Origin of the sequence: Mesorhizobium sp. M1182, from assembly GCF_040318335.1 — a bacterium.
Lineage (GTDB): Bacteria > Pseudomonadota > Alphaproteobacteria > Rhizobiales > Rhizobiaceae > Mesorhizobium.
The window spans coordinates 1-56,901 of record NZ_JAMYMD010000026.1; the positions used below are offsets into that span (position 1 = coordinate 1).

General features: G+C 63.9%; 50 protein-coding genes, 1 tRNA gene and 1 other RNA gene (1 of these 52 only partly in view). 25 read left to right on the plus strand and 27 right to left on the minus strand.

The window, feature by feature from the left end:
- Window positions 1-165: 165 nt before the first annotated feature.
- The 5 genes from recR to ffs all read right to left on the minus strand — a co-directional run bounded on the left by recR (window position 166) and on the right by ffs (window position 4,564).
- Window positions 166-771: a recombination mediator RecR gene (gene recR, locus NKH33_RS24345; protein ID WP_023676872.1), complete on the minus strand. Its 606-nt coding sequence runs from the start codon at window positions 769-771 to the stop codon at window positions 166-168.
- Between the two features lie 241 nt (window positions 772-1,012).
- Entirely contained in the window at window positions 1,013-1,951 is a 939-nt protein-coding gene (locus tag NKH33_RS24350) for a cell wall hydrolase (RefSeq protein WP_352470045.1), read from the minus strand.
- Window positions 1,952-2,172: 221 nt separating this feature from the next.
- A complete protein-coding gene (locus NKH33_RS24355; RefSeq protein ID WP_023676870.1) occupies window positions 2,173-2,496 on the minus strand; it encodes a YbaB/EbfC family nucleoid-associated protein in 324 nt (107 codons plus the stop codon).
- A 31-nt stretch (window positions 2,497-2,527) separates the two neighbouring features.
- Entirely contained in the window at window positions 2,528-4,363 is a 1,836-nt protein-coding gene (locus tag NKH33_RS24360; RefSeq protein ID WP_352921836.1) for a DNA polymerase III subunit gamma/tau, read from the minus strand.
- Between the two features lie 104 nt (window positions 4,364-4,467).
- Window positions 4,468-4,564, minus strand: an RNA gene (ffs, locus tag NKH33_RS24365) — signal recognition particle sRNA small type.
- Between the two features lie 359 nt (window positions 4,565-4,923).
- Between ffs and NKH33_RS24370 the strand changes: the two genes are divergently transcribed.
- The 3 genes from NKH33_RS24370 to NKH33_RS24380 are packed head-to-tail and all read left to right on the plus strand — an operon-like array spanning window position 4,924 to window position 6,651.
- A complete protein-coding gene (locus NKH33_RS24370; protein WP_023676868.1) occupies window positions 4,924-5,343 on the plus strand; it encodes an HIT family protein in 420 nt (139 codons plus the stop codon).
- Between the two features lie 38 nt (window positions 5,344-5,381).
- Window positions 5,382-6,323: an NAD(+) diphosphatase gene (gene nudC, locus NKH33_RS24375; protein ID WP_352921838.1), complete on the plus strand. Its 942-nt coding sequence runs from the start codon at window positions 5,382-5,384 to the stop codon at window positions 6,321-6,323.
- 25 nt (window positions 6,324-6,348) lie between these two features.
- Window positions 6,349-6,651 (plus strand): Dabb family protein, encoded by a 303-nt coding sequence (locus NKH33_RS24380; RefSeq protein WP_023676866.1) that lies wholly within the window; start codon window positions 6,349-6,351, stop codon window positions 6,649-6,651.
- Between the two features lie 17 nt (window positions 6,652-6,668).
- Here the strand turns inward: NKH33_RS24380 and NKH33_RS24385 are convergent, their stop codons facing one another.
- The 7 genes from NKH33_RS24385 to NKH33_RS24415 form a co-directional block, all read right to left on the minus strand.
- Window positions 6,669-7,610, minus strand: a complete 942-nt coding sequence (locus NKH33_RS24385; protein WP_352470041.1) for a 2-hydroxyacid dehydrogenase — start codon at window positions 7,608-7,610, stop codon at window positions 6,669-6,671.
- 95 nt (window positions 7,611-7,705) lie between these two features.
- Window positions 7,706-9,337: an ABC transporter ATP-binding protein gene (locus NKH33_RS24390; RefSeq protein ID WP_352921840.1), complete on the minus strand. Its 1,632-nt coding sequence runs from the start codon at window positions 9,335-9,337 to the stop codon at window positions 7,706-7,708.
- On the minus strand, window positions 9,334-10,473 hold the full coding sequence (locus NKH33_RS24395; RefSeq protein WP_352448572.1) for an ABC transporter permease: 1,140 nt from the start codon (window positions 10,471-10,473) through the stop codon (window positions 9,334-9,336). Before NKH33_RS24395 ends, NKH33_RS24390 begins: the two co-directional genes overlap by 4 nt.
- The gene (locus NKH33_RS24400; protein WP_352448571.1) at window positions 10,473-11,567 is read right to left on the minus strand and encodes a microcin C ABC transporter permease YejB; all 1,095 of its coding nucleotides are present in this window, start codon (window positions 11,565-11,567) and stop codon (window positions 10,473-10,475) included. The genes NKH33_RS24395 and NKH33_RS24400 overlap by 1 nt, the downstream gene beginning before the upstream one ends.
- Before the next feature lie 279 nt (window positions 11,568-11,846).
- Complete coding sequence (locus NKH33_RS24405) at window positions 11,847-13,715, minus strand: extracellular solute-binding protein (RefSeq protein WP_352921842.1); 1,869 nt, start codon at window positions 13,713-13,715, stop codon at window positions 11,847-11,849.
- Window positions 13,715-15,598, minus strand: coding sequence for an extracellular solute-binding protein (locus NKH33_RS24410; protein ID WP_352921844.1), 1,884 nt, complete (start codon window positions 15,596-15,598; stop codon window positions 13,715-13,717). Before NKH33_RS24410 ends, NKH33_RS24405 begins: the two co-directional genes overlap by 1 nt.
- Before the next feature lie 173 nt (window positions 15,599-15,771).
- The gene (locus NKH33_RS24415; RefSeq protein WP_352540486.1) at window positions 15,772-16,425 is read right to left on the minus strand and encodes a c-type cytochrome; all 654 of its coding nucleotides are present in this window, start codon (window positions 16,423-16,425) and stop codon (window positions 15,772-15,774) included.
- 192 nt (window positions 16,426-16,617) lie between these two features.
- On the opposite strand from NKH33_RS24415, the gene NKH33_RS24420 reads away from it, so the two are divergent.
- A complete protein-coding gene (locus tag NKH33_RS24420; RefSeq protein ID WP_352921847.1) occupies window positions 16,618-17,346 on the plus strand; it encodes a 3-deoxy-manno-octulosonate cytidylyltransferase in 729 nt (242 codons plus the stop codon).
- 30 nt (window positions 17,347-17,376) lie between these two features.
- A complete protein-coding gene (locus tag NKH33_RS24425; protein WP_023717847.1) occupies window positions 17,377-18,240 on the plus strand; it encodes a prephenate dehydratase in 864 nt (287 codons plus the stop codon).
- 7 nt (window positions 18,241-18,247) lie between these two features.
- Here the strand turns inward: NKH33_RS24425 and NKH33_RS24430 are convergent, their stop codons facing one another.
- The gene (locus tag NKH33_RS24430; protein WP_352681286.1) at window positions 18,248-18,604 is read right to left on the minus strand and encodes a hypothetical protein; all 357 of its coding nucleotides are present in this window, start codon (window positions 18,602-18,604) and stop codon (window positions 18,248-18,250) included.
- Between the two features lie 55 nt (window positions 18,605-18,659).
- Entirely contained in the window at window positions 18,660-19,604 is a 945-nt protein-coding gene (locus tag NKH33_RS24435) for a methyltransferase domain-containing protein (RefSeq protein ID WP_352921849.1), read from the minus strand.
- Window positions 19,605-19,711: 107 nt separating this feature from the next.
- Between NKH33_RS24435 and NKH33_RS24440 the strand changes: the two genes are divergently transcribed.
- Together NKH33_RS24440 and NKH33_RS24445 are read left to right on the plus strand one after the other, a co-directional pair.
- Window positions 19,712-20,722: a ligase-associated DNA damage response exonuclease gene (locus NKH33_RS24440; RefSeq protein ID WP_352470029.1), complete on the plus strand. Its 1,011-nt coding sequence runs from the start codon at window positions 19,712-19,714 to the stop codon at window positions 20,720-20,722.
- A 73-nt stretch (window positions 20,723-20,795) separates the two neighbouring features.
- Window positions 20,796-22,397: a cisplatin damage response ATP-dependent DNA ligase gene (locus tag NKH33_RS24445; protein WP_352921851.1), complete on the plus strand. Its 1,602-nt coding sequence runs from the start codon at window positions 20,796-20,798 to the stop codon at window positions 22,395-22,397.
- Between the two features lie 99 nt (window positions 22,398-22,496).
- Here NKH33_RS24445 and NKH33_RS24450 read toward each other — a convergent pair whose 3' ends face one another.
- Window positions 22,497-23,648, minus strand: coding sequence for a hypothetical protein (locus tag NKH33_RS24450; RefSeq protein WP_352767107.1), 1,152 nt, complete (start codon window positions 23,646-23,648; stop codon window positions 22,497-22,499).
- A gap of 341 nt (window positions 23,649-23,989) precedes the next feature.
- Here NKH33_RS24450 and NKH33_RS24455 point away from each other — a divergent pair.
- Window positions 23,990-24,065, plus strand: a tRNA-Thr gene (locus tag NKH33_RS24455).
- Between the two features lie 35 nt (window positions 24,066-24,100).
- Here NKH33_RS24455 and NKH33_RS24460 read toward each other — a convergent pair.
- The 8 genes from NKH33_RS24460 to NKH33_RS24495 form a co-directional block, all read right to left on the minus strand.
- A complete protein-coding gene (locus NKH33_RS24460; RefSeq protein WP_352921853.1) occupies window positions 24,101-24,721 on the minus strand; it encodes a LysE family translocator in 621 nt (206 codons plus the stop codon).
- 109 nt (window positions 24,722-24,830) lie between these two features.
- Window positions 24,831-25,397, minus strand: coding sequence for a hypothetical protein (locus NKH33_RS24465; protein WP_352921855.1), 567 nt, complete (start codon window positions 25,395-25,397; stop codon window positions 24,831-24,833).
- A gap of 379 nt (window positions 25,398-25,776) precedes the next feature.
- Entirely contained in the window at window positions 25,777-28,461 is a 2,685-nt protein-coding gene (locus tag NKH33_RS24470; RefSeq protein WP_352819186.1) for an ATP-binding protein, read from the minus strand.
- A gap of 257 nt (window positions 28,462-28,718) precedes the next feature.
- Window positions 28,719-30,308 (minus strand): indolepyruvate oxidoreductase subunit beta family protein, encoded by a 1,590-nt coding sequence (locus NKH33_RS24475; RefSeq protein ID WP_352921857.1) that lies wholly within the window; start codon window positions 30,306-30,308, stop codon window positions 28,719-28,721.
- Window positions 30,301-32,454, minus strand: coding sequence for a thiamine pyrophosphate-dependent enzyme (locus NKH33_RS24480; RefSeq protein ID WP_352921859.1), 2,154 nt, complete (start codon window positions 32,452-32,454; stop codon window positions 30,301-30,303). The genes NKH33_RS24475 and NKH33_RS24480 overlap by 8 nt, the downstream gene beginning before the upstream one ends.
- 42 nt (window positions 32,455-32,496) lie before the next feature.
- Window positions 32,497-32,976: a MarR family winged helix-turn-helix transcriptional regulator gene (locus NKH33_RS24485; RefSeq protein ID WP_023676846.1), complete on the minus strand. Its 480-nt coding sequence runs from the start codon at window positions 32,974-32,976 to the stop codon at window positions 32,497-32,499.
- The gene (locus NKH33_RS24490) at window positions 32,976-34,547 is read right to left on the minus strand and encodes a phytoene desaturase family protein (RefSeq protein WP_352921861.1); all 1,572 of its coding nucleotides are present in this window, start codon (window positions 34,545-34,547) and stop codon (window positions 32,976-32,978) included. Before NKH33_RS24490 ends, NKH33_RS24485 begins: the two co-directional genes overlap by 1 nt.
- A gap of 149 nt (window positions 34,548-34,696) precedes the next feature.
- On the minus strand, window positions 34,697-35,488 hold the full coding sequence (locus NKH33_RS24495) for a cyclase family protein (RefSeq protein WP_352540480.1): 792 nt from the start codon (window positions 35,486-35,488) through the stop codon (window positions 34,697-34,699).
- Window positions 35,489-35,605: 117 nt separating this feature from the next.
- On the opposite strand from NKH33_RS24495, the gene NKH33_RS24500 reads away from it, so the two are divergent.
- From NKH33_RS24500 to NKH33_RS24575, 16 genes are all read left to right on the plus strand, one after another.
- Window positions 35,606-37,180 (plus strand): phytoene desaturase family protein, encoded by a 1,575-nt coding sequence (locus NKH33_RS24500; protein ID WP_352921863.1) that lies wholly within the window; start codon window positions 35,606-35,608, stop codon window positions 37,178-37,180.
- 107 nt (window positions 37,181-37,287) lie between these two features.
- Window positions 37,288-38,814: an ABC transporter substrate-binding protein gene (locus NKH33_RS24505; protein WP_352921865.1), complete on the plus strand. Its 1,527-nt coding sequence runs from the start codon at window positions 37,288-37,290 to the stop codon at window positions 38,812-38,814.
- 70 nt (window positions 38,815-38,884) lie between these two features.
- Entirely contained in the window at window positions 38,885-39,892 is a 1,008-nt protein-coding gene (locus tag NKH33_RS24510; protein WP_352470014.1) for an ABC transporter permease, read from the plus strand.
- Window positions 39,885-40,733: an ABC transporter permease gene (locus tag NKH33_RS24515; RefSeq protein ID WP_352921867.1), complete on the plus strand. Its 849-nt coding sequence runs from the start codon at window positions 39,885-39,887 to the stop codon at window positions 40,731-40,733. Before NKH33_RS24510 ends, NKH33_RS24515 begins: the two co-directional genes overlap by 8 nt.
- Complete coding sequence (locus tag NKH33_RS24520; protein ID WP_352921869.1) at window positions 40,730-41,620, plus strand: ABC transporter ATP-binding protein; 891 nt, start codon at window positions 40,730-40,732, stop codon at window positions 41,618-41,620. Before NKH33_RS24515 ends, NKH33_RS24520 begins: the two co-directional genes overlap by 4 nt.
- Window positions 41,613-42,443: an ATP-binding cassette domain-containing protein gene (locus NKH33_RS24525; protein WP_352921871.1), complete on the plus strand. Its 831-nt coding sequence runs from the start codon at window positions 41,613-41,615 to the stop codon at window positions 42,441-42,443. The genes NKH33_RS24520 and NKH33_RS24525 overlap by 8 nt, the downstream gene beginning before the upstream one ends.
- A 79-nt stretch (window positions 42,444-42,522) precedes the next feature.
- Window positions 42,523-43,122, plus strand: coding sequence for a VOC family protein (locus tag NKH33_RS24530; protein ID WP_352623230.1), 600 nt, complete (start codon window positions 42,523-42,525; stop codon window positions 43,120-43,122).
- Between the two features lie 143 nt (window positions 43,123-43,265).
- Window positions 43,266-45,560 (plus strand): bifunctional salicylyl-CoA 5-hydroxylase/oxidoreductase, encoded by a 2,295-nt coding sequence (locus NKH33_RS24535; protein WP_352921874.1) that lies wholly within the window; start codon window positions 43,266-43,268, stop codon window positions 45,558-45,560.
- Window positions 45,557-46,330, plus strand: a complete 774-nt coding sequence (locus tag NKH33_RS24540; RefSeq protein ID WP_352813737.1) for an SDR family NAD(P)-dependent oxidoreductase — start codon at window positions 45,557-45,559, stop codon at window positions 46,328-46,330. Before NKH33_RS24535 ends, NKH33_RS24540 begins: the two co-directional genes overlap by 4 nt.
- The gene (locus NKH33_RS24545) at window positions 46,324-46,794 is read left to right on the plus strand and encodes a MarR family winged helix-turn-helix transcriptional regulator (RefSeq protein WP_023676834.1); all 471 of its coding nucleotides are present in this window, start codon (window positions 46,324-46,326) and stop codon (window positions 46,792-46,794) included. Before NKH33_RS24540 ends, NKH33_RS24545 begins: the two co-directional genes overlap by 7 nt.
- Entirely contained in the window at window positions 46,791-47,603 is an 813-nt protein-coding gene (locus tag NKH33_RS24550; protein WP_352921876.1) for an enoyl-CoA hydratase family protein, read from the plus strand. The genes NKH33_RS24545 and NKH33_RS24550 overlap by 4 nt, the downstream gene beginning before the upstream one ends.
- Window positions 47,604-47,827: 224 nt before the next feature.
- Window positions 47,828-48,976 carry an acyl-CoA dehydrogenase family protein gene (locus tag NKH33_RS24555; RefSeq protein WP_352921878.1) on the plus strand — a complete coding sequence of 383 codons (1,149 nt, stop codon included), beginning with the start codon at window positions 47,828-47,830 and terminating at the stop codon, window positions 48,974-48,976.
- 71 nt (window positions 48,977-49,047) lie between these two features.
- Window positions 49,048-49,443, plus strand: coding sequence for a RidA family protein (locus NKH33_RS24560; RefSeq protein WP_352921880.1), 396 nt, complete (start codon window positions 49,048-49,050; stop codon window positions 49,441-49,443).
- Window positions 49,444-49,621: 178 nt separating this feature from the next.
- Window positions 49,622-50,413, plus strand: a complete 792-nt coding sequence (locus NKH33_RS24565) for an ABC transporter substrate-binding protein (protein ID WP_352921882.1) — start codon at window positions 49,622-49,624, stop codon at window positions 50,411-50,413.
- A gap of 109 nt (window positions 50,414-50,522) precedes the next feature.
- Window positions 50,523-51,197, plus strand: a complete 675-nt coding sequence (locus NKH33_RS24570; RefSeq protein WP_352540469.1) for an amino acid ABC transporter permease — start codon at window positions 50,523-50,525, stop codon at window positions 51,195-51,197.
- A 29-nt stretch (window positions 51,198-51,226) separates the two neighbouring features.
- Window positions 51,227-52,519, plus strand: a complete 1,293-nt coding sequence (locus NKH33_RS24575) for a cysteine desulfurase-like protein (protein ID WP_352921884.1) — start codon at window positions 51,227-51,229, stop codon at window positions 52,517-52,519.
- On the opposite strand, the gene NKH33_RS24580 is transcribed toward NKH33_RS24575, so the two are convergent.
- A complete protein-coding gene (locus tag NKH33_RS24580; protein ID WP_352899024.1) occupies window positions 52,450-53,322 on the minus strand; it encodes an NAD(P)H-dependent oxidoreductase in 873 nt (290 codons plus the stop codon). The genes NKH33_RS24575 and NKH33_RS24580 overlap by 70 nt on opposite strands.
- A 93-nt stretch (window positions 53,323-53,415) precedes the next feature.
- Here NKH33_RS24580 and NKH33_RS24585 point away from each other — a divergent pair, with 93 nt between their 5' ends.
- Window positions 53,416-54,336, plus strand: a complete 921-nt coding sequence (locus tag NKH33_RS24585) for a LysR family transcriptional regulator (protein WP_352698200.1) — start codon at window positions 53,416-53,418, stop codon at window positions 54,334-54,336.
- Between the two features lie 22 nt (window positions 54,337-54,358).
- On the opposite strand, the gene NKH33_RS24590 is transcribed toward NKH33_RS24585, so the two are convergent.
- The 3 genes in view from NKH33_RS24590 to NKH33_RS24600 are tightly spaced (at most 4 nt apart) and all read right to left on the minus strand, a layout consistent with a single transcriptional unit that may run on beyond the window.
- Window positions 54,359-55,189 carry a dipeptide ABC transporter ATP-binding protein gene (locus NKH33_RS24590; protein ID WP_023676825.1) on the minus strand — a complete coding sequence of 277 codons (831 nt, stop codon included), beginning with the start codon at window positions 55,187-55,189 and terminating at the stop codon, window positions 54,359-54,361.
- Window positions 55,186-56,061, minus strand: a complete 876-nt coding sequence (locus NKH33_RS24595) for an ABC transporter ATP-binding protein (protein ID WP_352921886.1) — start codon at window positions 56,059-56,061, stop codon at window positions 55,186-55,188. The genes NKH33_RS24590 and NKH33_RS24595 overlap by 4 nt, the downstream gene beginning before the upstream one ends.
- A 4-nt stretch (window positions 56,062-56,065) precedes the next feature.
- Window positions 56,066-56,901, minus strand: the 3' portion of a protein-coding gene (locus NKH33_RS24600) for an ABC transporter permease subunit (protein WP_023676823.1). The gene runs 82 nt beyond the window's last position; 836 of the gene's 918 nt are visible here — the last part of the coding sequence; its start codon lies beyond the right edge, outside the window; its stop codon occupies window positions 56,066-56,068.

Consider the following 56,901-nt stretch of genomic DNA (forward strand, 5'->3'; position numbering starts at 1 on the left):
TCCCATCAGCCATCGCATCAAGAAATGCGCCTGGAACGACGACTATCTCATCAATGCCATCACTCATATGCGATAGCCCTGCCCTTGAGGGGGAGATGTCCGGCAGGACAGAGGGGGGCGCGACGGAACGCAATCATCTCGGAAGCACTCTCCCCGCAACTCGCCTCAAAACACTGTCCGCGACTTCAGTGCTGCGGCCAGCGTACCTTCGTCGAGATAATCGAGTTCGCCGCCGACCGGAACACCGTGCGCCAGGCGCGTCACCTTGATGTCGAAGCCGGAAAGCTGGTCGGTGAGGTAGTGCGCGGTGGTCTGGCCCTCGACAGTGGCGTTGACGGCGAGGATCACTTCCTTGACTTCGCCGCCGGCGACGCGATCGACCAGCGAACGGATGTTGAGCTCATCAGGACCAATGCCGTCGAGCGGCGACAGCGTACCGCCGAGCACATGGTAGCGCACGTTCATGGCTGTCGCCCGCTCCAACGCCCAAAGGTCGGCCACGTCCTCGACGACGATGAGCGTAGTGGGGTCGCGGCGGGGGTCGGTGCAGATCATACATGGATCTGAGGTATCGACATTGCCGCAGGTCGAGCAGATGCGCACCTTGTCGACCGCCTCGCCCATGGCGGCGGCGAGCGGCGCCAGCAGCTGTTCCTTCTTCTTGATGAGGTGGAGCGCGGCGCGGCGTGCCGAACGCGGACCGAGCCCCGGCACCTTGGCCAGCAGCTGGATCAGGCGTTCGATCTCGGGACCGGCGATTCGCTTCGACATCGCACCGGTTTAGGATTTTTCCGCACGCTTTGGAACAGTTGAGCGGCTAGGGGCTCCGCTCTTCCCTTCTCCCCTTGTGGGAGAAGGTGGATTGGCGCGCAGCGCCAAGACGGTTGAGGGGTGTTGGCCGGAGCGCCGTCGATGCCAAGCTGGAGCACCCCTCATCCGACCTCGCTCCGCGAGGCCACCTTCTCCCACAAGGGGAGAAGGGAAGGCCGACGTCGCGGCCAGTGCTGCCGCCTCAGTTTTCTTCCAGTGGCCGGGTCTGGCCGGCGATCATCGCGCCGATGGCGTCGGTGTTCTCGGGCGTCGCCTCGAACGACATTGTCGGCTCTGCCGGCGCGGCCTGGAAGGAGGTGACAGGCCGCTCGCTCGCGGTTCCGCCAAAACGGGCCGCATCCGGCTCCTGCATTGGTTCCTGCAGCGCCACAAGCATCGGCTTCTCCGCCGTCGCCTTCTCCGGGGTCGCCATTCCGGCGGTCACCCTTGTCTGCTTTGCCGGCAGCGATGCGGCGGCGGTAACATAGGTTGCCTTGGCGAATGTCGGCTTGACCTCGCGAGCCGGCTCCGCCGAGGCGACAAGTATGGCCTGAGCGGCAGGCGCTTGCGGCTTGGCCTGGGCCATGGCGACCACCGGTTCGTCCGGCAGCGGCTGCCAGTTGCGGCCGCGCTTTTCATAGAAGGCATTGCCGCCGGCGACCATGGTGTAGTGCATGTTCTTGTAGGGGAAGCGCAGGCCGGCGGTGTGGAAATACATGGTGTTCTTCAGCTTGGCTTTGCGCTCGCCCTTGAGCACCGCCTCGGCGGCTTCCTCGACGTCGGGCATCGCCTTCGAATTCATCGGCCGTGTCATGACGCCCGGCGCGAACTGCCCCCGCTCGCCGACGACCTGGCAGATGGTGTTGCCGTGATTGCCGGACCGCAGCCGGTTCATCACCACGGTGCCGACCGCAATCATGCCGTCACGGCTGGAGCGGTTGGACTCGAAGAACATCGCCCGCTCCAGGCATTCCTTCTCCTTCGGCGTGGAATTGTAGGAGCGCGAGCTCAGGAAACTCGGCGTAATGGCATCGGTCAGGCTGGACATGCCGTGCGAGGCGGTCTGACTGCAAGCGGCCAAAAACAGCGGCGAGATAACGACGCCGAGCCGCAACGGCGTCTTCCATCGGGTAGAGATCAACAGGTGTCCCCTCAATTCTGCTGCCAGCCCGCCCCTGGTTGCGGCAAGAATGAGACACTTTCAGGCAAAAAGATGGCTAAAGCGTTATTAAGTGTGGGGAGTTGCCCAATAGACACAGTTGGCGGGCTTCCGAGAACCGGAGCGGAGCGTATGTTTCGTGAGCACCGGAAGCGCAGGAAGCCGCCGTTTGCAGGCCGGCATCACCTGGATATCAACACACCTTAGAACGGCAGTTTCATTCCCGGCGGGATCGGTAGGCCCGCGGTCAGCGCCCTGGTCTTCTCCTGCATGATCTGCTCGACCTTGGTCCTGGCGTCGTTGTGGGCAGCGAGAAGCAGGTCCTCGAGAATCTCGACCTCGTCTTCCTTGAACAGCGACGGGTCGATCTTCAGCGACTTCATCTCGAATTTGCCGGTCAGCGTCACGCTGACCAGGCCGCCGCCGGCCTGCCCGGTGGCTTCCAGCGTGGCGATCTCATCCTGCATGGCCTGGAACTTGGCCTGCATTTCCTTTGCCTTGCCCATCATGCCGAGAAGGTCTTTCATCGCACGGTCCTTTGCAGCTGGTCCTGGTTGTTCAGGTTTCGTCGTCGGCCGGCGGCTCGACCGGCACTTCGGCCTCGTCGGCTTCCGGCGCGTCGGGAATGCGCACGTCGATGATCTTGGCACCGGGAAAGCGCGCCAGGATGGCGGCGACCGTCGGGTCGCTCTTGGCATCGAGGAAGGCGTTTTCGCGCTTTGTCGATTCCATCTCGGCCAAGGTCTGGCCGCCCTCGTCCTTCGACAGCGACACCAGCCAGTTGCGGCCCGTCCAGGCGCGCAGCTTGGCGGTCAAATCATTGAGCAACATCTTCGGCGCATCGTCGGTCAGGCTGACGTCGATACGACCGGGCTCGATGCGCACCAGGCGCACGCAACGCTTCACCAGCACCTTGAAGGCCATGTCGCGCTGGGCGTCGGCAAGGGCGACAATGTCGGCCAGCGATTTCACCGGCACCGGCGGCGCCTCGACCGCCGGCTCCGGCGGAGCAACGAAGTTGGTCGGCACCGGCTCGGCCTCGACCAGGCGCATCGTCTCGACCAGGCGCATTGTCTGGGCGCCGCCATTGGCCGTCGGCATCCGCGCCTGCGCCACGGCGCCGGCACCACCGCCTGCAGGCGCATGGTTTGCGGGGCCGGGGCTTGCCGGCGTGCCATTCACGCGCGGCGCAGCGCCCGGCAGGGTACCGCCGTTCTCCAGCGATTTCAGCGCCTCGTCCAGCGTCGGCAGGTCGGCGGCATGGGCCAGCCGGATCAGCACCATCTCGGCGGCGCTGACCGGGCGGTTGGAGGTCTGCACCTCGGGAATACCTTTCAAGAGCATCTGCCACGTCCGCGACAGCACCTTGACCGACAGCGTGCTGGCGAAATCGGCGCCGCGCCGGCGCTCGTCCTCGGACAGCGAGGCGTCGTCGATGGCAGCCGGCACGAAACGCAGACGGGTGACCAGATGGTTGAACTCGGCAAGATCGGTCAGCACCGCGGCAGGATCGGCGCCGGTATCGTACTGGGCACGGAATTCGGCAAGTGCGGCGGCGACGTCGCCCTTCATGACATGTTCGAACAGGTCGACGATGCGGGCACGGTCGGCAAGGCCGAGCATGGCGCGCACCGCTTCGGCGCTGACCGCGCCGCCGCCATGGGCGATCGCCTGGTCGAGGATCGACTGCGCATCGCGCATCGAGCCTTCGGCCGCGCGCGCGATCATCGCCAGCGCATCGTCTTCGACTTCGATGCCCTCCAGACCGGCTATCCTGGCAAGGTCGGCCTTGATCATTGCCGCATCGATGCGCCTGAGGTCGAAACGCTGGCAGCGCGACAGGACGGTGATCGGCACCTTGCGGATTTCGGTGGTGGCGAAGATGAACTTGACGTGCGGCGGCGGCTCTTCCAGCGTCTTCAGCAGGCCGTTGAAGGCCTGGTTGGAAAGCATGTGCACTTCGTCGATGATGTAGACCTTGTAGCGCGCCGACACCGGGGCGTAGCGCACACGCTCGATGATGTCCCTGATGTCGTCGATGCCGGTATGCGAGGCGGCGTCCATCTCGATGACGTCGACATGCCGGCCTTCCATGATCGCCTGGCAATGCTCGCCGAGCACGGCAAGGTCGACGGAAGGCTGGTCGACGGTCGATGTTTTGTAGTTCAGGGCCCGCGCGAGTATGCGCGCGGTCGTCGTCTTGCCGACGCCACGCACGCCGGTCAGCATCCAGGCCTGGGCGATGCGGCCGGTGGCAAAGGCATTGGTCAACGTGCGGACCATCGGCTCCTGGCCGATCAGTTCGGAGAAATTCGACGGTCGGTATTTGCGCGCCAGCACGCGATAGGCGGCAGGCTTGTTCGATTTCCCGGCGTCGTTTCCGGCTTCGCTCATTCGCCCGTTAAGCTCCAAGGGCTGCCACTGGAGGCGGCCGATTCCTGCGCATAGTTTCGCCCGTACGGCTTGGCGCCGTCAATGTCGGGGCAAAAGGCGAAGAGGCGGGAGGCTGGAACAATGACCCGTTCCGGGCTCGTTAGGGCTGCTTCCTTCCGGACCTGACCCGGTTGGCGAGTGGACCGTCCACCACCAACCTCCCAGCCTCCATATCGGCAATCCGGCGATGAAATGCAAGTGCGGATGATAGGGGCCTTGAGCGACGGCGAAAGCTGAAACCAAAAACCCGCCTCGGCGGGCGGGTCGTTGGTGCGAATAATCACCATAGCGAGATTAGTAGCATAGCTGCCGGCACAAAGCAAGAACAAAATGTGGCCGCGATCAAAATCGTCGGCCTCGGCGGGGCAGCGCCAACCTGATGCAATTTGCCCGGGCCCTCACTTCTTCGCGCACAATCAGCGCCGCGACGGCCAATGTTGCTTGCTGCCCCTTGCGGCCCTTCGGAAGCCGCTCTAGCGTCGAGGGAGGTCAAAAAACGTCAAAAAGTGTGGGAAACGCCGATGCTGCCGGGCCTCAAGGCCGGATTCACGCTTGACGCCCAGCTGGAAGCCGACAGCGAACAGCTGATGTGGCTCGGCCTGTGCGAATTGCGCGTCATGAACGACCGCCGCTGGCCATGGCTGCTGCTGGTGCCGCAGCGGCCGGGCATCGAGGAAATCCACGACATGACGCCACTGGACCAGGCGATGCTGACCTTCGAGACCAACATGGTGGCGCTGGCGCTGAAGCGGGTGACCGGCTGCACCAAGATCAACACCGGCGCACTCGGCAACATCGTGCGCCAGTTGCATGTACACGTCATTGCCCGCTCGGAAGGCGATCCCGGCTGGCCCGGCCCGGTGTGGGGGCACGGCCTGCGCGAGCCCTATCAGCGCTCCGACCTTCGCAAGTTTGCGGAAAAGATCAAGGCAGCGCTATAAGCCTCTCCCGTGTCCACCTTGAACCTTCCCGAGTCTGCATGAGCTTTCGCCTGTTTGACGCGCCCTTGCGCGAGCCGAGCCAGTTCGTCGGCTTCGCCGGCAACATTATCGACCGGCAGTCCGAAAACCGCGCCGACGATTCCGTCGAAAAGGCACTCGCCGATCCCTCGGCGCGGCTTTTGCTGATGCGTGGCGGCCGGCTCTATTTGAAGCTTGCGCAAGGCGCATTCGCCCCTTGGTTCGGCGTGGCCGAATGCCGGCCGCTCGAAGCATCGCTCGAAAACGGCGTCCTGCTCGGTTTTTCCGAAAGCGGCCCGGTGCTGGCGGTGCCGGCCGGGGTCGAGCCGGAGCAGCTTCCCGAGACGATCAAGGCGATCGACTATCGCTCGGTCTATATGCAGGGGCTGATCGACGAAGCGGCGGCGGGCGCGCTGGCGCAAGGGGCGGCGCTGCTCGCCTGGCATGCCAGCCATCGCTTCTGCAGCAAATGCGGCACTGAAGCCGCGATGCGGGCGGGCGGTTACAAGCGGCATTGCCCGGCCTGCGGTACGGAGCACTTTCCGCGCACCGACCCGGTGGCGATCATGCTGACGGCGACACGCGAAAAATGCCTGCTCGGCCGCGGCCGGCATTTCGGGGCCGGGATGTATTCGGCGCTCGCCGGTTTCATCGAGCCGGGCGAGACGATCGAGGCGGCGGTGCGCCGCGAAACGCAGGAGGAAGCCGGCATCAGGCTCGGCCGCGTCGTCTACCACGCCAGCCAGCCCTGGCCGTTCCCCTATTCGCTGATGATCGGCTGCTTCGGCGAACCGCTCAACGACGATATCCAGCCCGACCTCAACGAGCTGGAAGATTGCCGCTGGTTCTTTCGCGACGAGGTGCTGTCGATGCTGGCCCGCGAGCATCCGGGCGGCCTGGTGACGCCGCCGAAAGGCGCGATCGCCTATAACCTGATCCGCGCGTGGGCCGACAGCGCGTGACACGAAGACATCGCAGGAGCAAAAAATGATCCGTCACACCGTCGTGTTCACGCTGAAACACCCGCCGCATTCGCTCGAGGAAAAACGGTTCCTCGCCGACGCCAAGAGGATTCTCACGGCGATAAAGGGCGTCACGCATTTCGAGCAGTTGCGGCAGGTCAGTCCCAAGAACGACTACCGCTTCGGCTTCTCGATGGAGTTCGCCGATCAGCGGGCCTATTCCGGCTATAACGACCATCCCGACCACGTCGCCTTCGTCCGCGACCGCTGGATCCCGGAAGTCGAGGCGTTTATGGAGATCGACTACGTGCCGCTCGGCTGGGGCTGAGACTGGAAAGCGGCGCTCTAATACCCGGCGTTGCGGTCTACCACATTTTCCAGCGGTTCGCCGCGCTCGAAGGCGTCCATCTGGCGCAGCATGATCGGCGCCAGGTGGACCGGATCGGAAGTTGCCGCCGCATGCGGCGTCACGAACACTTTCGGATGGCTCCATAGCGGGCTGGTCTTCGGCAGCGGCTCGACCTCGAACACGTCGAGGCTGGCCTCCTTCAGCGTGCCGTCGTCCAGTGCGCGCAAAATGTCGGCGTCCTTCTGCAGCCTGCCGCGCCCGGCGTTGATCAGCACCGAGCCGCCGAGCCCGTTGCGCTTGCGCAGCTCCTTCAGCACGCCGTGGTTGATGATACCGTGCGTCTGCGGCGTCAGCGGCAGCAGCACCACCAGGATGTCGGTGGCGTTGAGGAACGGGATCAGGCCGGCCTCGCCCGCGTAAGTCGAGACACCTTGCATCGGCCGGTCGCTGCGCGACCAGCCATTGACGGGAAAGCCGAGCGACAACAGCACCGATGCCGCCGCGCGGCCAAGCGTGCCGAGCCCCATAATGCCGACCGAGATGTCGCTGGCCGGCCGCTGCTGCGGTTCATGCCAGATCTTCTTCTGCTGCTGGGCGCGGTAGAGCATGCCCTGGCGATGGTGGTCGAGCACCCGCCAGACGACGTATTCGGTCATGTACTGGGTCAGGTTGTCGGCCACCACCTTGACGACCGGTACGTCGGGCAAGGTGGGATCGGCGAAGATGTGGTCGACGCCGGCGCCGATCGAGAAGATGGCGCGCAGATTGGGCAGCGACGACAACAGGTTCGGCCGCTGTTTCCACACCACCGCATAGGTGATCGAGGGATCGCCGGCGCCGTTCGGCTCGAGCACCACCTCGCGCTCCGCCGACAGCAGTTCGCGCCAGCGCAGCGGATGAATACCGGTGAGGGCAAGCAGGATGCGGCCTTTTTCCATTGCGGATTGTTTTTCCCTTTTTACCAACAGCGTTCGCGTCCCGACGCGCAAGGCGCGGCAGCGTTTTGATTTTGTGCATGATCTCTGGCGAAAATCTACTCGCTGACGATGCCGACCGGCGCCGTTTCGATCTTGAAGGCGGCCGAGATCAACGCCTTTGTATAGTCGGTCCGCGGTTTGCCGAAAATCTGTTCGGAAGGACCGGCCTCGACGATCCTGCCATTGCGCATGACGATGACTTCGTTGGCGAGCGCGCGGATGACCCTCAGATCGTGGCTGATGAAGAGGTAGGCGAGGTCGTGCTTGGCCTGCAGGCTGCGCAAGAGGTCGACGACCTGCGCCTGCACGCTCATGTCGAGCGCCGAGGTCGGCTCGTCCAGCATGACGAAACGCGGGTTGAGCACCATGGCGCGCGCGATGGCGACGCGCTGGCGCTGGCCGCCGGAGAATTCGTGCGGATAGCGGTTGCGCGTCGCCGGATCGAGGCCGACTTCCTTCAGCACGTCGACGACACGCTCGTCGCGCGCATCAGGCGACAGCTTCGGCTCATGGATCTTCAACCCTTCCTCGATGATCTCGGCGACCGACATGCGTGGACTGAGCGAACCGAACGGATCCTGGAAGACGATCTGCAACTCGCGCCGCAACGGCCGCATTTCGTTGAAGGACAGCTGATCGATGCCGCGTCCGTTGAACTGGATGGTCCCGGTCGACGAGATCATCCTGGCCAGTGCCAGGCCGAGCGTCGTCTTGCCTGAGCCGGATTCGCCGACGACGCCAAGTGTCTGGCCGGCCCGCACGGTGACGTCGATGCCGTCGACCGCCTTCACATTGTCGACGGTGCGCCGGAAGAAGCCCTTCTTGATCGGAAACCAGACCTTGACGTCCTTGCCGACCATCACCGGCTTGGCGGCCTGGTTGGCCGCCGGCGGCTTGCCTTTCGGCTCGGCGGCAAGCAGATGCCGCGTGTAGGCGTGCTGCGGATTGGCGAATATCTCGTTGGTCGGGCCGGTCTCGACGATCTTGCCCTTGGTCATCACGCAGACCCGGTCGGCGATCTTCCTGACGATGCCGAGATCGTGGGTGATGAACAGCATCGACATGTTCTTGCGGCTTTTCAGGCCGGCGAGCAGCTCGAGGATCTGCGCCTGGACGGTGACGTCGAGCGCCGTCGTCGGCTCGTCGGCGATCAAAAGTTCAGGCTCGTTGGCCAGCGACATGGCGATCATGACGCGCTGGCGCTGGCCGCCGGAAAGCTGGTGCGGATAGGCGTCGAGCCGCTTCTCCGGCTCGCGGATGCCGACCTCGCGCAGAAGTTCCAGCGTGCGCGCCTTGGCTTTGCGATCGCCCAGGCCCTGATGCAGCTTCAATACCTCGACGATCTGCTGCTCTATCGTATGCAGCGGGTTGAGCGAGGTCATCGGCTCCTGGAAGATCATGGTGATCTTGTTGCCGCGCACGCGGCGCAGGTCTCTCTCGTCGGCGGCAAGCAGGTCGGCGCCGAGGAACAGGATCTTTCCCGACGGGTGGCTGGCGGTCGGATAGGGCAGCAGCTTCAGAACCGACAGCGCGGTGACCGACTTGCCGGAGCCGGATTCGCCGACCAGCGCCACCGTCTCGCCCTTGGCAAGGTCGAAGGAAATATGGTCGACGGCCATCGACTGGTCGCCGGCTTGCGTGAAGGCGACGCTGAGATCCTGGACCGAAAGCAGCGGGGTGTCGCTCATCTGAACGTCTTGCGCGGATCGAAGGCGTCGCGCGTGGCCTCGCCGACGAAGACCAGCAGCGACAGCATCAGCGAGATGACGACGAAGCCGGAAATGCCGAGCCATGGCGCGTTGAGATTGCGCTGTGCCTGCTTCAGCAACTCACCCAGCGAGGCGGCGCCGGGCGGCAGGCCGAAGCCGAGATAGTCGAGCGAGGTCAGCGTCGAGATCGAGCCGCTGAGCAGGAAGGGCAGGAAGGTCAGGGTCGCCACCATGGCGTTGGGCAGCAGATGCCGGAACATGATGGTGACGTTGGACACGCCGAGCGCGCGCGCCGCATTGACATATTCGAAGTTACGGGCGCGCAGGAACTCGGCCCGCACCACGCCGACCAGTGCCACCCAGGAGAACAGCAGCATCAATCCGAGCAGGATGAAGAAGCCGGGCGGCAGGATGGCGGCAACGATCAAGAGCAGATACAGCACCGGGATCGCCGACCAGATCTCGATGAAGCGCTGGAACAGAAGATCGGTCCAGCCGCCGAAATAGCCCTGCAAAGCGCCGGCCGCCACGCCGATCAGCGCCGAGCCGGCAGTCAGGATCAGCCCGAACAGCACCGAGATCCTGAAGCCGTAGATGACGCGCGCCAGCACGTCGCGGGCCTGGTCGTCGGTGCCCAGCCAGTTCCAGTTGCCGACGTTGCAATTGGGGTCTGCCTCGCCTTTCGGATACTGGTTGCAGCGCGTCTTCTTGTCGTAGAGCCAGGACGGCTTGGTCGGTGCTGCTTCGGGAATAGCGTTGTTGACGGTCTGGTAGGAGTAGCGCACCGGCGGCCAGACCATCCAGCCATTGGCGTTGATCTCGTCCTGGATGACCGGGTCGCGGTAGTCGGTGACCGCATAGAAGCCACCGAACTTCTCCTCGGGATAGGCGACCAGGACCGGGAACAGGATCTCGCCCTTGTAGGAGGCGATGATCGGCTTGTCGTTGGCGATCAGTTCGGAAACCAGCGACAGCACGAACAGGAACAGGAAAATCCACAACGACCAGTAGCCGCGCCGGTTGGACTTGAAGTTCTGCAGGCGCCGCTGGTTGAGCGGCGACAGAAAGGGCCGCGCGATCCGAGGCGGCGCCGTTTCGGCTGTCACCTGCGCCATCAGACGTCTCTCCGCTCGAAGTCGATGCGCGGATCGACCCAGGTATAGATCAGATCGGACAGCAGGCCGACGAACAGGCCAAGCAGCGAGAAGATGTAGAGATTGGCGAAGACCACCGGATAGTCGCGCTGCACCACCGAGTTGAAACCAAGCAGGCCGAGGCCGTCGAGCGAAAAGATGTTCTCGATCAGCAGCGACCCGGTGAAGAATGCCGAGATGAAGGCACCGGGAAAACCGGCGATGACGATCAGCATGGCGTTGCGGAAGACGTGGCCATAAAGCACCTGCCGCTCCGACAGGCCCTTTGCGCGGGCGGTGACCACATATTGCTTGCGGATTTCCTCGAGGAAGGAATTCTTGGTCAAAAGCGTCGTCGTGGCGAAGGCCGATAATACCAGCGCGGTCAGCGGCAGGGTCATATGCCAGAAATAGTCGACGATCCGCTGCGGCCAGGACAGCTGGTCCCAATTGTCGGAGGTGATGCCGCGCAGCGGAAACCAGTCCCAGAACGAGCCGCCGGCAAACAGCACCATCAGCAAGATGCCGAACAGGAAGCCCGGAATCGCGTAGCCGACGATGACGACGCCGCTGGTCCAGACGTCGAAAGTGGAGCCGTCCTTGACCGCCTTGCGGATGCCGAGCGGGATCGAGATCAGATAGGACAAGAGCGTGATCCACAGCCCGATCGAGATCGACACCGGCATCTTTTCCAGGATCAGGTCGAGCACCGATATGTCGCGGAAATAGCTGTCGCCGAAATCGAAGCGGAGATAGTTCCACAGCATCATGCCGAAGCGCTCGAGCGGCGGCTTGTCGAAGCCGAACTGCTTCTCCAGCTTCTTGATGAATTCCGGATCGAGCCCTTGCGCGCCGCGGTATTTCGAGCCGACGTCGCCGGCGACATCGACATTGGCGCCGCCGGCATCACCCCCGCCGCCGCCGAGGCGATCGCTGCCGCCCTGGTTGGTCAGCCTGGCGATGACCTGCTCGACCGGCCCGCCCGGAGCAAACTGGATGACGGCAAACGACACCGCCATGATGCCGAACAGCGTCGGGATCATCAAAAGGATGCGGCGCAGTATGTAGGCGCCCATCAGGCTTTACCCTCCTTGAGGACGACCATTGTGTCTGAAGGTGCACCTAAGGCAATCGCCCCAGGCCAATTGCCGAAGACGGTGCCGCCCTTCATTGTCCTGCCGGACATTTCTCCCCGTATAGTGACGGGGAGAAAGGGGCTGGCCGTAGTCTCGGCGCTTCTATTGCGACGCTTATGATCGGCGAAACCATCGATGAAAGCGCCCCTCTCCCCGTCGCTATACGGGGAGAGGATGCCGGCAGGCAGGTGAGGGGCGGCGCCAGCGCTCGCAAGAAATTCAGGCTTTGCCAATTTTTGCCGCCTTGTCTTTGTCGAACCAGCACGACGTCTCGACCGGAAAGTCGTAATCCGGCTTTTGAGCGGGAAAGCCGAACATGTCCCAGAAGGCAGCCCGGTGATTCGCCAGATGGTATGTTGGAATCCAGTCTAGCCGCGCGCGCAAGACCCGATCGAGCGCGTTGAGCGCGGTGACGAGTTCGATCCGGCTCTGCGCCTTGCCGACTGCCTCGATCAGCGCGTCGATGGCTTTGCTTTCCGTACCCGGATAGTTGCGCATCCCCGGCGTTTTCGCCATCCGGGAAGCATAGAGGATCTCCAAACCATCGGCGGTTGGCGTCGCTCCGATCGACCATGCGAGCATGTTGAAGTCGAAGTCGAAATTGCTCTGCCGCGCTTCAAACTGCGCCGAATCGACCTGCCGGACCGAAGCGTCGATGCCGATCGCCTTCATATTCTCGGACCACGGAAGGAAGATGCGAACGAGGCCATCGTCCTCGGCCAGCATTTCCACCCGCAGCCGGTCGCCCTTGTCATTGACGACGAAATTGCCCGTTCGCTTCCAGCCGGCTTCGGCAAGCAGTCTCGAAGCCTCGCGCAGCAGCTTGCGGTCGTGGCCCGAACCGTCGGAGACGGGTTGCATCACCGGATCGCCGAAGGTCTCCGGCGGCAACTCGGCTCGAAACGACTCCAGCAGTTTCAATTCCTGGGGTGAGGGCAGGCCCTTGGCCTTGTAGTCCGACCGCTCGAAGTTCGATTGCGAACGCTCGTAGGAGTCGAAAAACAGAACCCGCCTGGTCCATTCGAAGTCGAAGCAATAGGCGATTGCCTGTCTCACGCGAATGTCGCGGAACTGCGGACGGCGCTGATTGAGTGCGACAGCCTGCATGGATGGCGTTTTCTCGCCGGGAAATTCGCGTTTGACGACCCTGCCATCCTTCAGCGCTGGAAAGTCGTAGCCGGTCGCCCATACCCGCGCGGTGAACTCCTCGCGAAAATGCGTATCGCCTTTCTTGAACGCTTCAAAGGCTGCCTGGCGATCAAGGTAGAAATCGATACGGATACGGTCGAAATTATTAAGCCCGCGGTTGACGGCGAGATCGCGCCCCCAATAATCGGCGACGCGTTCATATTCGATGGTCTGCCCGGCCACGACCCGCCCCATTCGGTACGGCCCGGAACCGAGCGGTGGGGTCATCGTCGAGGCGTCGAAATCATTGGCAGTGTAGAAAACTTTGGACACGATCGGCATTACGACGATGGCGAGGATATTCTGCGCGGATTGCTGGCCGTTGAAGGTAAGGTTGACCGTAAGCGGATCGACTGCGACCGCATTCGTCATATGTCGCAGCGCTTGGGAAAGATTCGGGTGTCCCCGGTCTTTGTAGAGGTTCAAGGCGAAGGCAACGTCCTCAGCCGTCAGCGGCGAGCCGTCATGGAAGCGCGCTTGTGGCCGCAGGCTGAAGCGGAAGCCGTTGCGGTCCTGCGACAAGGTAACGGATTCGGCAAGCAGGCCATAGACCGAATCCGGCTCATCGACTGCCCTTGCCATCAAGGAATCGAAGCAGAGCTCGGTGCGCGGCGGCGAATCCCCTTTCAACACCAGCGAGTTCAGCGTGTTGAAAGTCAGGAAGCTCTGATTGAGGGTGGAGTTCGGCGGGGCGAAATTCATCCGGCCGCCCTTGGGAGCGTCCGGATTGACATAGTCGAAATGCGTGAAATCCGGCCCGTATTTGAGATCGCCAAAAGCCGACAACCCGTGCAGTTTCACGCCGGTCGGAATGGCGGCGAAAGCTCGGCCTGGCAGCAGTGCCGCAGCGGCGGCGGCACCGCCCAGGGCGAGGAAGTCGCGACGGGGTAGCGCCGTCATCAATTGCCACTCTTGTATTTGGCCGCCAGCGCCTTTTCCTTGACCGGATCGACCCACCAGGAATTCTGGTCGACGCCGCTATAGGCGGGCTGTTTTTCCGGCATGCCGAACTTGTTCCAGTAGGCCAGCCAGACCACGGCGCGGTAATATTGCGGCACGACATAGTAGTTCCACAGCAGCACCCGGTCGAGCGCATGGGTGGCGGCAACCAGATCGTCGCGGTCGGTGGCAAAGATGACGCGGTCGACCAGCGCATCGACGACCGGATTCTTGATGCCGGCGTAATTGCGCGACGCGGGCGTATCGGCAGCCTTGGAGCTCCAGAAGTCGCGCTGTTCGTTGCCGGGAGAGTCCGACTGGCCAAGTTGCCCTATGATGACGTCGTAATCGAAATGCTTGACGCGGTTGATGTACTGGGTCTGGTCGCTCAGGCGCAGTGTGGCGTCGACGCCGATTTTGCGCAGATTGGCGATATACGGGCTGGCGATGACCTGGTCGGTGTCGTTCCAGCCGAGGATTTCGAATTTGAACGGTTCGCCAGTCTTGGCATTGACCATCTTGCCGCCCTTGATCACCCAGCCCGCCTTGGCGAACAGATCGACCGCGGTCTTCAGATATTTGCGCTCCGCCTGCGGGGTGTCGTAGACCGGCAGCTTGAATTCCTGGGTGAAGACTTCAGGCGGCAGCTTGTCGCGGTACTGCTCGAGGATTTCCAGTTCCTTGCCTTGCGGCAGGCCGCTCGACGCCAGTTCAGTGCCCTGGAAATAGCTGCTGGTGCGGGTGTTGGAGCCGAAAAACAGGGTCCGGTTCATCGTCTCGAAGTCGAGCGGATACATCAGCGCGGCGCGTACCAGACGATCCTGGAACAGCGGGCGCCTGGTGTTGAGCATGAAGGCCTGCATCGGTTCGGGCGATGCGGTCTTGAATTCCTTCTTGATGACGTCGCCGGCCTTGACCGCCGGAAAATCATAGAATGTGTTCCAGCGCCTCGAACTATTTTCCTGCTTGATGTCTTCAAGGCCGCCCTTGGTAAAGGCCTGCCAGGCGGCATTGTCGTCGAGAAAGTAGCTGAAATGCTGCCTGTCGAAATTCTCGCGACCGATCTTTACCGGCAGTTTGGCGCCCCAGTAGTCGGGCACACGCTGCCAGACGATTTCCGAACCCGGCTTGAAGCTGGCGATCTTGTAGGCGGCCGACCCCAGCGGCGGCTCCAATGTCGATTTGGTGACGTCGCGTTTCTTGCCGTTAGCGTCGGTGCCTTCCCACCAGTGCTTGGGCAGCACAACGAGATCGCCGATGATCTTCGGCAGCTCCCGGTTGCCCCTCTGGCTGAAGTGGAATTCGACCTCGCGGTCGGACACCGCGACGGCGTCGGTGACGTTTTCGAAATAGCGGCTGTACATCGGGCTGTTGGCCTTCAGCACCTGGAACGACCAGATCACGTCCTCGGTGGTGATCGGCTGCCCGTCATGCCATTTGGCCCGCGGGTCGAGCCGGTAGGTCGCCGAGGAATAGTCGGCCGGATATTTGTAGGCATCGGCGATCAGCGGATGGCTGGTGCTGCCCTCGTCGGTCGCCTGCTCCATCAGCGTGTCGTAGAGCAGGCCGCCGCCGAAGGCCGCGAAGCCGGCGGCCGGCGAACCCTGCACGATGTAGGGATTGAAGCTGTCGAACGTGCCGAGCACCACCGAATTCAGCGTGCCACCCTTCGGCGCATCCGGATTGACGTAGTCGTAGTGCTGGAAATTGTCGCCGTATTTGGATTCGCCGATCAGCGACGAGGTCGTGCGCCATTCGTCCGCGAAGGCCGCCTGCAGGACGCCGGCAAAAGCAGCCACAAACAGCACTGATTTCAGAAGCGCCCGCGCTCGGCCAACCGTCATGCGTTCTCCTCTTCGCGATATAGCGCCGTCACCATAGCGTCTGGGCCCAATCTAGATCATTTGGCGGCGCTGAAAACCGCAACCGAGCGGCTTTGTCGTCGCATATGCATTTTTCCTAACGAAAAAGCCGGGCTGAACCCGGCTTTTTCAAGGATAATGTCATTACAGTTTTGTTATTTTGCGGGTGCCGCCGGGGCGGCTGGCGCCGCGCCTTCTGCCGGCTTGGCAGGGGCTGCACCTTCGGCCGGCTTGGCGGGCGCGTTTTCGGCCGAGGCGCCGGGCGCCGGCAGCGGCTTCGGATTGTCCGACAGCGTGCGCAGATAGGCGATGACGTTGGCGCGGTCCTCATCCTTCGGCAGGCCGGCGAAGCCCATCGCGGTGCCCTTCACGAACTTCTTCGGCGAGGTGATGAAGTGGTTGAGATTGTCGTAGGTCCACTTCTCGCTGCCGCCCTTGGAGAACTCCTTCATGCCGGCCGAATAGGCAAAGCCCTCATGCTCGGCGACCGGACGGTCGACGATGTCCCAGAGATCGGGCCCAACCTTGTTGGGGCCACCCTTTTCGCCGGAGTGGCAAGCCTGGCATTTCTTGAAGATGGCGGCGCCCGCTTCGGCGTTGGCGGTGGTCAGCAGCTCGGCGATCGGCTTCACGGCCGCAGCGGGAGCGGCCGGGCCGCCTTCGGCGGGCTCGGTCGCCTCGATGGCGAAGCCGGGCTTTTCCGGCGCCGGCGAGGCAAACAGCGCGTCGGATACGATGCCAACGGAAAAGACGATGAACACCGTGCCGAGAAAGCCGGCGAGCAGCTTGTTGACTTCGTTGGAATCCATACGCCCCAGGCTCCCTTTTCCGGCGGACCGATCCGTCCACTCCGTCCGTCGGTATCGTGAACCACCCTGCGAGGCGGTCAAATCGCGCGGAAACTAGGTCTTTTGCTCCGGCGTTGCAACACCTATAAGGGCGCTGCCAGTGAGACCTTTTGCCACTTTTGTCCCCCTCTTTTTCGAGCCCCTGCCCGCCTCATGTCCACGCTCATCCTGATCCCGGCCCGCATGGCCTCGACGCGCCTGCCGGGCAAGCCGCTGGCCGACATCGCCGGCACTCCGATGATCGTCCACGTCGCCCGCCGTGCTGCCGAGGCGGGGCTCGGCCGGGTCGTCGTCGCCACCGACACGCAAGGCGTTGCGGAGGCGATGCGCGCGCATGGTTTCGAGGCGGTGATGACGCGGGCGGACCACGAAACCGGTTCCGACCGCATCTTCGAAGCGCTGACCATCCTCGACCCTGGCAACAGCGTCGAGATCATCGTCAATGTGCAGGGCGATCTGCCGACCATCGACCCCCTTGTTATCGGCGCCGCGCTGAAGCCTTTCGAGAACGCAGCGGTGGATATCGCCACGCTCTGCGTCGAGATCGTACGCGACGAGGAAAAGACCAATCCGAACGTCGTCAAGCTGGTCGGCTCGCCACTCTCGACGACGCGGCTCAGGGCGCTCTATTTCACCCGCGCCACCGCCCCTTGGGGCGAAGGCCCGCTCTACCATCATATCGGCCTCTATGCCTATCGCCGCGCCGCGCTCGAACGCTTCGTTGCGCTGAGGCCGTCGCCGCTGGAGCGCCGCGAGCGGCTGGAGCAGTTGCGGGCGCTTGAGGCCGGCATGCGCATCGATGCGGAGATCGTGCAGTCGGTGCCGCTTGGCGTCGACACGCCGGACGATCTCGAACGCGCCAGGGCGCTCCTTTCCGACTAAGAAATTCCCTCAATTCCCGAGACTCCGCGCATGCCTGAAAAGACCAACAAAATATCCTTCCAGGGCGAGCCGGGCGCCAATTCCGACACCGCCTGCCGCAACATGTTCCCGTCAATGGAGCCGTTGCCGTGCCCGACCTTCGAGGACGCCTTCAACGCCGTCGAGACCGGCAAGGCCGATCTGGCGATGATCCCGATCGAGAACACCATTGCCGGCCGCGTCGCCGACATCCATCACCTCTTGCCGGAATCGAAGCTGCACATCATCGGCGAATACTTTCTGCCGATCCACTTCCAGCTGATGGTGCTGCCCGGCGTCAGGCGCGACGAGATCAGGACCGTGCACAGCCACATCCACGCGCTCGGCCAATGCCGCAAATACATCCGCAAGAACGGCTGGAAGGCGACGGTGGCCGGCGACACCGCGGGCGCCGCCAAGATGGTCGCCGCGATGAAGGACCGCACCATGGCGGCGCTGGCACCGGCGCTGGCCTCGACGCTCTACGGACTCGACATCATCGAGGAGAATGTCGAGGACACCGACAGCAACGTCACCCGCTTCGTCGTGCTGACCAAGAACAAGCAATGGGCCGAACGTCCCTCGGCCGACGCCAGGATGATGACGACCTTCATCTTCCGCGTCCGCAATGTGCCGGCGGCGCTCTACAAGGCGATGGGCGGCTTCGCCACCAATGGCATCAACATGACCAAGCTGGAAAGCTACCAGCTCGGCGCGTTTACAGCGACGCTGTTCTACGCCGATATCGAGGGTCATCCCGACGATCCGCTGGTGAAGCTGGCCCTCGACGAGTTGCGCTTTTTCTCGCGCGAAATGCGCATCCTCGGCGTCTATCCCGCCAGCGCCTCGCGCGAGCAGTGGAAGGTGGCGGATTAGGATCCGGTCAGGTCAGGCCGAGCTTGTTCTGTTTGGCCGGCTTGCCGCATTCGCGCCGGCTGATCGACCGGTTCATGGCGTCGATCTTGCCGCTTGCCTGGTCGGCGTCGCGTTTGGCTTTTGAGCGCATATCCGGCGTGAACGGGCCAAAGCCCGTCGCCGGGTTGGAGAACGACGGCTTGGCGTCCACCGGCAGATGATATTGCTGCGCCAGGCCGTTTCGTTGCGCCAGCAATTGATCGCAAGGCACCTTGTCATATAGCAGCGAGGACTGGACGTTTTCGTCCTGCCGTTCGGACATCGAATTGCCGACGCAGCCGGCCATCGCCAGGCAAGATGCCAAGACCGTCATGTTCCAGCGCATGAACGTGCTCCTTGTCTTTCGCAGCTGCGGCTTCTCATGCGCAGCGGCAGAAGTCTTAGCCAGATTTTACGCTGCCGGAAAGCAAGCTTGCCACTACGGCCAGCCCTTCGACCGGTTCGCGGCGATCCTGCCGGATGATCGTTGCCTGCAGCGACAGGATCGAAAAGCCGTCGGCATCCAGAACGCGCTCTACATAGCCTTGCGAATGCGCGTAGCGGCGCGACGGCTGCAAGGCGAAGCCGGCGCTGTCAGACGATTCTCCGCCCGGGAGCGTCTCGACGGAGAACGCAAACAGACCGCCGCCGGCAAGCATTCCTGCAATCTTGTTCACCACCTTTTCAAGTAGGCCGACATAGATGAACACATCGGCCGCCGTCACCAGATCGGCTTTCGGGCCAGAATAGCAAAAGTCCTGCAGATCCGTCTTGACGAGCAGATCGTAGACGCCTTTGGCGCTCGCCTGCCTCAGCATGCCGGCCGAGATGTCGTAACCCTCCAGCCGGTCGGCGATCGGCCGCAGCTTCTGGCCCATGAGGCCGGTGCCGCAGCCGAGATCGAGCACCAGCGAAAACCGGCCCGGCCGTGCCGCCTGGATGGCGCGGTCGAGGCATTCGGGCAGGCGGTAGCCGAGCCTGTCGACTAGTTCAGCCTCGAAACTCCCGGCATAGTGGTCGTAAAGCGTCTCGACAAAGGCGCTGGGCGGCGCCTGTGCCGCCGCCGCCATACCGATCAATTGCAGCTTGAGCACCGCGCCGAGCCTGTCCGCCGGGTCCAGCCGCAGCGCCGTCGTCCAGGCCTGCGCGGCACGATCGCGCGCGCCCGCCGCTTCCTGCATCTCGCCGAGGCGGAACCAGCCGGCTGGCCATTGCGGCGCCAGTTCGAGCGCGCCGAGCAGCAATTCCGCCGCTGCCGCATGATCGCCGGATGCATAAAGCATTTCGGCATAGTCGGCGCGGCGGTCGGCGGTCAAATCGCCGGACGAGGTCTGGAGCGGTTTCATGCGATCGGGTTCCGCCGGGTGTTTGCAGCCGGCTTGCGCTCTATGCTGGAGTCAGCAGTGACTTACAACAGGCTTCCCGCGCCGGAATTAGCGCCTATCTTGGGGCCATGCGCGCCAGCGACCTGCTTCATCCCCGGCCGGAAGGGCTGTATTGCCCGCCCGGCGATTTCTTCATCGACCCGGTGCGGCCGGTCAACCGGGCGCTGATCACACATGGCCATTCCGACCATGCCCGCTCCGGCCACCGCTCGGTGATGGCGACGCAGCAGACGCTCGACATCATGGGGCTGCGCTACGGCGACAGTTTTGCCGGAACGACGCAAGCCGCCGTGCTCGGCGAGACGATTGCGCTCGACGGCGTCACCGTCAGCTTTCACCCGGCCGGCCATGTGCTGGGCTCGGCCCAGATCAAGGTCGCGCACCAGGGCACGTGCATCGTCGCGTCCGGCGACTATAAACGCCAGAAGGACGCGACCTGCGAGCCGTTCGAGCCGCTCAAATGCGATGTCTTCATCACCGAGGCGACGTTCGGCCTGCCGGTGTTTCGGCATCCGCCCGATTCCGAAGAGATCGCCCGGCTGCTGAAATCGACCGAACAGTTTCCCGAGAGAACGCATCTGGTCGGCGCTTATGCGCTGGGCAAGGCGCAGCGCGTCATGCGGCTGCTGCGCGATGCCGGCTACGAAAAGCCGATCTACATCCACGGCGCGCTGGCCAAGCTCAGCGAATATTACCAGAGCCAGGGCATCGATCTCGGCACATTGGAACCGGCGACCGTCGAGACCGGCCAAAAAAGCGACTTTGCGGGCGCCATCGTCGTCGGCCCGCCATCCGCCTTCGCCGATCGCTGGGCGCGGCGTTTTCCCGATCCGATGTCGTGCTTCGCCTCAGGCTGGATGCGCATCCGCCAGCGCGCCAAGCAGGGCGGCGTCGAGCTGCCGCTGATCATCTCCGATCACTCCGACTGGGACGAGCTGACAGCAACGATCAAGGAGACCGGCGCCGAAGAAATCTGGGTAACGCATGGCCGCGAGGAGGCGCTGGTGCGCTGGTGCGAACTCGAAGGCATCGCCGCCAGGCCGCTGCATCTGGTTGGTTATGAGGACGAGGGCGATTGATGGTGTTTTTGGATCCAGCAATCGCCGGTACGGCGCTCTGTCGCAAGCCTTTCCCATTGGCGTCGCCCCTCCGATGAACCGCTTCGCCGAGCTTCTCGACCGGCTGGTGCTGACGCCGTCGCGCAACGGCAAGCTGACGCTGTTGACCGACTATTTTCGCAGCGTCGAGGATCCGGATCGCGGGCTGGCGCTGGCGGCCATTACCGGCGATCTGTCCATCGCCGCGGTCAAGCCGGCGATGCTGCGCACACTGGTGATCGAGCGCATGGATCCGGTGCTGTTCGGCTATTCCTACGACTATGTCGGCGACCTGGCCGAGACCGTGTCGCTGGTCTGGCCGCAATCGCCTCTCGATATTGCGAACCACGAGCCGACGCTGGCCGAGGTGGTGGCCAAGCTGCAGGCGGCGAGCCGCTCCGACGGGCCGCAGGTGCTGGCCCGGCTGCTCGACAGCGCCAGCACTTCGGCGCGCTTCGCCATCATAAAGCTGGTCACCGGCGGCCTGCGCATCGGCGTCTCGGCGCGGCTGGCCAAGCAGGCGCTAGCCGATTTCGGCAAGGTCGATATCGCCGAGATCGAGGAACTCTGGCACGGGCTGACGCCGCCCTATATCGGGCTGTTCGCCTGGCTGGAGGGTAAAGCGGAAAAACCCAGGAAGACGGCGCTGGCGCTGTTCAGGCCAGTGATGCTGTCGAACGCCGTCGGCGACGGCGACCTCGAAAGGCTCGACCCGGCCGACTACGCGGCCGAATGGAAATGGGACGGCATCCGCGTCCAGGCGGTTTGCGAAGGCGGCATTCGCCGGCTCTATTCACGCACCGGTGACGATGTCTCCGGTGCCTTTCCGGATCTTGCCGAGGCCATGGATTTTTCAGGAGCCCTCGACGGCGAGCTTCTGGTCGGTGACCCCAGGCAGGCGACGGGCACGTTCTCGGACCTGCAGCAGCGGCTGAACCGCAAGACCGTGTCACCCAAGATCCAGCAGCAATACCCCGCCTTCATGCGGTGCTACGATGCGCTGCAGATTGGTGACGAGGATTTGCGCGGACTTCCCTTCCGCGAACGGCGCGGCCGGCTCGAGGCCTTCGTCAGGACGCTCGATCCGAGCCGCTTCGATCTGTCGCCGCTGGTCGAATTCACCAACTGGCAGGCACTCGAGGAATTGCGCCGCAAGCCGCTGCATCCGGTCATCGAAGGCGTCATGCTGAAGCGCTGGGATTCGCCGTATGTGGCCGGTCGGCCGAAGGGCCCGTGGTTCAAATGGAAGCGCGATCCGCACACGGTCGACGCCGTGCTGATGTACGCCCAGCGCGGCCACGGCAAACGCTCGAGCTTCTATTCCGACTACACATTCGGCGTCTGGTCCGGGCCGGAAGGATCGGAGGAGCTAGTCCCGGTGGGAAAAGCCTATTTCGGCTTCACCGACGAGGAACTGAGGCAGATCGACAAATATGTCCGCGACAATACGATCGAGCGCTTTGGCCCGGTCCGCTCGGTGCGTGCCGACCGCAGGAACGGGCTGGTGCTTGAGGTAGCATTCGAAGGGCTCAACCGCTCGACGCGGCACAAATCCGGCGTCGCCATGCGCTTTCCGCGCATTTCGCGGCTGCGCTGGGACAAGCCGGCGGCCGAAGCCGACCGCATCGAGACGCTGCAGGCGCTGCTCGATAGTTAATGCATGTCGCGCAAAAAAGAGTGCAGCGGTTTTGCGGTAACGACATGCAACAGAACAAGAACCTGAAGCGCGTCGCATGAGGCCGGAACGCGACGTGCTTTAGGGAACGACTGAAACGCGGATCTCGTAGATGTCGACCGACTTGCCCTGCTTGTCGAAGTCGGAATTAATGGCGATGGTGCCGGCAGCGCCCGGACGCTTGTTGGGAAAGCGCACGTCGAACAGATATTCATTGCGCTCGCGACCGACGGCATAGCGCTTGCGGCCGCAGTCGCCGAGTTCGCCGAAATTGCAATCGACGGAAATCTGCGTCTCCTGGCCCTCCTCGGAGCGCGCGATGATGTCGAATGTGGCATGCTTGCCGGCCAGTTTTTCCAGCACGCCTTGTCCGACGTCGAAGCTGATGGCCGAGCCGGATGCCCCCGAGCGGATGCGCAGGAAGGAACCGCTTTCGTCCTGGATGACGTCGGCCTTGGTGTCCGACGGTGCATTGACCTGCGTCGGGTCACCCGGCGAAAAGACGTTGATCCAGTCGTGCGCCTGGTCCGCCTCGCCCTGCTTCGGCGGCGAAGCGGTGTCGTCCGGCGTGAAATCATCGCCGTCGACCGTTGGCGGCGCTTCCGGCGGCGCCGTGTCGAGCTCGGTCGCCGATTTGAAGACGCCGGTCTGGTTGGCGAAATAAAGGCCGATGCCGGCGGCTGCGAGCAGCGTCACACCGAAGAAGATCGCGGTCAAGGGCAGGCGCCGCCGCCTCGCCCGCCGGTCGTCGCGGTCGGGCGTCACTTCCGCGTCGTCGGTTTCGGCGTCGGCTTCGGTCGGAACCGAGGCCCCCATGTCGATCACCGGCGCCTCGGCAACAGGCGCATCGGGCATGATGTCGGGAACGACCGGCAGGACGCGCGACCGCGGCGCATCGGATTCGGGCGGCTGCGCCGGACCGTCAACGACGACATCGGGCGACGGCGCGGCTTCAGCTTCGGCCGGGGGCTCCACCTCCGGTGCTGCCTCCAAACTGTCGGTCGGCGCGGCGACGTCGGCAACCGCCGGCAGGAATTCCGATTCGATTTCGGTGATCTTCGCCTGGACCGCCTTGCGCCGCTTGATGGCGACTTCCACGGTGACGTTTGGATTGGCCTGTAGGGCACGGTCGAGTGCCGCGAAAGCCGATCGATAGACCCGCTCGCGAAATGCCCGGTCGTCGGCATTGCCTTTCTCGAAGGCGTTGCGGATCGCTTTTTCGATCGCGTCCAAGCGAATTCCCTCTGCAATTTCACTCACATTGCCATGATCGTTAGCCGCAGGCGACCAATCAATCAACAAGCGAGCGGCCGCATTCTGCCTTGCCGAGGGGCACAAAGCTCATTTCGGCGGTTTTCGGTAAAGGAATCAACATTTTTCGCTGATTTTCCTGCCACCGCCAACGTGGCGGACGGGACGGCATCACGCGGCCAACGGCAGATCCGCGCGGCGGCTGCCCTTGCGCCCGGCCGGAGGCGGCACCAATTGCCTCGTCCTGAAATCGCGACTGCCATCTTGAATTCGCGGCCGGTTGCGTCTATCACGCAGCCCATCTTGGAAGCTCGGCTTCCCGGGCCGCTTTAGCTCAGTTGGTAGAGCACATCATTCGTAATGATGGGGTCAGGTGTTCGAGTCACCTAAGCGGCACCAAACGGCCTATCCCGCGCGCCTGCTTCAACCAGCGCTCAGCCGAGTGGAAAAGCTGACGCCGCCGAGACGAGGGCGAGCATTGCCAGCACGATCCCCGCCGCCCGACAGATGGCGCGATGATGCCGCACCGCGGCAGCGCGCACGAGCGGACGCGAAAGCGCGACGGCCAGGAATCCGTACCAGCCTATGTCGATGATGGCGACGATGGCCGCGACCATCAGCATCTCGTTCGAGGTCCGGATCGGCAGCATCAGCCCCATGAAGGCGACGGCGAAGAAAGTGGCGGTTTCAGGCGAGAGAATGCTGATGAGAAACCCTCCGGCAAACAATCCGGCCTGCCGAGGCGCTTCGCCGATGGCCGGCGGCGCCGTTCTGGCGATGCGCAGGGCCATCCAGCCAAGGACGGCCGCACCGGCGATCTTGACCGCCGGCACCGACAGCCACCCGGAAAGATGAACGGCGCCAAACGCCACCAGGACCGCCAGCACGGCGGTGCCGGCGCCGATCCCGGCCACCAGCGGGATCGTCCTGCCAAAGCCGTGCAAGGAGGCAAGGCTGCCGGTCGCGAGGCCAATAGGGCCTGGCGTGATCATGATCACCGTATATGCCGCCAGGAATTGCAGCATCGCCGTCGACAGAATAAGCGAACTTGACATGCCAGTCTCCCGTTTGCTGCGCCGGTTACAGATTAGAGAAGAATCACCGTCGCGCTCCCACTCCCTATTTCTCACCATGCGACGCTAAAATGCTTAGATGTTTTCGGATTTACTTTCCAAATAGAAGAATATCCCCGCGCGCCCAAAGCAGGTAACAGACGAGAAGCGTCGCAGGCATTGCGAGAGCCTGGATCTGATCGGTGCGAGCGTCAGCAATGACGCGGGCGACTTCGGTCGCGGTGACGATGATTGCCGGAAAGCGGCTGAGCAGTACCGAAAGGCGGAAGAGCTCCGGCACTTCAAGGCCGAAGAGCACCACGCCATGCGCGCCGAGCCTGAAGGCGCTGCCGAACTTGCCCACGGCATGGAGCAACCCCGATGTCACGACCAGGATTGGATTGCCGACGAGCAGCAGACTTGACCCGAGCACCAATGACCCGGTGCCGGACAGAAAATCTGCGCGCTGTATTGCCGACGGGTCGAGATGTCCGTTGCTGAGGGCGCGATGATACTCCTCGCCGCTGCGCAAGAAGATGGCGCTCGCCACCAGCAGCGCCAGTGAGTTCCAGCCGCCGGCGAGGTCGTGGCCGAAAATTAGAGGCGCGGCGAAAGTGCTGCTCGCCTCGGTTAACGCCAGCCGAATCTGCATGAACATGGCCATGCCGAGGCCCAGCACATTGCCGGCAATATAACAGCCTCCGGGTCCTGAAAGCCGCACCGCGACCGCTTGTGCCAATCGTTGTCCTGCCCAGCGCCGCTGGGCATCCGCTTTTTCGCTTGCCGACATCGCCCCTGCTCCTGGTACGATCCGCCCCAGCGACGGACGCCGGCGGCGGCCCCCGTTCCGCCGCCGTTGCCCGCCTTCTCCCCCGGATCGTGAAGGCGTCGTGGTGTTGGGAGGTCCATCCACGCTGCGAGCAGAAGCCTACGCGGAGCGGCGGGCGTGCAAATCGGTACCGCCACCCATTTTTAGGCGGTCGATTTCCCAGTTTTCGCGGAAATTTTGCTGCGGGAACTACCCAGAGCCTGTTCCATCCCGACAGAATCGGCTGGAATCATGATCCAGTCTGGTGCGGTTCCAGCGGATGGGTGCCCGTCAGCAGCCACGGCTCGCCGCGCAGGCGCAGGAGGATTTCCATGCGGTTTGCGGCATTGAGCTTGCCGAGCAGCGAGGAGACGTGATGCTCGATCGTGCGGGGCGAGCGCGACAAATGTCGCGCGACCTCCTTGTTGCTGATGCCCTGGGCGATCAGGGCGAGCACCTTCTGCTCGTGCCGTGTCAGGCCGAGCGGATGGCGGCGGGCTGCCGCATAGGGTCCGCGCTGCACCTTCGGCAGCAGGCCTGACAGGCCCTGACGCTGCGCAAGCTTGCGCGCGAGCGCCGCGGCCGCGGGCGCGTCGATCTGGTCGAGCATCGCCACGGCGCGAGCGAGCGCCGCCCCCGCATCCGCCCCACGAACCTGCATGAGGGAAAGCGCTGCCTCGTAGGGCAGCGACAAACGCGTCCACTCCGCCGCGGCGGCCTGCGGATCGCCGAGAAGCTCGGCGGACCAGGGCGAGGGAATCGGCGCCGATTGCGCCGGCAGCGACCCGGGCATTCCGCATCGACGCCACCAGACCGACAATTCGCCAAGGTCCCGGGGGCGGAAATTGTCGAGGTTCATAGCCGCCAGCTCGGTAAGCTGCGCGTGGCTGGCGCCGACATCCTCGGCAAGCCAGGCCGCCTCCGCCAGCGCCAGGCGAACCGGGACGATACGCTGCGGCTCGCCGGTCGTCTGGCCCTCCACAAGCGCGCGCTGCAAAAGGTCGACGCCGTCGGTCTCGCCCAGCCTTACGCGGACCGTGCCAAGCACGGTGAGCGCCGGCAAGTGCATCACCATCGGCAGGCGTTCCACATTCATGACGCCCTGAGCGATGGTTGCGGCCTCGCGAAACCGGCCCTGTTCCATGCAAAGCTGCGCCTGCCGGCCGAGCAGGTATTGCGCCGCCGAATCGAGGTCGTGCCTGGTGCAGAATGCGATGCCTTCGGCCAGCAGCCGCTCCGCCAGCTCGAAGTCCTTGGCCACCACCGCGCATTCCGCAAAGTTCGTATAGGCCCGCGCCGCATGGTCGTGGAGCCCGTGCTCGAGCGCCAGGGCAAGGCTTTCCTCCAGCCGCTCAACGCCGCCGGGGCGGTTGGCAAACATGAGCGCGGTTCCGACATTGTTGAGGGCGTGAACACGCGTCTCGACCTCGCCCAGCCGATCGGCCAGACTGATCGCGCGCTCGCCCCATTCGATCGCCTCATCGAAACGATAGTGCAGCATGTGGAGCTGCGAGCGCGTGCTGTAGGCCATTGCCACCTCGGGACCGGGCGGCAGGCTTTCCACCTCACGCACGGCCTGGTCCGCATATTCCTCCGCCTGCGGGCCTTCGCCGCGCCGCCAGTGCAGCCGCGACAGCCAGCGTAGATTAAGGCCTACCTTGTCGATCCGGCCCAGCTGCCGCCAGATAGCGATGGCGCGATGCCGGGCCTCGATGATGGCGTCATAGACAAGCAGCGCCAACCCGGCCTCGTATGCCCAGTCCTCATGGAGCTGCGCGGCCAGCTCCGGCGGGGCCTGGTCGACATATCTGAGTGCGGTCGCCAGATGCGAGGCCGCCTCCCGATGCGCCCCCAGGCGCGCGGCTTGGCTGGCGGCGAGCGGCGCAAGTTCGAGCACGCGTTCGCCATTGTCGGCGCCGCCGGCGTGGTGCACGCGGCGCGAAAGCAGAGCGCTTGCCTGCGAGGCCGGAACTTCCGAGAGTGCCGCTTCGACCTTCGCATGGAGCGAGCGTTGCACAGAGGGGGAGAGCCGGTCGAGCGTCGCTTCCCTGGCAAGCTCGTGACGAAATGTCAGCGCGCCCTGGTCGTCCCGCCGCAGCAATCCGCGCACGACACATCGATCGACGAGCACTTCGGCCTCGGCCCCGAGAAGGGCCCGGATCAGCCACGGCTCAACGCTGCCCGGCATGATGCTCATGACCTCCAGGACGTCGCGCTCTCCAGGCGTCAGGCGCGACAGGCGCGACCACACCGCGTCGCGTATGGAATCGGGCACACGCGCCGATTCGGTCTCGCTGCTGGACAGGAGCTCGGTAACGAAGAAGGGATTGCCCTCGGTAATGCGATAAAGCCCGTCGGCGGAACGGCCGGCCTGTTCGGCCAGCATTGTCACCGCCTGGGGAGACAGCGGTCTAAGCGTCACGCGGCGTACGGAGGCGGCGGGAAGATCGCCGAGCACGTGGGTCAGCGGGTGATCGGCGTTCAAATCCTCTCTGCGCATGCTCAGCACCAGCATGGTGCGGAGCAGAGAGACGCGGCGCCCGAGATATCTTACGAGGTCGAGCGTCGCATTGTCCGCCCAATGCATGTCCTCGAAGATGAGCACGGTCGTGCCCTTGGCGCGCTGCAGCGCATTCAGCAATGCCGGGAAAAGCCGCTCCGGCGCAGCGGTCTCCTCAAGCAGCGCCGCCACGCGCGGGTCGAGCAAGTGGGCCATGTCCTGGAGAGGGCCCAATGGGCGTGGCGTGAAGAGCGCCTCGCACCAGCCCCACAGCACCCGGCAGTCCCGGTCGGCGTTTTCCGCGAATTCGCGCAGCAGAGAGGTCTTGCCCAGGCCCGCCTCGCCGTGCACCAGCACGGTCCCACCATGTCCGGCAGCAGCTCTCTCGGCCGCGGCCAACAAAGCTCCAAGTGGGTCCTCTCGCTCAAGCAGCATCAAGCCCGCGCCTCCAGAATATTGAAGGTACAACAGCAGGCAATGAGTGCAACACAGTCGTTTCACATGGCCGGGAATGTTTGGCAAATAGCCGCTCGGAACCGGGCGTCATTTGTCCTGGAGCAGATATGTTTGCCGCTGCCGTAGGCACGAAGGCCACAGAACAGGCAGACCGCCACGGCGGGCGTTGACAGCCCAGGCGAAGCGGACTGTAGTTCTGCGAAGCAACCACTGCCCCGAGCCTCGAAAAAGGCCGCTCACTTCACCGGATTGTCGCCCAGCGACGCCACAGTCTTCAGCGCGCCGTCGAGCATGTCGCCCTTCTCGTCCTTCAGCGCCGCTTCGCGCAGGCGCCGGATCCAGTCTGCGGCGTCCGGGCGGCCCTTGAGCTGGTCGAGCGCCGACAGCACCCGGTCGAATTTCGACTGGGCGCGGGCGTGGGTGTCGCTGTAGCCCTTGATCAGCCGGCGGCAGTTGAGGATCTCCGTGCCAAGCGCGTAGTCCTGGCCGACTTGGCCCAGCGCCAGCGCATACCAGCGCTCGATATGCGCGGTCTCGACCTTGTGGCGCAGCAGTCGGCGGCGCCAGCGGCGCAGGCCGCCGATGAACCACAATGCGGCAAAGCCGGCGAAACTGTCGGTGCGGATGCGGCGGCCGCGATTGATGCGGCGGTCGAGAAAGGCGGCGAGCTTCGGCCGGCTTTCGATGTAGCTGCCGAGCCCGGCCGGCAGCGTGCCGCAGAATTCCTCGATGCGCGGGTGGAAATATTCGGTCACCTGCAGGACCGAGCCGTCCTTGACGCCGACCTCACGGCGTACGCGTCGGTCGCGGCTCGAGCGCGTCTTCAGGTCGGCGACGCGGATCATGTCGTCGTAGCACATGGCGTTGGCCAGATGCTTGGCGGCGGCGATCGACAGCGCGTAGGCGTGTTCGGCATTGTCCAGAGCGACGGCCCGGTCGAGCCTATCGAGATACTCGCCGCCATAAGCAACGTCCTGATAGTCGACCACTTTTTTCAGGCCGCGAAGCGCCATGTCGCGCACGGGTACAGGCAGCGTGGCGACGCGCGCCGCCAATTGTTGCCAGCCCTTCAACAGGCTTTCCGGGCCGCTGACTTCTGTCGCGGCGCCCGAGCCGGTTTCAGCGGCCGCCGGCCCTGCAGTCTTGTCGCCCGAAGGCGCACTCGCGATGCCGCGCGCCCGATCGTAGGCGGCGCCGAAGGCGGCGAGGCTGGCCTTGACACCACGGCCGCCGGCACTGACCGCCTGCTCATAGCTTTCGCGACTGAACGGCAAGGCGTCGGAGCCGGCCAGCGCGCCGAGCAGGCTGGCCGAGATCATCGAGCCATTGTCGGCGGCGATCTTCTCCATGTCGAAGGCAATGAAGCGCTTGGCCGCGGCTTCCGCCGTGGCATGCACCTTGGAGGACGAGGCGCGGCCGTCGCCGGGCTCGATCTTCTCCGAGACCGCGGCGATGCGGTGCGACGAGGCGATCAGCGTGGTGCGCTCGGGCGTGACGAAGCCGCGGATGATGGCGCGGCCGGCCTCCATCAGTTCGGCGGCAATCAGGATGTCGACGTCGCCCTGCGACGGCGACAGCGCGAAGACCGGCAGGCGGCCGGTGTCGCGGCACATTTCGACATAATAGATGGTGGCGCCGGTGCGCTGGGCAACGCCGGCAACGGAGGTTGATTGCGCGACATAGAAATTGCGCTCGGCGACGTCGGTGATCCAGTCGGCCAGCACGCCACCGCCCTGGCCGCCGACAGCCAGCACGGCAAGCTTGATGACGCGCTCGTCGTCCGGCGCGCCGGCTTTCGAGCGCGATGAGGGAACGGCGTCAAGCATCGGCGAATCTCAGGCGCCGGCTTTCACGGCGCCGCTGCAAGAGACTGATCGTGGCGCGACGCGCGGCTTCAAGGAAACGGTCCCAGCGGCTCGGATTGTGGACGACATCGGCGCGGTAGAAGGACGGGCAGAGCACCGCCGCATCGGCGACCTCGCCGCAATTGCCGCAACCGACGCAGCTTTGGTCGATATGCGCCACCGGATCGTCGCGCAACGGATCGTCGAGCGACTTCACCGAAAGCGACGGACAGCCGGACAGCCGCATGCAGGCATGGTCGCCGGTGCAGATATCTTCGTCGACACCGAATTTCGGCTTGACTATGCGCGTCCCGCCCTTGATCGCCTTGTCGACCAGCGGCTTTTCGCGGCGCTGCCGGTTGAGCATGCATTCGGACGACGCGACAATGACTTTCGGGCCCTTCTCGTCCGTCGTCAGCGCCTCGCGCAGCGTGTCTTGCATTCTGGTTACGTCGTAGGTGCGGTCGATGTGGCGCAGCCATTTGACGCCCATGCCCTTCACCGCCTCGGTGATCGGGTGCTTGGTCGACTTGGTCTTGTTGCCGGCGCGGGACGACAGGATGTCCTGCCCTCCGGTCGCGGCCGAATAGAAATTGTCGACGATGACGATGACGCCGTCATTCTTGTTGAACACGGCATTGCCGACCGAGGAGGTCAGGCCGTTGTGCCAGAAGCCGCCGTCGCCGACGAAGGAGATCGAGCGGCGCTTGGCATCGGGCGAATTGAACGCCGAAGCCGAGGCCGGCCCCAGCCCGTAGCCCATGGTAGTGGCACCTAGCTCGAAAGGCGGCATGATCGAGAACAGATGGCAGCCAATGTCGGAGGCGATGTGGTGCTTGCCCAGCTCCTGCTCGACCAGCTTGGTGGCGGCGAAGATCGGCCGCTCCGGGCAGCCGACGCAGAAGCCGGGCGGCCGGCCCGGGACGACGTTGATCAGGTCGGCGGTGTCGAGCCCGTCGCCGATCTTGTTCGGCGCGCGGACCTCGCTTGGCAGCAGATGCGGGATGGTGGCACGCAGGAACGATCCGATGCCGTCGAGCATCACCTGGCCGGTATATTCGCCGGCCATAGGCAGATGTTCCTTGCCGACGAGCCTGGTGCCGCGGCCGGCCTTGTGCAGCATCGCGGCAAAGGCCTGTTCGATGTAGTTGGGCTGGCCTTCCTCGACGACGAGAACGGCGTCCTTGCCTTCGCAGAAGGACAGGAACTCGTCATCGACCAGCGGGTATACGGCGTTCAGCACATAGAGCGGCACGTCGGTGTCGCCATAAGTGTCGGCGAGGCCGAGCCGCTGCAGCGCCCGGATGACCGAATTGTACATGCCGCCCTGCATGACGATGCCGACCGAGCCATGCTCCGGGCCGAAAAACTCGTTGATCTTGTTGGCGCGGATGAAATCCACCGCCGCCGGCCAGCGTTTCTGCACCTTTTCCTTCTCGTGCAGGAAGGACGCGGGCGGCAGCACGATGCGGCCGGTGTCGCGGCGCGGCGCCTCGAGCGCATCGGCCACAGTCATTGCCGGGCGCTTGTTGTCCTTGGCGATGAAATGGCCGTGGACATGGCAGCAGCGAATACGGACCTGCAGCATGACCGGCGTGTTGGAAACCTCGGACAGCTCGAAGCCGTCCTCCACCGCCTTGACGATCGACGGCAGGTTCGGTCGCGGATCGAGCAGCCAGACCTGGCTCTTCATGGCAAAGGCGTGGCTGCGCTCCTGCATGATCGAGGAGCCTTCGCCGTAATCCTCGCCGACGATAATCAATGCACCGCCGGTGACGCCGCCGGAAGCGAGATTGGCGAGCGCGTCGGAGGCGACATTGGTGCCGACCGTCGACTTGAAGGTCGCCGCGCCGCGGATAGGATAATGCACGGATGCCGCAAGCATAGCGGTGGCGGTCGCCTCCGAGGCGCTCGCCTCGAAATGCACGCCGAGCTCGCCCAGGATATCCTGCGCGTCGGCCAGCACGTCCATCAAATGGCTGATCGGCGCGCCCTGATAGCCGCCGACATAGCCTACGCCGCATTGCAGCAGCGCCTTGGTGATGGCGAGAATGCCTTCGCCGGAAAACTCCTCGCCGGCGCCGAGCCTGAGCTTTTCGACTTCCTTGGCAAAAGACCGTTCGGCCATTTTGGGCTCCTTCCGTTACCGCCCCGATGGCGGCGCGTAAGATCAGATGTCGTGCTTGCGAATGTTCTTCAGCATCTTCTGCAATGTCGCGATCAGCGCCGCGTATTCGGCATCGTCGACATCGTCGAACATTGCCTCGAAAGCGTCGTGCATGGCCGGCCAGGCGCGCGCGAACTCGGCGCGGCCATCGTCGGTCAGGAACACATGGCGGATACGGCTGTCGGTGACCCCCTGCTCGCGCCGCACAAACCCTTGCCCCTCCAGCGTGTCGAGCGTCCGGCTCAAGGTCGACTGCTCGATGACGGTATAGACCGAGAGATCGTTGACGGTGACGCCATCGGTGACCGACAACACGGCCAGCGTGCGCACCTGCGGAATGGTCAGGCCCTGCCTGCGGAAATTGTCACGCAAGGTGGCGTTGTAGCGGCCCATGATGCGGTTCATCAGATAGGGCGCGAATTGCTGCAGGCCGATCTGGCCCAAAGTCGAGATACGCTGGCGCTTTTCAACCTTCTGTTCCATCACAGCCTCCCCGCCAGGAGAAAGCCGGAGCCGCCGCCCAAGCCAGCACCCGGATGGGTCGAGGCACCGATGTGGTACAGACCCCTGACCCCGGTGGCGTGATTGCGGCTCGTCTTGAACGGCCGCCACAGAAACGACTGGTCGATAGCCGAGGAACCGCCATAGGGGTCGCCGCCGACCAGATTGATGTTCATCGCTTCCAGGTCGGCCGGCGAACAGGCGCGGCGTGCGATGACGCTGTCCTTGAACCCATCGATATGGCTGGCGAGGATCGCTTCGGCACGGTCGGCATAGGCTTCGCGCAGCGCCTCGGTCCAGCGACCGTCTGCCGGTGTCTGCAGTTTGCCGGCGGCATCGCCCTTGATATGCCGTGGCGCCTCGGGCAGTTGCAGCCACAGGACCGCCTTGCCGTCCGGGCAGCGCGACGGGTCGAGCGCGTGCGGCTGGCCGACGCACATGGTCGGCACCTCCGGCAGCATGCCGCGCACGGCTTCGTTGCAGGCCTTCGAGACGCCGTCGAGCCCCGGCGTCAGATGCAGCAGCGCGACCTTGTCCAGGCCCTCGCCGCGCCATGCCGGCGGCTTGTCCAAGGCATAGTGGATCTGGAAATTGCTCTTGCCGTAGCGGTATTTTTGCGCTGCCTCGACGTCGGCTTTCGGCGCCGCGTCGCCGAGCAGCCGCTCGTAGAGCTGGGTCGGCGTGACCGAGCAGATGACGCTCTTGTTCACGTTGATCGTTTCGCCCGAAGCCAGCCGCACGCCGGCGGCGCGGCCTCCGCTTTGGACAATAGCCGCGACGTCGGCGCCGGTGCGGATTTCGCCGCCACGTTCCCTGATCAGGGCTTCGAAGGCGGCCAGCAGATTCCTGGCACCGCCCTTGACGATCGGCGCGCCGGCCGCCTCAAGCGCGAAGGCGATGACCTTGGCGATCTGGCCGGAGAACGCGTCCTCAGGCCCGAGGCCGGCATGCAGCACCCAGGGCGCCCACAGCGCGCGCATGGTTTCCGACTGGTAGGTGCTTTCCAGCCAACCGCGCGCCGGCACCAGCGCGCTGCCGAGAAAGGCGGCAAGGCCACGCGGGCCGCGCCGCCAGGCTTCACCCGCCAGCAGCCTGGCCGTCGGGTAGGACCACAGGCTGCCACCGAGCAGTCCGAACAGCAGACCGGCGTTGCGCTCGATCTCGCCGACATCGTTTGCGTGCCGGTCGCCGTCGCCCGCGGCAAGCGCATTGATCGCCGCTACATTGGCGATACGATCGGTGCGCAGGACGGCATGGCTGCCGTCCGGGCGCAGCACACCGGTCGGCGTGGAGGTGTTGCAAAACTCCAGGCCGTGCCGCGCCAGATCCTTGCCCAGCGCCGCATAGGCCGGCGAGGTGATGAACAGGACAAAGGTCGTCGCCATCACGTCGTGGATGAAGCCGGGCGCGGTGATTTCTTCGGTGCGCATGCAGCCGCCGATGCGGTCGTTGCGCTCGAGCACCAGCACCTTCGCCCCCTTGCCGCCAAGCATCGCCGAACAGACCAGCGCGTTGATGCCGCTGCCGACGACGATGTGATCGGGGGCGCTCATCGATGCGTGCTCCTAGCCGGCAGGAGTTCAATTGCAGAGATTGGCGCTCTACGGCGCCGTAGAGCCGCAGCTTTGCAACGCTGCCGCTCCCACTCCGTCACCACAGTGCCACTTCCACACATGATCTTCTCCCGAAGACCGCAGCTACCCTATTGCCTTGGCACCAACGCCAACGCGCGGATCGGGCTGCCGGTGCCGTGCTCGATCTTGAGCGGCGCCGCGATCAGGATCGCGCCTTTCGGCGGCAGCCGGTCGAGGTTGCAAAGGCTGGCGAGACCGTAGCGGTTAGCCTTGTGCATCAGGCTATGCGCCGGGAACGGCGGCTCCATTCCCCCTGCTTTTCCAGCATCCGTGCCGATCGTCTCGCTGCCCCAGCCCTTGATGTCCTTGCTAATCAGATACTGGATGGCTTCGGCGGTCGGGCCAGGCGTGTGCGGTCCGGTCTCATTGGCGTTGAGGAACTCGGCTTCCGAGCCGTTGCGCTTATACCAGTCGGTGCGCATCACCACCCACTCGCCGGGGTTGATAGCGCCATGTTCGGCTTCCCATGCCTTGATGTGATCGACGGTGAGCAGGAAATCGTGATCGGCTGCCGCTTGCTTGGAACAGTCGATGACGTTGACGGGTCCGACGAAGTTCTGCGCCGGAATGGTGTCGGTGGCGCCGTCCGGATAATCCTTGCCGGTGATCCAGTGGTTGGGCGCGTCGAAATGCGTGCCCGAATGCTCCCCGAGCTTGAGCCAGTTCCACGCCCACCACGGACCGTTCTTGTCATAGGCGGAGATGGCGTGGATCTCGATCTTCGGCGTGTCGACCGCCAGTTCCGGCGGCAGCTTGATCAGCGGTGTGTCGGGCCCGAGCGGCGCCGTCAGGTCGACCACCTGAATGGCGCCTGAAAGCAGCTGGCCGGCGACTTCGCCTAAAAGTTGTTGTGTGTCCATGGTCTCTGTTCCCTCTTTCTCGATGGTGCTGAAGGCTCTCGCGGCCCTTAATATCCTACTAGACGAAAACATATGCATCTGCAATTATCTTTAAGCATAAAGGAAATGGGACGGGGCGTGAGCGAGTTCGACGCCATATTTGTCGGGGCAGGCCACAACAGTCTGGCATGCGCCGCGCATCTGGCGCTCAAAGGCTGGAAAACCGCAGTTTTCGAGCGTAATGCAACGATCGGCGGCGCCGTTCAGACGCGCGAATTGACGCTTCCGGGCTTCCGGCACGATTTCGGCGCGATGAATCTCAGCCTGTTCGCCGGCTCGGCCTTTCACAAGAAATATGCAAATGAATTGAAAACCCACGGGCTGGAATTCGTGCCGGTGGCCGACTGTTTTGCCAGCGCCTTCCCCGACGGTCGCTGGTTCGGCGTCAGCAGCGACCTGGAAGTGACCGCCTCGCGCATGGCCGCTTTTTCCGACGCCGACGCACAGACATGGCGCCGTCTGGTTGCGGCATTCCCGGCGGAGGCCGAGCATCTGTTCCGGCTGCTGGGCTCGCCGATGAGCGGCCGTGCGCTCGCCGGCACCGCCTGGAACCTCTGGCGCAAGAAGGGTTTTGCCGGCGCGCTCGATACAGGTCGGTTGCTGCTTTCGTCACCCCGCGCCTGGCTCGAGGATACTTTCGAGTCACCGCATGTCAGGGCGACGCTGGCCACCTGGGGCATGCATCTCGATTTCGCGCCTGACATCGCCGGCGGCGCGGTGTTCCCTTACCTCGAATCCATGGCCAACCAGTGCTTCGGCATGGTGCTCGGCAGAGGCGGCGCCGACACGATTATCCGCGCTTTGTCGGGCATGCTCACGGCCGCCGGCGGCAAGATCGTCACTGGGGCTGATGTCGCCGAGATCACGGTTTCGGCCGGCAAAGCGACCGGCGTGCGGCTCACTTCCGGCGAGACCCACACCGCCACCAAGGCCGTCATCGCCGGTGTCGCGCCCAAGGCGCTGACCGGGAAACTGTTGCCTAACGGATCCGGCGACACCGGCTTCGACACGGCCGTGAAAAAATTCCGCCACGCGCCGGGGACGTTGATGATCCATCTGGCGCTCGACGACCTGCCGGACTGGCGCGCCGGTGCCGAGCTTCGGCAGTTCGCCTATGTGCATCTGTCGCCGTCGCTCGATGCCATGTCCTGGACCTATCAGCAGGCGATGTCAGGGGTGCTGCCGGACGAACCGGTGCTGGTCGTCGGCCAGCCGACGGCCGTCGATCCCTCGCGCGCGCCGGACGGCAAGCACGTACTTTGGGTGCAGGTGCGCATGCTGCCAGCCGAGATTGCAGGCGATGCGGCGGGTACGATCGCGGTGGCTCACTGGGACGAGGCTAGGGAGCACTACGCCGAGCGCGTCCTCGACATTATCGAGCGCTATGCGCCCGGCCTTCGTCGGAAGATCCTCGGCCGCGCCGTGTTCTCGCCCATCGACCTCGAACGCGAGAACCCGAACCTTGTCGGCGGCGACCAGATCTGCGGCAGCCATCATCTGGCGCAGAATTTCCTGTTCCGGCCGGTGCGCGGTTACGCTGGCTGGAACACGCCGGTCGGCAATCTGCATCTGACCGGGGCGGCAACATGGCCCGGCGCCGGCACCGGGGCGGCGTCGGGCTTCATGCTCGCGCAACAACTTGGCGGGAGGTAGGCTCCATTTTTCATCTAGGGTGAAGGAGGACAAGGCGCGGTTGCCCAAGGAGCCTGAACCCACCGATTGACAACGACACCGCGCATAAAAGCAACAGGGGAACGACCATGACAATCAACAGACGAGAATTGCTCGGATATGGCGCGGCCGCACTTGGCGCCACGGCGCTCGGCCTGCCGCAAATCGCCAAGGCTGCCGGCGAACTGACCATCGCCTACAATGTCAATTTGCCGTCCTGGGACCCGACCACCGGGCCTTCGGCGGTCAACCCGACCATCCAGGGTCTCTACCAGTCGGTGTTCGACCAGTTCATCCCGCAGAAACCGGATCTTTCTTTCGCGCCCGGCCTGCTCACCGAATGGGGCTGGAACGAGGATCGCAGCAAGGTCATGATGACGGTGCGCGAGGGCGTCACCTGGCATGACGGCTCGCCATTCACGGCCGAAGACGTGGTCTGGTCGCTGCAGCGGGCGGGCGATGAAAAAACCGGCAACCCGATCCAGTTCGTCTGGAAGAACGTCAACAACTTCAAGATCGACGGCAACAAGATCACCGGCGACGTCGTGCAATTCGACCCGGTGTATTTCAAGTGGATGTCGTTCCTGACCGGCTACATCATGCCGAAGGCCTATTACGAAAAGGTCGGCGCCGAGGGTTTTGAGAAAGCCCCGATCGGCACCGGGCCCTACATGGTCGACAAATTCGAGCGCAACGCCTTCCTGCGGCTCAAGGCCAACCCGAACTACTGGGGCAGCAAGCCGGCCTTCGAGAACGTAACCATCAAGTTCGTTACCGATGCGGCGAGCCGCGTCGCCGAGATCGAGTCCGGTTCCTCGCAGGTGACCCTCGAGGTCCCCTATGAGGAATATGACCGCCTGATCGCCAAGGATGGACTTGCCGGCTCATGCAAGAACGTTTCCGACATCGGCATGATCTTCTTCAACGACATCGACGTGATGCTGGACAAGAACGTGCGCCAGGCGGCGGTGATGGCGGTCGACAAAAAGCTTTTGGTCGACCGGCTGCTGCGCGGTTACGGCCAGCCCATCGATACGCTGGAGACGCCGGAATACGCGGCCTACGATGCGTCGATCAAGGTGGAGCACAATCCGGACAAGGCCAAGGAACTGCTGGCCGCCTCCGGCTATTCGCCGGAAAAGCCGGTCAAGTTCACGATACAGACGACGAAGGGCTTCAAGCCCAAGGATTACGAGATGATCCAGGCGATCGTCGGCATGTGGCGCAAGGTCGGCATCGAGGCGACGATCGAGGTCTACGAGATCGCCAAGCACTACGAGCTGCGCGCCGCCGACAAGCTGGCGCCGGCGGCCTTCTACAATTGGGGCAATGCCATCGGCGATCCCACCACGTCGACCGGCTTTGCCATGTATGGCCCGAGCCCGCATTCGGTGTGGGACAGCCAGGACCTGATCGACATGATCAACCCGCTATGGGGCGAGAAGGACGAGGCCAAGCGCATTGCCGGCTGGAAGGCCGTCGACAAATATATCGCCGAACAGGCCTATGTGCTGCCGCTGATCCAGTATGCGCAGCCGATCGTGCATGCCAAGGGCGTCAATGTGGTGCAGCATGTGTCCGGCGCGCTGTTGCCGGCGCTGATGAGCCCGGCCTGAGATCAGCCCAGGACTAACGCGCGCCGTCTGCAACCACGGCGCGCCTTTTCCGCCAGGCATACAGGCGACCATGCTGCTGCAAAGATTCCTGATCCGTCTTCTGACGATGGCGATCACGCTGTTCGGCGTGGCGATCGTCGTCTTCATCGTCATCCGTGTCGCGCCGGGCGACCCGATCGCGATGATGCTGCCGCCCGGCGCGACCGATGCCGACATCGCTCGGCTGCGCGCGCTTTACGGGCTGGACAAGACCATCGTCCAGCAATTCTTCATCTGGCTGGCCGGTGTCGTCAGGGGCGATTTCGGCACTTCGATTTCGCTCCGGCAGGATGTTCTGGGCCTAGTCTTCAATCGCCTCCCGGCGACGCTGGAACTCGCCATCGTCGCGCTTGTGATGGCGCTGGCGATCGGTGGCACGACGGCGATCCTCGGCGCGCGCGAACGCGGCACCGCGGTCGAAGCCGGCATCGACATTGCCAGCGGTGCGGCACTCTCGATTCCCGATTTCCTGTGGGGCCTGGTGCTGATCCTTCTGTTCGGCGTGCTGGTGCCTATCTTCGACATTTCTGGCCGGGTGTCGCCGCAGCTCGACCTGCCCTTCGCCACGCAATTCTATCTGTTCGAAAGCATTGTACGGCTGCGCTTCGACCTGACCAGGGACCTGCTGGCACACATGCTGATGCCGGCGATTGCGCTGGCGCTGCCACTGGCCGCGATCATCTCGCAGCTGCTGAAACAGTCGCTGAAGGAAGTGCTCGACCTCGACTACGTCGTGCTGGCGCGGGTAAAGGGCTTTTCGGAAACGCAGGTCATCCTGCGCGAGGCGCTGAAGAACGCGGCCCTGCCGACGCTGACGCTGGTCGGCGTGCAGTTCACCTTCCTCATCGGCGGCACGGTCATCGTCGAACGACTGTTTTCCTATGAAGGTCTCGGCAACATGGCGATCGATGCCGTCATCAACCGCGACCTGCCGCTGATCCAGGGCATCGTGCTGGTCTTCGCGCTGCTGTTCGTGCTGATCAACCTTGCCGTCGACATGATGTACGCCCTGCTCAATCCGAGGCTGCGCCATGGATGAGGCCCGCATTTCGAGACATGGCTCGCGGGCACGCCTGTGGCTGGCCGGCGGCTGGCTGCTGATTGCGCTGCTGGCCGCGATTTTTGCGCCGTTGGTCGCACCGCAGGACCCGCTGGCGCAGGATTTGATGCTGGAGCGGCTGCCGCCTTTCTGGATTGATGGCGCCGAGCCCGGCTACTGGCTCGGCACCGACAGCCTCGGCCGCGATCTTCTGTCACGGCTGATCTTCGGTGCCCGCATCGCCTTCATCGTCGCCTTCGCGGCAGCCTTTGCCGCCTGCCTGGTCGGCTCGACGCTGGGGCTGGTCGCCGGCTATTTCGGCGGCTGGGCCGACCGCATCATCTCGCGCATCGTCGATGTCTGGATGGCGTTTCCGCCGGTGCTGTTCGCCATCCTGCTGGTCGCCGTGCTCGGCACGGGCTTAAGCTCAGTCATCATTGCCATTGCCGTCATCGACTGGACGCGCTTCTGCCGGGTGATCCGCGCCGAGACGATGGGCCAGTCGCGCATGGACTATGTCGAGAACGCCCGCATCGCCGGCTACGGCCGCATCGGCATCATGCTGCGCGAGGTGCTGCCCAATGTGGTGCCGTCGATCGTCGCGCTGCTGTCGCTGGAGATGGGCATTGCCGTCATCGTCGAGGCGATCCTGTCCTTCGTCAATCTGTCGATCTCGACCGATGACCCGACCTGGGGCGGCATCATCGCCGAGGGCCGCCTGTCGATCCATCAGGCCTGGTGGGTGCTGGTGTTCCCGCTGATCACGCTGATCCTGACCGTGCTGTCGTTCAGCCAGTTCGGCGACGCGCTGAAGGCGCGTTTCGATCCGGTGTTGCGATGAGCGTAGCCGTCAAACCCTGCCTCGATATCCGCAGCTTGAGCGCCGTGCTGCCCAACGGCCAGCGCGTGCTGCGCTCGGTGTCGCTCGCCGTCCAGCCCGGCGAGGTGCGCGCGCTGGTCGGCGAGAGCGGTGCCGGCAAGACGATGATCGGTAAGGCGGTGCTTGGCGTGCTGCCGCCGAGCGTGCGCATCGTCGAAGGCGACATGCTGCTTGAAGGCGAAGACCTCGGCAAGCTCCAGCCCAAGGCGCGGCGCACGCTGATCGGCGCCCGCACGGCGCTGATCCCGCAGGACCCGCTGACCGCGCTCAACCCGTCGCGGCGCATCGGCCCGCAGATGACCGACCGGCTGGTGCGCATCCTCGGCTGGAGTGGCGACAAGGCTGATCGGCGCACCCGGCAGTTGCTGGACGAGGTGCAGATCCGTGATCCCGGCCGCGTGCTGAAAAGCTATCCGCACGAGCTTTCGGGCGGCATGCGCCAGCGCGTGCTGATCGCCGCCGCCTTTGCCGCCGAGCCCCGGCTGATCGTCGCCGACGAGCCGACCACGGCGCTCGACGTCACCGTGCAAAAACAGATCCTGCGGCTGATCGCTGCGTTGCAGCGTGAGCACGGCACCGCGATCCTGTTTGTCACCCACGATCTCGGCGTCGTCGCCAAAATCAGCCAGAAAGTTTCGGTGCTTTATGCCGGCAAGGTGGTGGAGGAGGCCCAAACGGCAACCCTCTTCGCAGCACCCCAGCATCCCTATACACGGGCGCTGATGGCGGCGACGCCACGCTACACCGATCCATACACTTCACTGAAACCCGTGGACGGGGCGGTACTGGCCGGGCTTGCCGCCGAGATCACTGCTGCCGACCAGGCCTGGAGGCGCCCGCATGGCTGAGCTGCTGTTTTCCGTGCGTGGGCTGAAGGTCGCGCTGCCCGACATGACGCGCAAGCCGCTGATCGGCCGCGCGCCCTTGGCCGAGATCCTGAAAGGGCTGGATTTCGACCTGCCAAAGGGATCGGTGACCGGCATCGTCGGCGAATCCGGCTCCGGCAAATCGACGCTTGGCCGCGCGTTGGTGCGGCTTCTGGAGCCCAGTGCCGGCAACGTCATCTTCGACGGCCGCGACATCACCCATTTGCCTGAGGCCGAGCTCCGGCCGCTGCGCCGCAATCTGCAGATGATCTTCCAGGATCCGATGTCGTCGCTCAATCCGCGCCGCACTATCTTCAGCATCATCGCAGCACCGCTCAAGCAGAACGGGCTTGGCGACAATCTCAAGGGGCGTGTCGCGGAGGCATTGCAGCGCGTCGGCCTGCCGCAAAGTTTTGCCAGCCGCTACCGCCACGAACTGTCGGGCGGCCAGCGCCAGCGCGTCGGCATTGCCCGGGCGCTGGCGCTGTCGCCGAAATTCGTGCTGGCCGACGAAATCGTCTCCGGCCTCGACGTGTCGACGCAGGCGCAGATCCTGACGCTGCTGGAAAAACTCGCCGCCGAAATGGGCCTGACCGTTGCCTTCATCAGCCATGATCTTTCTGTCATTCGGCGGCTCTGCCGGCACGTGATCGTCATGCGCGAAGGCGCGATCGTCGAAGCCAGTGCGACGGATACTTTGTTCGAGCAGCCGCAGCAGGCTTACACGCGCGACCTGCTCGCCGCCATTCCGCTGCCCGAGATCGATGACGCCTGGCTGCTTCCCGCCGCAAAGGCGCTGGCATGAACACATTCCTATTCGCACGCCGAAGAGCGGCCTCGGACGTGCGCCGACAAGTCAGCTCGCGAAACGGAGGAGAACTGGAATGAAATACGCAATCAGAAACACGATGCTTGCGGCCGCTCTAGTCGGCTCGATGGGAGCAGCCTCGGCTGATTCGATACCCGGCATGCGAGGCCACGACCACACCGGCGTCACCGTCCCCGACATGGAGCAGGCGGTCGATTTCTTCACCGAGGTGGTTGGCTGCAAGAAGGCGATGTCGTTCGGCCCGTTCGCCGACGACAAGGGCACATTCATGCAGGATCTGCTGGGCGTCGATCCCAAGGCGGTGATTGAGGAGATCACCCTGGTCCGCTGCGGACACGGGTCGAACATCGAGCTGTTCAAATACACCGCGCCGGACCAGAAGGACTTGACGCCTCGCAACAGCGACATAGGCGGCTTCCATATCGCCTTCTATGTCGACGACATCGCCGCCGCAAAAGCCTATCTTGACGGCAAGGGCGTCAAGACGCGGATGGGGCCGCTGCCGGTTACCGAAGGCCCGGCCGCCGGCCAGACCATCCTCTACTTCCAGGCGCCCTGGGGCTTGCAGTTGGAAGCGATCAGCTATCCCAATGGTATGGCTTATGAAAAAGATGCGGAGACGGTGCTGTGGAGCCCGAAGAACCCGGAAAAATAGCCCGGGGCGTCCCTGGCCTGCGCAAGCCGACTGCCGGCAAGCTGGGTTTCTGGGGCGGATTGTTTCAATCCTGAAACTTCAAGCTTGAATTAATCCGTCTCAGGCGTAAACTCGACAAACAGAAGCGAAGAGGAGATCGCACGATGAAAGTTGCGGTTCTCGGCGGCGGACCAGCCGGGCTCTACTTTGCAATCTCGCTGAAGCTCAGGGATGCCGCGCATGAGGTCACGGTGTTCGAGCGCAACCGTGCCGATGACACGTTTGGCTGGGGCGTCGTGCTGTCGGCCGAAACGCTGGAGAACCTGACCAAAAACGACCCGGTCAGCGCCGTCTGGATCCGCAAGCATTTCGCCTATTGGGACGATATCGCCGTCATCCATGACGGCGTGCGCACGGTCTCGACCGGTCACGGCTTTTGCGGCATTGGCCGCAAGCGGCTGCTCACATTGCTGCAGCGGCGCGCGCGCGAACTCGGCGTCAAGCTGGTCTTCGAAACCGACATCGCCGATCCCAAGCCATATATGGAGACGCACGACCTGGTTGTCGCCGCCGACGGGTTGAACTCGAAAGCGCGGAGCACCTTCGTCGACGTGTTCAAGCCCGATATCGACATTCGTAGATGCAAGTTCGTCTGGCTCGGCACCCACCAGAAATTCGACGACGCCTTCACCTTCATCTTCGAAAAGACCGAGCATGGCTGGGTGTGGGCGCATGCCTACCAGTTCGACAGCGATACCGCGACCTTCATCGTCGAATGCAGCGAGCAGACCTGGCAGCGCTTCGGCTTCGGCGCGATGTCGCAGCAGGAATCGATTGCCGTCTGCGAGCGCATCTTTGCCCGTCATCTCGGCGGCCACGCGCTGATGACCAACGCCAATCATATCCGCGGCTCGGCGTGGATCAATTTCCCGCGCGTCTTGTGCGAACGCTGGTCCTACAAGAACCTGGCGCTGATGGGCGACGCGGCGGCGAGCGCGCATTTCTCGATCGGTTCCGGCACCAAGCTGGCGCTGGAAAGCGCGGTGGCGCTGGCCGACTATGTCGAGTCCGAGCCAGACCTCGAGGCCGCCTTTAGCAAATATGAGGACGCCCGCCGCACCGAAGTGCTGAAGCTGCAGTCGGCGGCGCGCAATTCGCTCGAATGGTTCGAGGAGGTCGAGCGCTATCTCGGCCTCGATCCGGTGCAGTTCAACTATTCGCTGCTGACGCGTTCGCAACGCATCAGTCACGAAAATTTGCGGCTGCGCGATGCCGAATGGCTGGCCGGCGCCGAGGAGTGGTTCCAGCGCCGGGCCGGCGCCGGGGGCAACAATCTGCGTCGCGCGCCGATGTTCGCGCCGTTCCGGCTGCGCGGCATGGCGCTGCAGAACCGCGTCGTCGTCTCGCCGATGGCGCAGTACAAGGCGGTCGACGGCTGTCCGACCGATTGGCATTTCGCCCATTACGCCGAACGGGCCAAGGGCGGCGCCGGTCTCCTCTACATCGAGATGACGTGCGTCAGCGCGGAGGGCCGCATCACGCCTGGCTGCCCCGGTTTCTATGCGCCCGAGCATGAGGTCGCCTGGAAGCGGCTGGTCGAGTTCGTCCATGCCGAAACCGAGGCCAAGATCTGCGCCCAGATCGGCCATTCCGGTGCAAAGGGGTCGACCAGGCTCGGCTGGCAGGGAACCGACGTGCCGCTGCCCTCAGGCAATTGGCCCGTCATGGCAGCGTCTTCCGTGCCGTGGTCGCGGGAAAACCAGGTGCCGAAGGCAATGGACCGCGCCGACATGGATATGGTGCGCGGCCAGTTTGTCGCTTCGGCCGAGATGGCGGCGCGCTGCGGCTTCGACATGCTCGAAATCCACGCCGCGCACGGCTATCTCCTGTCCTCCTTCATCACGCCCTTGACCAACCGGCGCACCGACTCCTATGGCGGCTCGCTGGAAAACCGCATGCGCTACCCCTTGGAAATCTTTCATGCGGTGCGCGCCGCGTGGCCGGCCGAGAAGCCGATCTCGATGCGCATCTCCGCCAATGACTGGCTGGGCATCGAAGGCGTGACGCCGGCCGATGCCGTAGAGATCGCGCGGCTGCTGCATGAGGCCGGCGTAGACATCTGCGACGTATCGGCCGGCCAGACGTCGGCCGTGGCAAGACCGGTCTATGGCCGCATGTTCCAGACGCCGTTTTCCGATCGCATCCGCAACGAGGTCGGCATGGCGACGATGGCGGTCGGCAATATCTATGAGCCGGACCACGTCAACTCGATCCTGATGGCGGGCCGCGCCGATCTCGTCGCACTGGCTAGGCCGCATCTTGCCGATCCGTATTGGACGCTGCACGCGGCCGTCACGCTTGGCGATCGCGGCGTCAAATGGCCGGATCCCTATCTGCCCGGCCGCGACCAGCTCTACCGGCTGGCCGAACGCGAAGCGGCAGCGGGCTTGAAAATATGAGTGCCGCGGCGACGATTTCGCGGCGTCATGCGCTGGTCACCGGCGGCGGCTCCGGCGTCGGCCGCGCGATCGCGCTGGCGCTGGCCGGCGCGGGCATTGACGTGACCATCTGCGGCCGGCGCGTGGAGCCGCTTGCCGAGGTTGCCGCGGAGAACAAGTCCATCTTCGCCATTGCCGCCGACGTCACCGACGAGACGTCGATGGCGTCGCTCTACGAGGCCGCGGAAGCGGCACGCGGAGCGTTCGACATCGTCGTTGCCAATGCCGGCATGTCCGGCAGTGCCCCGGCGCAGCGGACCTCGCTGGCAGACTGGCAGCGCACGCTCGACGTCAACTTGACCGGTGCGTTCCTGACGGTGAAGCCGGCGTTGGCCGGCATGGCAGTGCGCAAGACTGGCCGTATCATCTTCGTCGCTTCCACCGCCGGACTGAAAGGCTATCCCTATGTCGCAGCGTACGTTGCCGCCAAGCATGGCGTCGTCGGCCTGATGCGGGCACTCGCCGTCGAGACCGCCAAGTCCGGCATAACAGTGAATGCCGTGTGCCCAGGGTTTGTCGAAACCGAGATGCTGGAGAGCACCGTCCAACGCATCGTCCAAACGACCGGCCGCTCGTCCGAGCAGGCACGGACGAGCCTAGCCGCGACCAACCCGCAAGGCCGCTTCATCCAGCCGGAAGAAATTGCGGCCGCGGTACTTTATCTGTGTGGCGACGCCGCCCGGTCGATTACCGGACAGACGATTTCGATCTCCGGAGGTGAGACATGGTAGCCGGTCCCCTGCCCGCCCCGTCCGGACCCGGCAAGGACCGCCTGCGGCTGTGGATACGCCTGCTGCGCGCCTCGCGCACCATCGAGGCCGAGCTGCGCGAACGACTGCGGCAAGAGTTCAACACAACGCTGCCGCGCTTCGACGTGATGGCCGCGCTCTACCGCGCGCCGGAGGGCATGCTGATGAGCGATCTTTCGCGCTTCCTGCTGGTGTCCAACGGCAATGTCACCGGCATCATCGACCGGCTGGTCTCGGAAGGGTTGGTGATGCGGGCCCGACGCAATGGCGACCGCCGCACCTCGATGGTGCGGCTGACGGAAGAGGGATCGAAGATTTTCGCCGTGATCGCCGCCGCGCATGAGAAATGGGTCGGCGAGTTGCTGGGCAATGTGAGCGAGGATGAGGCGCGCCGGCTGACCGGCATGCTGACCTCCTTCCGCAGCAATTGGGAGGGACGGGAATGACGAAGCTGGCCGGCCGCAAGCCGAAGCATTTCCACTGGCAGGTCGAAGGCAAGATCGCAAAGATCCGGCTCGATCGACCGGAGCGCAAGAACCCGCTGACTTTCGACAGTTATGCCGAATTGCGCGACATATTTCGCGACCTTGTCTACGCCGATGATGTCGATGCTGTGGTGGTCCTGCCCAATGGCGGCAATTTCTGCTCGGGCGGCGATGTCCACGAAATCATCGGCCCACTGGTCAAGATGGACATGAAGGCGCTGCTCGCCTTCACCCGCATGACGGGCGATTTCGTCAAGGCGATGCTGAATTGCGGCAAGCCGATTATTGCGGCGGTCGATGGCCTGGCGGTCGGCGCCGGCGCGATTATCGCCATGGCCTCCGATATCCGCATCGCCACGCCCCAGGCCAAGACAGCATTCCTGTTCACCCGCGTCGGCCTTGCCGGCTGCGACATGGGGGCCTGCGCGATCCTGCCGCGCATCATTGGCCAGGGCCGCGCCGCCGAGCTGCTCTATACCGGCCGCACGATGAGTGCCGAGGAAGGCGAGCGCTGGGGCTTCTACAACCGGCTGGTCGATGCCGCAACGCTTGAGGCCGACGCGCTCGACATGGCCGCGCGCATCGTTTCCGGCCCGACCTTCGCCCATGGCATGACCAAGACGCAGCTGAACCAGGAATGGTCGATGGGTCTCGACCAGGCGATCGAAGCGGAAGCACAGGCGCAGGCGATCTGCATGCAGACCCGCGATTTCGAGCGGGCGTACACGGCTTTCGTGGCCAAGGAGAAGCCGGTGTTCGAGGGAAATTGAGATGATCGCTTCCACGCTGGCGGGACAGCACCCCCCTCTGGCCTGCCGGCCATCTCCCCCTCAAGGGGGGAGATTGGATATCAGGCCCGCTTTCGCCAATCTCCAACATCGCAGGGAGAGCCGTGGCAGCGAAGCCGCGAATCTCCCCCCTAGAGGGGGAGATGTCCAGCAGGACAGAGGGGGGCGCCGTGGAGCGCCAGGGCCGGAGAATTGTGGAGGCAGCAATGCCTGACCGTTCCTTCCTCTCCTGGCCGTTCTTCGAGGATCGCCACCGCGATCTGGCGGAGCAGCTGGAGGCATGGTGCGCCAAGAACCTGCCGGTCGCGCATGACGATGTCGACGCCGCCTGCCGCGAGCTGGTGGCCAAGCTCGGTAAGGACGGCTGGCTGAAGCCGACGGCCCTCGACACCGACAACCCTGCAGCACTCGACGTGCGCACGCTCTGCCTCACGCGCGAGACGCTGGCCCGGCATGATGGGCTGGCCGATTTCGCCTTCGCCATGCAAGGGCTCGGCACTGGCGCGCTCAGCCTGTTCGGCTCGCCCGACCAGCAGAGCTGGCTGGCGAAGACACGGGCCGGCAAGGCGATTTCGGCTTTCGCGCTGTCGGAGCCGCGCTCGGGCTCGGACGTCGCCAATATGGAAATGACCGCCGCGCGTGACGGCGACAGCTATCTCCTATCCGGCGAAAAGACCTGGATCTCCAACGGCGGTATCGCTGACTTTTATGTTGTCTTTGCCCGTACCGGCGAGGCGCCCGGCGCCAAGGGGCTTTCCGCCTTTGTCGTGCCTTCCGAAACCGAGAGGCTGATCGTTGCCGAGCGGCTGGAGGTGATTGCGCCGCACCCGCTCGCCCGGCTGTCCTTCGACAATGCACGCATTCCAGCCTCGGCGCTGATCGGCAGACCCGGGGACGGTTTTCGCATCGCCATGTCCGTGCTCGACGTGTTCCGTTCGACCGTCGGCGCAGCGGCGCTCGGCTTTGCCCGGCGCGCGCTGGACGAAAGCATCACAAGAGTGGCCGAGCGCAGGCTGTTCGGTGCGCCGATGGCCGAGCTGCAGATGGTGCAGGGCCACATCGCCGACATGGCGCTGGATGTCGATGCCGCCGCGTTGCTGGTCTATCGTGCCGCCTGGACCAAGGACATGGGCGCGGCTCGGGTTACCCGCGAAGCCGCCATGGCCAAGCTGTTCGCTACCGACAAAGCGCAGGAGGTGATCGACAGGGCTGTGCAGCTGCATGGCGGCGACGGCGTCCGCAAGGGCCATATCGTCGAAAGCCTGTATCGCGAGATCCGGGCGCTGCGCATCTACGAGGGAGCGTCCGATGTGCAGAAGGTGGTGATTGCACGGCAAGTGATGGGAGCGGCCTGAGACGGGAGTTTGCGTGAAATTATTGTCTTCGAGTTTTGAGCGACCGGATTTGAGCATTGGGAGGTTTTGACATGCACACCATCCTGCAGCCGGAAGGCTGGGCGAAACCCGTCGGCTACGCCAATGGCGTCGCCGCGCGCGGGCAGCTTGTCTTCGTCGGCGGGCAGGTCGGCTGGAACGGACAGGGCCGCTTCGAGACCGATGATCTTGTCGGCCAGGTGCGGCAGACGCTGGCCAATATTGTTGCTGTGCTCGCCGAGGCCGGCGCCAAGCCGGAACATATCACCTCTATGACCTGGTACTTTACCGACAAGGCGGAATATCTGACCAATCTCAAGGGGATCGGCGAGGTTTATCGCGAGGTGATCGGCCGGCATTTTCCGGCGATGGCCGCCATGCAGGTGACGGCGCTGGTCGAGGATCGCGCCAAGGTTGAGATCCAGGCCACGGCGGTTATTCCGGAGTGACGGCAACACGCGGCAATTTTTTAAGCTTAAAACTTTCGCCTTGAAAAGCGCGGTACTTTGGATAGCATCCGATGTCTTGCGACTGCCGTGCCGGGAGGGCTTTCCGGCAGTCCCGTCACTTGACGCATCAAAACCGTGCGGGGCCAAACCCGTCCGATCACAACCAGAGGGAACGAAAATGAACTTCACCCGTCGCAACCTGCTGCTTTTTGCTGCTGCCATCGGCATCGCCGGCGGCCCGGCCTACGCCGAAGGCACGCTGAATGTCGGCGCCTATCCGACCAATCCGCCTTTTGAATACAAGAACGAGAGCGGCACGTTCGAGGGTTTCGAAGTCGACATCATCAATGAGGCGGCAAAGCGTATCGGCATGACCACTGATATCGCCGATCTCGGTTTCCAGGCGCTGTTCGCCGCCACCACCTCGAAGCGCATCGACGTCGCCATCTCGTCGATCACCATCACGCCGGAGCGGCTGAAGTCTCAGTCGTTCACGCAGCCCTACTATGATTCCGACATGGGCATCGCCGCGAAGGCCGACAGCCCGATCAAGGCCGAGGCCGACCTCAAGGGCAAGATTGTCGGCGTGCTGTCCGGCTCGACCGGCGAAGCCTGGGTCAAGGCCCACCAGGAAGCGGACGGGTTCAGTGACGTCAAGGGCTACGACACGCAGCAGAATTTGCTGCTCGATCTCAGCTCCGGCCGCGTCGATGCGGCGGTCAGCGATATTCCGGGCCTGGAATATTCTTTCACCAGGATGAAGGATCTCGCCGTAAAAGAGCGCATCAAGACCGGCGAGCAGTACGGTCTGATGATGACCAAGGACCACCCGCTGCTCGGCAAGCTGAACGACGCGCTGACCGCGATGAAGAAGGACGGCACGCTGGCCGCGATCCACAAGAAGTGGTTCGGCAGCGACGCACCTGCCGATTCCTCGACCGTCAAGGAAACTCCTATGCCGAAGGCCTGAGCGGCAGTTCACGCTTAAATGTCGTGCCGGCTTTCGATGCCGGCACGATTTCGGATTTCGGGCTCGGGCTCGAGCGTCGCGGGACGCCAAACGTTTCGGAAATGCTGCGATGTCGCTGCTGGACACCTTCTTCAACGCCGACGTCATGGTCTCCAGCCTGCCGGCGCTGTTGCGCGGCTTCCTGAACACCCTGCTGCTCGGAATCATGAGCATCGGCATCGGTATTCCCGTCGGCCTCGCGATCAGCCTGGTGCGGCTCTATGCGCCAAAGCCGCTTCGGCTGCTGGCTGTCGGCTACATTGACATTTTCCGGGCGATGCCGGTGCTGGTCGTGCTGATCCTGATCTACTATGCGCTGCCGTTCCTCGGCATTCGCCTGTCATCGTGGACGTCCGCGGTGATGGCCTTCGCCATCATCATGGCGGCCTATTCGGCCGAGGTGTTCCGCTCCGGTATAGAGAGCATTCCGCGCGGCCAGTTCGAGGCGGCGCAGGCGCTCGGCCTGCCGTTCTTGCTGACCTTGCGCAAGGTAGTGCTGCCGCAGGCGATCCGCGTCGTCATTCCGCCAATGACCAGCAATTGCGTTTCGATGTTCAAGGATACTTCGCTCGCTTCCACCGTGGCGCTGCCCGAACTGCTGAAAGAAGCGACCAACGCGCAATCGCTCTATGCCAATCCTTCACCGCTGATCGGCGCGGCGCTGGTCTATCTCATCTTTCTCTGGCCGATGGTCCGTTTCGTCAGCCTCCTTGAACGCCGCTTTCAAACCGAAAAGACCCGCTAATCTGTCAGCGCACTTCGCAGGAGACGACCTTGAACCAGCATCAGATTTCGAAAACCGGCGATGCCGCAGCTTTCCCAGTCGAGACGATCCGCGCCATGTTTCCCGCCTTGCAGCAAGCCGGGGACTTCGTCTTCATGGACAATGCAGCCGGCGCGCAGATCCCGCAAAGCGTGCTCGATGCGGTCACCAACCATTTGGTCGCGCATAATGTCCAGCGCGGCGGCCGCTATGGCCGCAGCGTCACCGTCGACCAAGCCGTCGCCGGCGCTCGCGAAAGCGTGGCCTTGCTGATCAACGCCACCAACCCGGCGGAGATCTGTTTCGGCATGAACGCCACTTCGTTCATCCGCCTGGTCAGCCTCGGCATCGGCCAGATGCTTTCCGAGCGCCCAAACGGGGAGCGTGACGAGATCGTCATCACCGACATGGATCACGACGCCAATATCGCGACGTGGCTGGCGCTGGCGCCCGCCGGCGCCAAGTTCAAATGGTGGCGGATGCGCGACGACGGCAATCTGCATGTCGACGATTTGCGCCCGCTGGTCTCAGAGCGCACCCGGCTCGTCGCCTGCACGGTCACGGCGCATTCGATCGGCTCGATTGTCGACGTTGCTTCCGTGGCTGCGATTGCGCATGCGGCAGGCGCCGAAGTGTTCCTCGACTGCGTGCATTACGGGCCGCACGGGCTGATTGATGTGCAGGCCTGGGATTGCGATTATCTGGTCTGCTCCGGCTACAAGAATTTCTCGCCGCATATGGGCTTCCTGTGGGGCCGCTTCGAAACACTGAAGCGCTTGCCGACCTTCCGCGAGGATTTCATCCCCGACGAGCCGCCCCACAAAATCGAAGCCGGCACGTTCATCTACGAGAACGTCTCCGGCATGGATGCCGCGGTGCGCTACCTCGAATCGATCGGCCGCAATTTCTTGTCAGAGAATAACCGGTCGCGCCGCGATAACATCGTCGCCGGCATGAATGCCATCCGCGACTACGAACAGGTGCTGGCGCGCGAAATGCTGGCGGTGCTCAAAGATTGCGGCGCGACGATCTACGGCGTGGCCGAAGAGGCACGCCTCAGCGAGCGCGTGCCGACCTTCTGCTTCAATGTCGGCACGCTGTCGCCGCAGAGGATCGTCGAGGAAATGGCCGAGATGCAGATCGGCATTCGCGACGGCCACATGTATGCGCCGCGTCTGATGAAGCGGCTCAACCTCAGCATGGACAGCGGCGCCGTGCGCGCCTCGCTGGTGCATTACAATACGATCGAGGAAGTCCGGCGCTTCGGCGAGGCGCTGCGCACCATCATCGCCCGGCTGTCCTGATCGGACTGGGCGGCGGCGCCGGCGCGATCCTCGTGAAGCGCAAAGGCGATCGCACCCGGGTTCTCCAAGCCGGGGCGCAATTGCATGCTTGGGATCAAGTAATCGCCGCCATTCTGCTGCCGATAACGAATGGGCCGGATTGTCTCGAGCGTTCGCATCCTTTCGCGCAGTCGCTCCGCGACAGGCTCGAAATCCGCCTCCCCGAAACGGTCCACCCTGTAAACCACGAACGGCGGAAGCACGTCGTAGCCCGGATAGTATAGAATCCCGTGATTGATTGGGAACAGCAGGTCGTCGATCGGGCCGTTGACGCCGCGGGCGGAATAATGCTCCTCCCAGCCGCCGGTGGTCACGATCAGCATTGCGCGCTTGCCGGCGAGCGTTCCCTCACCAAAGCGGTCACCCCACCGCTTGTCGCTGTGCTCGCCAACGCCATAGGCGAAGCCGTAGGCGTACACGCGATCGACCCAGCCCTTGAGGATCGCCGGCATGGCGTACCACCACAGCGGGAACTGGAGGATCAGGGTATCGGCCCATAGCAGCTTGTCGATCTCCACTTTGACGTCATCGGTCAGAGTGTTGGTCGCAAAAGCCTTTTTGGAGGCGCCGGCCGGCAGGAAGCGTGCTTCGGGCGGCCACGACGGAAAGTCGGCACGGTCCACCTCGGCTTTCCAGCCATCGGCGTAGAGGTCCGACACCCGCACCTCGTGGCCCTGGGCCTCGAGTTCCCTGATGGCGACGTCACGCAGTGCGCCATTGAGCGAACGCGGTTCAGGATGAGCAAAAACAAGCAGGACTTTCATGGGTCTACTCCGAAGAAGGACGATAGACACCAAAGGTAGCCAGCCGTGGGCTGATCCACTATATGTAGGAAATGTATAAGATAATGCCGAATAATGGATAGATCGGACGTCACCCTTGAGCGCATGCGCACCTTCGTTCGCGTCGCCGAGCGCGGCAGCCTCTCGGCGGTGGCGCGCGAGCTCGGAGTTGGGCAGTCGACGGTCACACGGCATTTGCGAGAACTCGAGGAGGCCGTCGGAGTGCCCTTGCTCAGCAGGACCACCCGGCGCGTCACGATGACCGATGAAGGCAGCCGTTACTATGCCGACAGCGTCCAGATCCTGCGCCTCGTCGAGCAGGCCGGCGATGAGGCGCGGGGCACGCGCGGCGCGTCGGCCGGCACGATCCGGATATCCTGCACGGCGGCGCTCGGGGTCTTGCATGTCAGCCGGCTGATCTTCGCCTTTCAAGACCGCTATCCCGATATCGGCATCGATCTCAGCCTTACCGACGAGCGCATCAACCTTGTGCGGGAGGGCGTCGACATCGCGCTTCGCCTCGGCCCGCTCACCGACAGCTCAATGAAACTGCGGGCGCTCGGCCAGTCCCGGCGTCTGCTGGTGGCGGCGCCGGCCTATCTGGCGGCGCGGGGCAGACCGGCTGTCCCGCAGGATCTGCCTGGCCATGAAGGCATCCGGATGTCGAACATCGCGGGAAGCGACACGCTCACCTTGCAGGGGCCGGGCGGCGAGACCTTTGCGGTGCCCTTTGGCGGCAGATTTCTGGTCGACCATGGGCTTGCTGCGCGCGAAGCCCTTGTCGCCGGACGCGGCATCGCACCCGCCCACCACTGGCTTGTCGACGATCTTCTGGCGGCCGACCGGCTGGAAGTGGTCCTGCCGGGCTATTTTCCGCCTCCCGTCCCGCTGAGCATGCTGATCGTTCCGGAGCGTGCGGGCATTGCCCGGGTGCGGCTGCTGGTCGACTTTCTCGCCGAGCAGATCTCCGGCATTCCGGGGATCGAGAAGCGGTAGCCGGCCGGCAAACCTCGCCGGATCAGGCGGCCTTCTTTTTCGCCAACCTTGCCTTGATGCTGGCAACGTCGGCACGCGGCGTCGCCGCGAATAGCGTCCTGGTGTAGCTGTGCTTGGGGTCGGCGAAGACCTCGTCGCGCGAGCCGTATTCGACTGCCTCGCCGAAATACATTACCATCACGTCGTCGGCGATGTAGCGTACCACCGACAGGTCGTGGCTGATGAAAACATAGGTCAGCTGAAACTCGTCCTGCAGGTCGGCGAGCAGGTTCAGCACCTGCGCCTGCACCGAAAGATCAAGTGCCGAGACCGGCTCGTCCAGCACCAGAAGGCTGGGGTTGAGCATCAGCGCGCGGGCGATGGCGATCCGCTGGCGCTGGCCGCCCGAAAACATATGCGGGTAGCGATTAAAGTGCTCGGGGCCGAGACCGACCTTCTTTAGCATCTTCATGGCAAGATCGCGCCGCTCGTCGGCCGTGCTGTCGGTGTTGATGAGCAGCGGCTCGCCAAGCACGTCGCCGATCTTCTGGCGTGGATTGAGCGAACCATAAGGGTTCTGGAAGACGATCTGGACCTTGCGGCGCATTTCCTTCGACAGGCCGTTCCTGCCGATGTCTACCTTCTTGCCGTCGATGAAAAGCTCGCCGGAGGTCGCCGGGTCGATCAGGGTGATGATGCGGGCGAGTGTTGACTTGCCGCAGCCGCTCTCGCCGACGATGGCCAGCGTCTTGCCCTTGTCGACGCTGAACGAAACACCCTTGACCGCATGAACCGTACGGGAGGGGCGGAAAAGCCCGCCACCGACATGATAGTCGCGCACGATGTTCTTGCCTTCGACTACCGTCACGCTCATGAGGCGGTTCCTCCTGCGGACCGGGCTGCGACTACAGATGGGGCCGGCTCGAACAGCATGTCGGAAACAGTAGGCAATCGGTCGCCGACGGCATTTTCCGGCAGCGCCGACAGGAGCGCGCGCGTGTAGTTGCTCTTGGGGGACTCGAACAGCGACAGCACGTCGGCCTCTTCCATCTTGCGGCCCTTGTACTGGACGATGACACGGTCGGCGGTCTCGGCAACCACCCCCATATTGTGGGTGATCATGATCAGGCCCATGCCATATTTGGCCTGCAGGCCGACCAGCAGATCGAGGATCTGCTTCTGGATGGTGACGTCGAGCGCCGTGGTTGGCTCGTCGGCGATCAAAAGCTTGGGATTGCAGCCGATGGCGATGGCGATCATGACGCGCTGACACTGACCACCCGACATTTGGTGCGGGAAGGAGCCCAGCCGTTCCTCGGGGTCGGCGATGCCGACCAACTTCATCAATTCGATGGCACGCGCCCGGCGCTGGGCGCGGTCCATGCCCATATGGAAGCGCAGCACCTCCTCGATCTGGAAGCCGACGGTGAAGCACGGGTTGAGGCTGGCGACCGGCTCCTGGAAGATCATCGAAATGTCCTTGCCGACGATCTTGCGCCGCTCGGATGGGCCGAGCTTGAGCAGGTCGATGCCGTCGAAGGCCATGCGGTCGGCCCTCACCGTCGCGGTGTTGGGCAAAAGCCCCATCACCGCCAGCATCGCCACCGACTTGCCCGAACCGGATTCGCCGACGATCGCCAGCACCTCGCGCGGTTCGACCGACAGGTCGATGCCTTGTACCGCCATGAATGGTCCAGCGGCGGTGTCGAAGGAAACGGTCAGGTTCTTGATCTCGAGAAGAGGCATTGGATTATGACCTCTTCAGCTTGGGATCGAAGGCATCGCGCAAGCCATCGCCGATCAGATTGATGGCCAGCACAGTGATCAGGATAGCAAGGCCGGGGAAGGTCACCACCCAAGGCGCGCGCAGGATGAACTCGCGCGCCGAGGCGAGCATCGTGCCCCATTCCGGCGTCGGCGGCTGCGCACCGACACCGAGGAAGCCGAGCGCCGCAGCCTCGAGAATAGCATTGGAGAAGGACAACGTCGCCTGCACGATCAGCGGTGCCAGGCAGTTCGGCAGGATCGTCCTCACCATCAAGCGAAGATGACCGGCACCAGCCACCTTGGCGGAGATGACATATTCGCGGTTCTTTTCGGCCATCACGGCGGCGCGGGTGAGGCGCGCAAAATGCGGCTGCAGCACCAGCGCGATCGCCAGCATGGCATTGAACAGGCCGGGGCCAAGGATCGCCACCAGCACCAGCGCCAGAAGCAGCGACGGGAAGGCCAGGATGATATCCATGATGCGCATGATCAGCGTGTCGACCCAGCCGCGGAAATAGCCGGCGAGCACGCCAAGCACGATGCCGCTGGTGAGCGAGAAGACGACGACCACCAGGCCGATGAACAGCGAGAAACGCGCCCCGAAGATCAGCCGCGAAAGCATGTCGCGGCCGACCGCGTCGGTGCCGAGCAGGAACATCGATTTGCCGCCTTCCTGCCAGGCAGGGGGTGCCAGCAGCGCATCGCGAAACTGCTCGTCGGGCGAATGTGGGGCGACGAACGGCGCAAAGATCGCCACCAGCACCAGCGCCGAAAACACGACAAGGCCGATGACCGCGCCGGTGTTCATCGAGAAGTAGT

Coding starts and splice junctions, on each gene's coding strand:
- NKH33_RS24530 (WP_352623230.1), top strand. CDS start 42,523: ATGAAATACGCAATCAGAAACACGATGCTTGCGGCCGCTCTAGTCGGC.
- NKH33_RS24585 (WP_352698200.1), top strand. CDS start 53,416: ATGGATAGATCGGACGTCACCCTTGAGCGCATGCGCACCTTCGTTCGC.
- NKH33_RS24550 (WP_352921876.1), top strand. CDS start 46,791: ATGACGAAGCTGGCCGGCCGCAAGCCGAAGCATTTCCACTGGCAGGTC.
- NKH33_RS24555 (WP_352921878.1), top strand. CDS start 47,828: ATGCCTGACCGTTCCTTCCTCTCCTGGCCGTTCTTCGAGGATCGCCAC.
- NKH33_RS24510 (WP_352470014.1), top strand. CDS start 38,885: ATGCTGCTGCAAAGATTCCTGATCCGTCTTCTGACGATGGCGATCACG.
- NKH33_RS24415 (WP_352540486.1), bottom strand. CDS start 16,425: ATGGATTCCAACGAAGTCAACAAGCTGCTCGCCGGCTTTCTCGGCACG.
- NKH33_RS24355 (WP_023676870.1), bottom strand. CDS start 2,496: ATGAAAGACCTTCTCGGCATGATGGGCAAGGCAAAGGAAATGCAGGCC.
- NKH33_RS24445 (WP_352921851.1), top strand. CDS start 20,796: ATGAACCGCTTCGCCGAGCTTCTCGACCGGCTGGTGCTGACGCCGTCG.
- NKH33_RS24570 (WP_352540469.1), top strand. CDS start 50,523: ATGTCGCTGCTGGACACCTTCTTCAACGCCGACGTCATGGTCTCCAGC.
- NKH33_RS24420 (WP_352921847.1), top strand. CDS start 16,618: ATGTCCACGCTCATCCTGATCCCGGCCCGCATGGCCTCGACGCGCCTG.
- NKH33_RS24590 (WP_023676825.1), bottom strand. CDS start 55,189: ATGAGCGTGACGGTAGTCGAAGGCAAGAACATCGTGCGCGACTATCAT.
- NKH33_RS24545 (WP_023676834.1), top strand. CDS start 46,324: ATGGTAGCCGGTCCCCTGCCCGCCCCGTCCGGACCCGGCAAGGACCGC.
- NKH33_RS24560 (WP_352921880.1), top strand. CDS start 49,048: ATGCACACCATCCTGCAGCCGGAAGGCTGGGCGAAACCCGTCGGCTAC.
- NKH33_RS24580 (WP_352899024.1), bottom strand. CDS start 53,322: ATGAAAGTCCTGCTTGTTTTTGCTCATCCTGAACCGCGTTCGCTCAAT.
- NKH33_RS24485 (WP_023676846.1), bottom strand. CDS start 32,976: ATGGAACAGAAGGTTGAAAAGCGCCAGCGTATCTCGACTTTGGGCCAG.
- NKH33_RS24535 (WP_352921874.1), top strand. CDS start 43,266: ATGAAAGTTGCGGTTCTCGGCGGCGGACCAGCCGGGCTCTACTTTGCA.
- NKH33_RS24480 (WP_352921859.1), bottom strand. CDS start 32,454: ATGGCCGAACGGTCTTTTGCCAAGGAAGTCGAAAAGCTCAGGCTCGGC.
- NKH33_RS24360 (WP_352921836.1), bottom strand. CDS start 4,363: ATGAGCGAAGCCGGAAACGACGCCGGGAAATCGAACAAGCCTGCCGCC.
- NKH33_RS24390 (WP_352921840.1), bottom strand. CDS start 9,337: ATGAGCGACACCCCGCTGCTTTCGGTCCAGGATCTCAGCGTCGCCTTC.
- NKH33_RS24430 (WP_352681286.1), bottom strand. CDS start 18,604: ATGCGCTGGAACATGACGGTCTTGGCATCTTGCCTGGCGATGGCCGGC.
- NKH33_RS24410 (WP_352921844.1), bottom strand. CDS start 15,598: ATGACGGTTGGCCGAGCGCGGGCGCTTCTGAAATCAGTGCTGTTTGTG.
- NKH33_RS24525 (WP_352921871.1), top strand. CDS start 41,613: ATGGCTGAGCTGCTGTTTTCCGTGCGTGGGCTGAAGGTCGCGCTGCCC.
- NKH33_RS24380 (WP_023676866.1), top strand. CDS start 6,349: ATGATCCGTCACACCGTCGTGTTCACGCTGAAACACCCGCCGCATTCG.
- recR (WP_023676872.1), bottom strand. CDS start 771: ATGTCGAAGCGAATCGCCGGTCCCGAGATCGAACGCCTGATCCAGCTG.
- NKH33_RS24475 (WP_352921857.1), bottom strand. CDS start 30,308: ATGCTTGACGCCGTTCCCTCATCGCGCTCGAAAGCCGGCGCGCCGGAC.
- nudC (WP_352921838.1), top strand. CDS start 5,382: ATGAGCTTTCGCCTGTTTGACGCGCCCTTGCGCGAGCCGAGCCAGTTC.
- NKH33_RS24435 (WP_352921849.1), bottom strand. CDS start 19,604: ATGAAACCGCTCCAGACCTCGTCCGGCGATTTGACCGCCGACCGCCGC.
- NKH33_RS24470 (WP_352819186.1), bottom strand. CDS start 28,461: ATGCTGCTTGAGCGAGAGGACCCACTTGGAGCTTTGTTGGCCGCGGCC.
- NKH33_RS24425 (WP_023717847.1), top strand. CDS start 17,377: ATGCCTGAAAAGACCAACAAAATATCCTTCCAGGGCGAGCCGGGCGCC.
- NKH33_RS24400 (WP_352448571.1), bottom strand. CDS start 11,567: ATGGGCGCCTACATACTGCGCCGCATCCTTTTGATGATCCCGACGCTG.
- NKH33_RS24540 (WP_352813737.1), top strand. CDS start 45,557: ATGAGTGCCGCGGCGACGATTTCGCGGCGTCATGCGCTGGTCACCGGC.
- NKH33_RS24440 (WP_352470029.1), top strand. CDS start 19,712: ATGCGCGCCAGCGACCTGCTTCATCCCCGGCCGGAAGGGCTGTATTGC.
- NKH33_RS24495 (WP_352540480.1), bottom strand. CDS start 35,488: ATGGACACACAACAACTTTTAGGCGAAGTCGCCGGCCAGCTGCTTTCA.
- NKH33_RS24520 (WP_352921869.1), top strand. CDS start 40,730: ATGAGCGTAGCCGTCAAACCCTGCCTCGATATCCGCAGCTTGAGCGCC.
- NKH33_RS24370 (WP_023676868.1), top strand. CDS start 4,924: ATGCTGCCGGGCCTCAAGGCCGGATTCACGCTTGACGCCCAGCTGGAA.
- NKH33_RS24505 (WP_352921865.1), top strand. CDS start 37,288: ATGACAATCAACAGACGAGAATTGCTCGGATATGGCGCGGCCGCACTT.
- NKH33_RS24490 (WP_352921861.1), bottom strand. CDS start 34,547: ATGAGCGCCCCCGATCACATCGTCGTCGGCAGCGGCATCAACGCGCTG.
- NKH33_RS24460 (WP_352921853.1), bottom strand. CDS start 24,721: ATGTCAAGTTCGCTTATTCTGTCGACGGCGATGCTGCAATTCCTGGCG.
- NKH33_RS24515 (WP_352921867.1), top strand. CDS start 39,885: ATGGATGAGGCCCGCATTTCGAGACATGGCTCGCGGGCACGCCTGTGG.
- NKH33_RS24385 (WP_352470041.1), bottom strand. CDS start 7,610: ATGGAAAAAGGCCGCATCCTGCTTGCCCTCACCGGTATTCATCCGCTG.
- NKH33_RS24595 (WP_352921886.1), bottom strand. CDS start 56,061: ATGCCTCTTCTCGAGATCAAGAACCTGACCGTTTCCTTCGACACCGCC.
- NKH33_RS24395 (WP_352448572.1), bottom strand. CDS start 10,473: ATGGCGCAGGTGACAGCCGAAACGGCGCCGCCTCGGATCGCGCGGCCC.
- NKH33_RS24565 (WP_352921882.1), top strand. CDS start 49,622: ATGAACTTCACCCGTCGCAACCTGCTGCTTTTTGCTGCTGCCATCGGC.
- NKH33_RS24405 (WP_352921842.1), bottom strand. CDS start 13,715: ATGACGGCGCTACCCCGTCGCGACTTCCTCGCCCTGGGCGGTGCCGCC.